The sequence below is a fragment of the Bradyrhizobium sp. CCBAU 65884 genome, assembly GCF_028128835.1.
Classification (GTDB): domain Bacteria; phylum Pseudomonadota; class Alphaproteobacteria; order Rhizobiales; family Xanthobacteraceae; genus Bradyrhizobium; species Bradyrhizobium ottawaense.
Genome location: NZ_LBJU01000120.1, coordinates 57,672 through 115,342, shown reverse-complemented (window position 1 = coordinate 115,342; position 57,671 = coordinate 57,672). Strand labels below are relative to the sequence as shown.

The following is a 57,671-nucleotide window of genomic DNA, read 5'->3' as shown; positions in this document are numbered from 1 at the left end:
GGCTTGGTCGCGTCCTCAACGTTAGGTTTGAGGAGTGGGTAGGTCCTGAGCGAGACTGCACTGCAGTGCTTGGGGGTCTCCGGGTTTGCCAAGCGCAGACTTTGAAATTACAATCTCCACAGCGCTTGGGACGTTCAACATCTTGAATTTTGGACCAGAGTGAATTCGCCAGATAGGTTTTCCCTGGGGACCCTATGCTTAATCCCGCAACCACCGCTCTTGTGCGCGCCGTCCTCGGTGAGATTTGCGGGCACATTGCCACTCAAAACACGGGCGCCCGGGCCCATGTTGCCTCGAAAGTTCTGGAAGCCGCCAGCGGAGGGTACGCGTCCCACGAGCGCCTCAGGCAGATCGGACGTGAGGCTCTCACGGAGCCGCCGACGATGCGGCAATAGTGGCGAAAGGCATGGGGACGTGAACTTCCAGGTCACAGTTCTGAAGATCCTGGTAAGCTATCCGGATGGCTTCGCGGTAATGGCGGATCTCAAACGCGACATGGCACTCCTTGCGACCAGCGGACGCGATTGGGCCGATCGAACCAAGCGATTGGCCGCGCACGTGCCCGATCTGGACATATTCTCGCAAAAGCTGGTTGAGCGTCTAAATGGCGGGTGGCGCATCACCGCGAAGGGGCGGGTAATTCTGGACTTCATGGAAGGCCGCTCGCGTCGTCCAGGGCCTCTGACCCAGGAGGCTCCTTGCAAGTCAACCGCGCCGTCGGTGTCGATACCGAGGCTCCCAGAGCAAAGCGCTTCGCGACGAAGCTTACGCCTCCAGCGGCGACGCGCCGCCCGCGAACGAGGTGCAGGTCGGACTTAGCATTTTGCCGGCCAACCCGACCTTCCCGACGATTCCTCCAGAAGACATCCTGAAGGTCCGCTCTAACGAACCTCCAAGCGCATGATGGAGAATGGCTTTGAGCCGCGCTGCTCATTTAACCAGTGCGCGATCGACGTCCGATGTGATGGCGAGAGCGTAGACGTTTCCGATCTCCACGCCATGGCTTGGATCGTTGCGTACGCGGCGGCGGGAGCTGATAGGTCTTTAAGCCCACGGCATGCGTGTCGCTTGCCCGGACAATCATCCTTGCCTCATGATATGGCGGAGGCTCCATTGTCGGCAATGGATTGGCAGCAAGCGCGTCCGCGTAGCTGCCCCAAGAATACGCCCGCAAACCAACCCGAGATCGCCCGCAAGGGGACGACGATTTCGAACGTCCGTAACCTGTCCTCCCTGCTGCGAGGATTGTCCTTAAAAGTGGCGATCGCGGCCGGTGAGCCTCGGACGATGCAGCTACCCTGGCGTTCTGAGCCGTGCAATCCAGCGGTACGTCGTATGCAGCCCTTCAATGTCAATGTCGGCGAAATGCCACCGATAGGTGCTCTTCCCTCCCGGCATGAATTTGTGGTCATCGGCCCAATTTGAGACAGTGACCAAAGAGGGGCCTATGAGCTCCTTGAGTTTGTCTTGCGTGGCGGGTGCGGTTGTGGCTGCGCCAACGCAATGACCGAATGGCGCGAGCTGCCCCCACGCAAGGGCAGAAGACGTGCTTGCTACGATGACTGCTGTGCAGATCGAAAGGCTAAGTTTGACAGGTGTTACGAGGCTTCCTGAATTTCGATGAAGTGTAACCATCTGCGGATGGGCCAAGCGCGTGGGCTAGGGAACATTTACGGAGGGCATCGGGCTGGTCGGGAGCGGCTCGAAGCCGCTTTTGTGCTGGCCGCGTGTCGCTAGCATGATGGCAAAGGCCGTGAAGAGGATCAGAAGACCGCGCATTTTGAAAACTACCTGAAATGACCGCTAGTGAAATTATGAAGCCGCTCACACCTGCCAGCTCGAGACGCAATATCTCGAGGGCACGAGAAGAGCGCCGACAACTCGATAGCCTCTCTATTCGCCGCAGGTCGGCGAACTGTAACCTAGATGCGCCGAAAAAATGCAGTACGTCAGGGACAATAGCAGGAAGCATGCATTAATGGTTGCAGAACACTCAATGGAGCTGTCAGACCGGCAGGAATGATCGAGGGCATTCATGTACGAATGTGCTTTGGGTCTGAGGTGGCCTGGCGCCGCTGACTGCTGCAGGCATCGCGTTGTTCTGCTCGAGCCTACTCGCATTTGCGTTGATTTAGGTGGATCGCGCTTTTGGTCGCACCAAAGCGGGCGATCGTAGTCATTCGCTCATCGCTGAGACCTTAATGAACAAACATGGCGCACTTTGCCCCAACGAGCTGAGCACCTTTGCGGCACTACCGTGATTGCCCTCCGTGGCGCACGATACTGTCATTTGCTGAACTATGGCTTTCGCTTCAGGAGATCGCAGCTCGACACATCAACGTTGTGGCCGAGCCATCGCGTTGCTTCCTCAACAGCCGAAGCACAGCATAAGAGCCCCGCCCAAGGCCTTGAAGCTGCCACATCGAATCGATGACCCCTCATCCTTGAGGTAGATCGAACCCACGCCGATCTCACGAGCAAAACCTGGTAACGACACTAGCCGCGTTTCCTTGTGGCCTTCGCGATGTGTAAGAAAGCGCCCGAGTTCGAGGGCGGTGACACTCAGTGTGTCCGCATCACAGAGTTCCAGACAAACGCGGTGATCGGGACGCGTGTTGAGAAGCAACATCTTGGTCTCTCTGCCGCGAGCAATGGATCAGTATCAACCGTGTTCTCGAGCATAGCGTCGCATTGCGGGGCGCCAGGCTCTCTGGCCTGGCTGCAAAGCTCCTGGATGACTGACCGGCCATCGCTACGCCGGGGCGCGACCCACTGACGCGAATCTGATTGATCGCCAAAACCTGCGTAAAACCACGCTGTCGGCGACCGCACCTCATCTGGGCTCTTGACCCTCGCCGGTTATCAGGTGAACGAGAATAGCCAGTACGAATCGGCAAGACTGGCGGACAATAGATGTGATCAATCAAACGAGTGGCTCGGAGCTGCCGCCCTGACGAAGAGGTTTTCCTTGGATTCTCGCGCTCGTGGTCGTCTCGATCAGTCTGTGCACCTTACCAGCCTATTTTTGGATAAACATCGAAGCAGTTTTCGCGACGCAGCCAACGCGTGAACCTGTTCACGCGCCGCTGTTAGCACCTGAAGGCAGGGAAGCTCTCCCGGAGATTCGATCTGGGCAACGACAGGCAATTGATGAAATTGCAGAGCTCAATCGCAACATCAGCACGCAGCAAGCCGATCTGAAACGGGTGGCGGATCAGAGAGAGGCATTGACCGCGAAGATTGTGTCTTTGCAGAACCGACCGTTCGCTGCGTCTGTACCCCGGCTCCTCCTGCGCCTGCACCTCGTCCCATTTTGAGGTCGGCAAAGGGAACGATCCAGCCCACCGGAAGGACCAGTCTCGGTCGGGGGGCGCCGCTGACCTCCGAGCCAGACTCCGACCGACGTTGAGAGACGCGATTGTTAGCATCCATTTTGCTTGTTGCGCGTCAGCCATGCGAGACTTCGACCGGCCGAGATGATGGTCCTGCGCCTCCTTCGCGCTGGCGAAGAGAGGTAAAGGCATCGATCCGCGCTCATAAAGCCGGATCCTCGATCAATCCTCCGGGGGCATCTCGATTGGAATAGCAAAGCCCGCTTTTATGCGATCCAATACGACCATCGTCTTGAAGCCCTTTATGTCAGGGTTCACGTAGAAAAACTTCCGGGTGAAGTCCTCATAATCCTCCATGGTGCAGGCGGTAACGTACAGGACAAAGTCAGCATCGCCTGTGACGTAGAAGCCGTTGACGACTTCACATGACGACTTAACCGCCTTCTTGAACCTGTCGATTATATCTGCACGCTCCCGCTCAAGAGTCACAAGCACAAGCATTTGAATAGGTCTGCCCACCGCCTTCGGGGAAACGATGGAGATATCGGCCTCGATAATACCTTCGGAACGGAGCCTCTTCAGTCGGCGCTGACATGCGGTGGCAGAAAGCCCAGCCAGTTCGCCGACTTCCTCGGAAGTCACACGGTTGTTTTTTTGGACGATCTCGAGGATGCGGGCATCTATCCGATCGTAATGCATAATCGGCCCCAACCTAGAGGTGAATTTCACCGCGAAATAGGTTCACGGTGCAGGAAATCCTCGCAAGGGTAACCCAGGTTCAGGGTTAGTTTCAACTAATGACCGGGGGGGCCGATCCATGCCGATTTTCTGAGTAACCGGCCAATAAAAGGGGCGAGGGTAAATGGTGCACCGCCAGGCCACGCGAAAGCTCGGCCAGGATGGGCACGACCGCGGTACCAGCGTCATTGCTTGCGCATTCGGTGGTCTCGGCCAGCGTCTTGAATAGTGGGCTGGCGATCACGCCGAAGCCAAGGTGAATTCCACCTCCCCTCCTATCGGGTCGAGAATAGCCAGCAGCCAATCAAACGCACTGGTATCGGGCCCGGAATACCGCGGCATCCCGCTGCGAAACGCGCAGCGCCGTCCGGGTCCTCGCGCAGCCCATTGAAAATGGATGTCGGACCTTTTCCTCCGCCGACTTGGCCCGGTACTCGATCTCGGCCAGCAGCTTCGGCGCGACCCCAATCCCCCTCTGCGAGATGCGTTTGGCATAGGGCGGCGTCTTCCGGATGAGAGGCTTCAGTCACTTCTGCAGGTCAGCGGCCGACGTTCTTGTTGGCCATCGGCGGCTTCTCTCCGAAATAGTCGCTCAGCCTCGCGCTCTTGGTGATGTCGATTTCGGCGACCAACCGAGGAAACCGAACCGACGAACGCGCCGATCGGCGAAGCGACGGCAGTCGACTAGACGAGTAGACGAGAGACGGCACGGCGCACCAACAGCCGATCGAGGCCGTCGAGAAGTCGCGGATCGCGCGACGTCGAGGCCGGCACGATCTCCCATGCCCTGCAGGAGATGGCATCTGTCAGTCCTGGCTTCAGAAGCTCTACGCCGAACGGCGCCGCGCGCGCTCCCTCGTAGGTCACGCCAGCGCCGGCTTCGTTGGCGGCCTTGAAGCTTCCGTCGGCCGTACCGACGCCGACCCCTTCGCTTCGACCTTGAACGCGGCATCGTTCGAGTCGACGCAAAGGTTTCGATAGAGCGAGCCGCTGCCACGGAGTTGATCAGGTACATAACCGTATTCTTCTGGAGCCGGGCTTTGGAAAGAAGCTCGACAGTGCGGCCGGCGGAAACTCTCTATGCTCAGACATGCCGATACGCAACTTGACGGCCACTGCGCCTTCGTACCCGGACTGGAGATTCGCCGTCGTGCCTCCAAATCGAGTCGCGATCTTCTCCACCAGCCCTATGGCGACCTTAGCTCCACCTTGCTCGAAGATTCCCTCCAGATCGGCCATCCTGGAATGCTTGATGGCCGGCGGCGGCGGAACGTTCGCGAAGATCGCCTCGGGCGGCACGCAGATCGTCTTTGCTACGCCGTCGGCGGAGGGTTTTATTTCGCGCCTCGCCTGATCGGCATGGTCAGATCACGTTGAGAGTAAGGCTCACCATAACAGGCGCGCTGACCTTGTCAGATTCGACATTTTGCACCTCCAGGGCCTGGGTCAGTGTTGAACGCCGAACGGGAGTCGAAGCACATGTCAACCGGATTGCAGATGCGGTACGTCCGCTACTTTTCGCCCTTGTCCGCAGCGACACTCGCTGCGTCGGTGAATTTCGCTTCCGTCAGTTCACCCCACGCGCCGAACTTTAGCTGAGTCGTACGATCGGAGAACATCCGGCGTTCTATGGAGACGACGCCGATCGTGCCGAACTGGGGTACTACAAAGTTGTTCGCTGCAATCGTGCGACCGGCGATATCACACTGCGGACTGCAGACCCGCACATTTGCACTACCGGGGGTGCGATAGGCGATTCCGCTCGAGGATGCCTTCGCGGCGACCGCCTTGAAACGAACTGTCTGAATTTCGACGGAGCTGCGCCTCAAAACTTCCGCAGCAGCTTCTCCGTCCAGAAGAAGGGATGAGAGAACGAGCTGACCGTCCAGTATGCACCTGTCGGACAGCTTCTGGAAATCGGTCGGGCAATCGTCTGGATCGAATCGGACGACCTTCCGGACCGACAGACCTACGGCCTTACCGTTGGCGTCCTTAGTTTCGGTTGCCTGAATGAGGGGGGTGCCGCAAATTGCGACGCGTTGGGCGGCGGCATCGGCGTCCTGAACTGCAGCAGTCTTGTTGATCAATGGAGCGGCCGAAGCGATGCTCGTAAAGATCTTTTCGAACCTGTCCTGGTTCGGAATTTGCCCGGAACTTGTCGCATTCAGGCTCACGAGCATTCCGTTCGACAAGGTAATATCCAGGTCAGTGCGCCAGAAGATTCCGTCAATTGTATCCGACTTTATGGCGTATCCGTACGCGTGATCGGGTTCGGCTTTGGCGGAGAACTCGGAAATTTCGATCCCACCGTCGATGACGACGTCGTAGGCGCCCTTGGCCGAGGGGCCGCGTTGCACGATATCGCATCGCCACGTCAAATCAAGGACAATCGAGGTCTTCGGAAGGAAATAGATTGCACCGGCGTGCGTCACCGAAGACGATAAAGGGACGGCGACGATCTGCGATGAGCCGTACCACCCGGCTCGGCCGCCGAGCACAAACAATGCGCCGATCGCGCCAGCTATGCCCGCCGCCTTTAGGCCAGTCAGCGTCGAGCGCAGGAATTCCGACATGCGTGCTCCCGTCGTTCTGTCTGCCATTCGGACCTATCGGCAGAGATCAAAGGTTCTTGCTGGTCGTGTCGCAGAGCCAATGGCTACGATGCATCAGCGGAACGATTTTCGTACTTTCCCCCTGCATCGCCGCATCCGGCGTGCACCTCGCGGCGGTCACGAAGGACGAGTCGGTGACGATCCCTCCGACGAGATGGGGCTCGTTCCTGTAGCCGAAGACGCGCCCGGCAAAGACGGGGACCCCGAGTCTCCTTTGCATGCGCAGGAGCCGGGGCTTCCGGCCCCGTAGGATCGCTGGGTAAACCTTATGGGCACCGCGATCTCGGCTGTGTTCAAATCGGTGTCATCGATCAGGGACCGGAGGGCCGTCGCGTCGATACGCGACCAGCCGACCCTGCGCGTTCCCGCAGCCGATCCAGGCGCCGCGCCGAACCACGCGAGGGTGATCTCCAGCGTTCCGGACTGGACGAACCTGCGCACCTTGGCCAGCGAGAGCGCTCTTGCGTCCGGCGGTGCGAGGACCCGGATCAGCGCGAGATCTATCTTGCGGGCGGAATCTTCGGCCTGGGGCGGTTGCCCGTTTCTCTCGACCAGCGGAAGACCGCACCTTTCGCCCGGATGTTCGTCGGGGGATAGCGGGCGATCCAAGCACCCGAAGGCCCCTTCCATGAGCTCGAAGATCCTGCCGCGTGTCGGGGTCCACTTGGCGAGGCAGTGCTTCGCCGTGAGTACCCGACCGCTTCCCACCCGTACTCCAGAGCAAACGCGATCTCGGACGGCCTGTGTCTCGTCTCCCGTGTCGATCAGTACAACGTCCTGGAAACCTTCTCGGCAGTAGACGCGCGAATTCGTGGACCTTTGAAACTCGTCCATCGTCGGGATCGACGGCGACGTCGGTGTCGCACAGCGTCGAGCCGAGCCTGCGGAGTCGGTACCCGTGGCGGTCTCCATCATAGTCGGTGCGGCCAGGATGGGAGCGGAATCCGATGATATGTTCGAGTTGGCAGGCAAGTCGACCTTTCCGCCCGCGTCGGTGCCCGCTGCCCGCTCCGCGAGCAAGGCAAATGGCCGAGGCATCGACAGGATCGTAGCAGATCTAGTGGATTTCGGCTTGTTCGACGGCCGCCAGTGCGTTGGCGGACAGAGAATCTCGAAGCCGTCTTCGTTGAACATGCAGTGAAAACCCGTGCGCAACGAAGATCTGGGCGTAATGAAGTCGCAGTTCGCGGATGAATGTGTTGTACCGCGTTCGGAGCCAGTCAGATGAAGAGCCTCGAACGTGCGCCACACGTTGGTACGCCAGGCCTTTGTTGCGGAATTGCCAATACAGTCGGAAAATACGAGCGCCTCGCCATGAAAGCTCCTTGAGATACGAGTCTCGACCAACTCGGTCGCGCCCTGACGATCGCATCCGACGCTCGAGCGAGAAATAACAATAAAATAATAGATACTGCAATCTAGCCGAGTACTATGCTCCGCTTCACCGGAATGTCAATTCGAGTCCGACGCGAGCAGCGATCCAGCTCAAGATCAGCAGTTCGATTTGGACCGGGGTCGCGCCGATTGTGGAGAGCTTGACGGTGGTAAAGATCCACAAGCCTGAAAGCTCGCCTCATATATCGCGCCCAGCTAGAAGCTGAAGCACGACTATGGCGCATGGGCAGATCGCGAGTATGCATAACCGGGGCGATGTAACCACGGCGGGCAGCAAGATTTGGGGGATTGTTAGCCTAGCGCAGGAGACCTGGAGGACCCGAACAATCTATCGAAAAATTCGGTTTCATGGAGTTGCCCCGCGACTACGACTGCGAATGTCCGGACCTTCCTGATGGACCGCTCGGTCGAAGCTTTGGGTAGCCTGAAGGTTGAGTTGTTTGCCCGCGGGTGCAACGACGCCGAACCATACGGCGACCTCGTATCCGGACGCTCCGGCCTCCGACGCTGTCGGTCCATTCGAGGGCTGAGCGCATATCGCTGCTGACGCCAAGCCCCGCAGCTTTTTGCCGTTGAACTGGGTGGCTTCAGGTGATCAAGGCTGCGGCTGCCGCAAACGTTCAGCAGAATCCGGGTGAGCGCGTCGTGCCGAATAGGGAAACAAACTTGACGCGTTTCGTTTCGCGGGAGCCGGCGGTCGGGGAAGCTAGCCTTGAGCGGGCTGCGCTATACGAACCAACGATCGGTGCAGGTTCTTCCTCCCGTGATCATCTGGTGCCCGCGGAACATTGGGAATAACAACGCGCGTACTGGCGTCAGCGCCGCCGATGACGATTTCTGGTTGTCGAATTTGCCGGGACTCGATAAGCTCGCTTCATTGTCCGATGCTAATACTTTACGGCTCGTAGCGCGATTTGCGGAGAACAATCCATGTTCCGCGCGATTCAAATATCCATCCGTATTCCATTGGTCGCGTTTGCCGTGCTTATCGCTGAGACCGGCCACGCTCAAACTGTTGGCCAGGCCGGCGCAATGCGACCGGTCGGGGCGCTGGCAACGAACGATCCGATACGACAGGTCGCGCAACCAGTCGGGTTGTTGCGTGCAGAGTTACCTGGCGGCTCGATAAGGGCCTGCACGGCTGCGATCATATCCGACAGCTACATCCTGACTGCAGCGCATTGTGCTGTTGATGCGCTAAGCCTGACGACCATTTTCGGCCAGGGACAGGAGAGTGCAAAGTTTGCTGTAACGCGCCCAATAGAAATCAACAAGGATCGGGATTATGCCGTCCTCGAAGTCGAGGGGACGCCGTCCCGGCAATTTAACGCTGCGAAGTTGCTGCTTCGCATCCCCTTTAAAGGGGAAAGCGCATTCATCCTCGCTGTGAATACCGACGGGGAGCAGACGATATCCAGAAATTGTTCGGTGCTTGGAACAAACGACCGGGGCTTGGTTCTTCACGATTGTGACGCGACGGCCGGCAGTAGTGGCGCGTTACTTTTTTCCGCCAACGATCTGGCAATCCTCGGTCTGCATATGGGGCCTGCCGATACTCGATCCAACCAAGCGTCGGCAATGTATTCCATTGCTCTTGAGAGCGATCTAATTCGCAACATCGCGACGATCAGACCCTCGACCACTCCGATCATCGATTTCCGGACGGTCGGCGGCAAGCCTGGCGAGATAGCTTCCGATTTCAAGCGCCTTTACCTGTCGCTTTACAATGATGGCCGACTTCCTCTCAAGCCCTATCAAGTGGGAAGCTTCACAAGTATTGAAGACGCATTCCGATCCAATCAACTATTCTATGGATCTCCCTTCCCGCTAGAACTCGACAGTATAGCTTGTGATGTAAATCCGAATGTCTGCACGCGAGAGAGGGTCGCGGCGAGTTTGGAGGAACTGAAGTCGGGCGTGTACATACGCGATGTCATTCCTGATACCGGCAGGCCGAGTGGAATGTCAAAACCGTCCGCCGGTAAATGGTCCGTGGCGCCGTCCACGTCGTTGTGGCTTCCTAGTATCAGGTTTGAGCAACAGCGGGGTTGGGTCGTCTATCGCAAACGCGCGGGCCAGGAGATCAGCGAAATCGTACGTGAGTTTGGAGTTTGCGATCAGTTCGACGATTCGTGCAAGACTCTCATACTCGGAATGAACCGTAACCAGGCCGAGAGACTCAACCGCGACTATGCGGGTACGGTTTTGCTGCCCAAGATATCCTTCAGCGCGCGGGATATCGACATCTCGACTGCTTCAGAGAAAGGCGCGGGCCCGACGAAAGAAATTAAGCCGGTATCGTCCGAGCAGACCGGTCCGTTGATATTGCGCGCAAGCGAAGCAGCACCCGGGAAGACATCTCAATCGTCGGACTCCGACTATCGCGTTTTGCAGGTTCCCGCCGAGGCCAGCATATCGACAGGTTTGGACGGGGTACTCAAATCGCTTGGTGCGACTGCGTCCGGCTCGGCACGTATCGAGCAGAACTCCACATGGCAGCCTCGATGCACTGGTAATGAGGCCGGCCCATGCGAATTGGACCCGACCGACTTTTCTGAATTGCAAAAGCGGTTCCTCGATGGCGTCAACTTTCCATATCGAACCCTTGTCGACTTTCCGCCGGCCGTTAAGACCAAGGCGAAGCGTCTGGGGGTCATCGACACGAGGCTGGAACTCGGACATTGCGCATTCGACCACCTGAGGACAGCGAACCGCCTCAAGCTTATCGGTACCACCATAATATCGAGTCCGGCGGCGATGAGTGCAGGGCACGTACCCTGCAAATGGATAATGCCGAATGGGAAAATCGACCCCGGTGTTCATGGGACGCATGTAGCCGGGCTGATGGTCGGTAAGATCAGCGACCAATCGTGGGGATTGAACCCCTTTGCAACGCTCTCTGCCGGACAAATCGGGACCACGACAATAGGCCAGCAGGTGAAAGTCTCAAGTCTTGAACTGGCTAAACTCTTGGGAAACATGCTCGATGAGGCGGGCTCGGCAGGCGGTCTGGATGTCGTCAATCTCAGCATGTTTTATCAGAAAGAGAGTATAACTCCCGTGGGACCCGGTGGCGCCGGGACTCGTCCTCGCGGCGATCCGGTTCTCGATGTCATCCAATCTGGCGCCGGTTATGAGACCTTGTTCGTCGTCGCTGCGGGCAATGATGGGGAGGATTTCACGGCGATTTGCGACATGAGACCGGCTTGCCTGGATTTGCCAAACGTCATTTCCGTGGCCGCGCTGGACGGCAAGACTGCCGGATTGCTCGCCGGAAATGCGGGGGGAAGCAATTATGGCGGCCGGGTGCATGTTGCGGTGCCCGGAGCCGATATCCTTGGCGTGATCAACGGAAATTACCTCGGGCTTTTGAGCGGCACATCCCAGGCCGCTCCCCAAGTGGCGGCGATCGCTTCTATCCTGCGGACGATAAAACCGCGCGCCACCCCGGGGGACATCAAGGAGCGGCTCATCGTTTGCTCACAACCCGTACCGGCACCACCGGGCACCCCCAATGCAGCCACGAATGCGATATTCGGTGGCCGAGTGGACGCGACCTGCACACTTCGCTCCGACGGCGAGGGCATACTGCGGGAAAAGAACTCAAAGGAAATTTTTCGCGTCAGGAGTGTGATCGCTGCGGCGCAACCGGATATTGGGTTCGACCCTGTCGTCAGTGACTACAATTATCACCTTGTGATCCCTCCGAAGCAACTCCGGGGCTTGCGAGAAAGCAGCAATCCGGAAGAGTTCACGATCTTCTACAAAAGATCTCCTGAGAACAGCAATGCCTCGCTGTCAAAGGATGAGCGTATGTCGGTCCAAGCGGGTGCGCAGCTTAGGGTAGAGGTGTGGGAAGAGACGCCGCCCGCTGCCGGAGCATGGAGGCCTAGGACGTTCTCCGTCGGCAACATCGCCCGGTTTGTCGCTCCCATGCTGAACCGTTAGTGCGCAGGGGAATGTTCGATGTTGCGGACAATATGTGTGGCTGCCGTTTTGACCGCGTCACTCAATTGGCAGGTTGCGGCCCAAACCTTCCAGAATGGACGCGCCCCGCTCGTTGTTGGACAGACACAGGACGTCAGGCTCGAGATTGCATTGGCAGATGCGCAGCCTGCAAACAGAACGGCCGTCGTGCAAGGGCTTCCTAGCGCCACGACGATCAAACTCCGGCTGGATCATATCAGCGGACCGAATGTCCCACTTGGCGCGATCGTTGTCATACGCGATGCCGGCAATAACGAAGTGGCCCGGTACGCCGGCGCAAAATTGGCCGAAGAACGCAGGATCTGGACCCCGCTGATAAAGGGGACGTCGGCTCAGGTTGAAGTGGCGGGGCAGCCGCAGGCGGGGGCCGAATTTCGTGTTTTGATCGGAGCCGTCGCTTCCAACGTTCCACCCTTAAAGCCGACGCTCAATATTGTCAGGGACTTCGACCTGGAGAATATCGAGTACATCCGGGTAAATCAGCCTGAAATGTTCGTTGCTAGTCGTCCGGTAGCGAAGATTTCCTTTGTGAGCAGCGAGGGACCCGCAGCTTGCACGGGATTTATGGTGAGCGACGATCGGATGCTCACCAACCATCACTGCATCAACACCGACGAGGTTTGCAAGTCAGCGGACGTCATCTTCGGCTTCAACAAATCCGAGTCTCCGCTCGGGGATGAGATGCAGCAATGCCTGCGGCTCGTCGACAAGGACGAAGACCTTGACGCGGCCCTGATAGAGGTTGCCGGTTCGCCGGGCAAACGTTGGGGCTCCCTCTCGTTCAGCGACCCCATACCAACTCTCAACGAGGCGGCTGTCGTGGTCCAGCACCCCGCAGGCTTTCCAAAATTTGTTTCACGCATAGACTGCGTCGTATCCACAATGCCGGCAGACGGAGTGAAGACGGGCAAGGGAAGCGACTTCGGTCATTCGTGCGACACCATGGATGGTAGCTCCGGATCTCCGGTGCTCAGGCGGGCCGATCTGAAGGTGATGGGCCTCCATCACTGGGGATTTGTCGATCAGGTCGAAAAGTGGAGTGCGGAGAACAGGGCCGTGCAGATACGCTTCATCAGGGAAAGATTTGGCCTTTAGCTGGCGCAATGGATGCGCTTGGGACCGCTTTGCGGCGAAGTCTTTCAGTTGATTGCCGTGACGAGGAGAAGCGGCAGGTGGTCCGAGAGAGCAGCGCGCCAGAGAGACAGTGTGGAGCGAAGCATGCTGGTGAAGTTTCTCATTGCTTTGGCTGCAGCCAAGCTCCTAGTGGGATTTGTATCGCCCGCGCTGGCGCAAGCGTCGACGGACCTCGCTCCGTTGGTCATTCTCGTCCGGCACGCGGAAAAAGCCTGCACGAATTCAGACGATCCGCCATTGTCGCAAGCCGGCAAAAAACGCGCAGAGGCCCTCGCGGCTGCCCTCGCCAGCGCCGGGGTGAGGCGTGTGATCACGACGGATTTTCGGCGAACGAACGAAACCGCGGGACCTTTGGCGCAGGCACTTGCGCTTCAACCCGTTATCATAAACTTGAAGAACGACCCGCCCGATCTGCCTGCTCACATCGGGCGGGTTGTGTATGCCGTCCGCGCATCGAACGACGGTGCCGTGCTCGTTGTGGGTCATACTGTCACAATTCCGGGCATTATTGTCGGTCTTGGCGGACCTGACATGGGAGAGATTTCCGAGTCCGAGTATTCCAACCTGTTTGTCCTGGTCGGGGGCCCAAAAATACGCGTGGTTCGGTCCCACTATGGAGCGTCCGATCACAACTCGCAGGCTGACTGCAACTGAGGACTGCCTTGTCGTCGCACCAGACTATCCGGGCGGTTTTATATCCCGCGGCCTTGGTTCGATGCTTGGACAACGCTGAACGTTGCTCTGGACTCACCGTGTGTGTTGCGCTGCGTGGGCAACATGCGACGAGAGCGCGCTGGCAAAACCTCAATACGGTGATAGGATCATTAAGGTTGCCTTGAATCAGTTTTACCACCTTTGTTCTTCTCGAAAGGAGTAGATCATGATTGTCGGATTTTGTCTTTCGGCGGTATTGCCGCAACGAGTTCGCTGCCCGCTAACCGGGACGGCCCTGGTCTTGGCCGTCTCTATGATTGCTGGTTCCAATGTTCTTGCGCAAGACAGTAAGGGCCCATTCAGCCCCGACGAAGGCAAGCTTTTTTTGCGAAGCGCCGCCGAAAAGGCGAGAGTGAAGCAGAAGGAGGCCGCCAAGACGTTTGAAGAATTCAAGAAATCCGTCACCAAAGAGCCGTTCCAAAACGGAAAATACATTGTGAACGGGGACACGCCGATTTCCACCGACAAAGGCCTTGAAGAATTCTACAAGCAGAACGTGGTTGTCGCAGGACATGCGACCACTGAGTTTGCCGTCTTGAGCATACTGGGAGTAGACGTCATTTGGAAACCGGCGGATAAGAAAGCACTCACATACTGCGTGAGCAATGCTGCGGCGGAATCGGGTGGGTTCGGAAACCGCTATAACACCGTTGTGAGCACCATGGCCGATGCGACGCGAGCATGGGAAGCAGTTGCCGACGTCAAATACGTTCACGTAAATACAGAGGATTCGAACTGCACGCCGGCCAACTCAAACGTCAAATTTGACGTCAGGCCGGTCAATCTCAACCAATATTTGGCGCGTGCATTTTTCCCGAACGATGACCGCGAGGCGAGAAATGTCCTCATTGATAACTCGGCATTCGAGATCCCGGCTGGCGGAAAGCTCTCGCTGACGGGCATTCTCCGGCATGAGCTCGGACATACGTTGGGCGCACGACATGAACATAACCGGCCCGAGTCAGGAACTTGTTTTGAGGACAACGATTGGAGAGGTGTGACCGACTATGATGCCTTCTCGGTCATGCACTATCCCCAATGTAACGGGAAGGGCGATTGGTCGCTGATATTGACCGTCCAGGACAAGAATGGAATCGCCTGCCTGTACGGGCCGGCACCTGGATTCACGATTGACACGACTATTTGCAAACCGAAGCAGTGATCCGGCGACCTGACGAATGATGCCGTTAGCAGCCTTGGCCATTGCCTGGGCTGCTAAAGGTCGAGGCCTCCCCAAGGTATCGCTATGAAGATGGCGCCTTTGCTTCTCTCGGGACTTTTTAGTTTATCGTCTCCTTGGCAACTCGGCCACGCTCACCTGACGGTTGAGACTGCACAGCTACGTAAGGCGCTGGATTTGACTGCAGCTCAGGATCAGGCAACCGATCGCGCCGCGAACTTTGCGGTTATCGACGGCGGGTGGATTACGCGCACGGCTGGATCTGCTGACTCGGGTGGTGACAAAGGTGCCCCCGACACCGTTCTGGAGCTTCAGAGCTTTGCGTTATACGCGCTATCGCGGGGCAAGGGCTTGTCCGACGATGGCCGGAGGGCGCTCGAGGGATTTCGTCAGCTCTTGCGTGAAATGAAGGCGGAAGGTCAGGTTGTCGAAGTTTCGGACACGAGAATCGGGCTAGAGGGCGAAACGAGGGTATGCGCCAAATTCGCGAGTTCAGATTTGGCAGGAAAAGCGTGGATGCAAATGCAGCGCCTTTCAGCTGGTGCTGACCTCGTGCATCTAAAGCCAGAGAAGTGCTGAGTACCGTCTCACTTGCCAGCGGAATATGACTGCTCGTTCTAGGCCGTGTCATTATGCCACCATTTGCCAAACGGCCGCAGAATCCGTACTCCTCCAACAACGGAGGGCAAACTTCTTCTTCCGGCGAATGTGCAGACTTTTGCCGACCAGATGAAACATTGGAATGCAATTCCGGCGAAGGCGAGCGCCGACCACTATCGGCGGTCCTGCAACAGTTCCCGGCGGGGTATTTCGCCGCTCAAGCGCGCGCGAAAAGAGATTCCGCCCCATCGCCGGTAACCGACCCGCACCCGACGCAGGTCGAAATATTGGAAGATGGTACCGCCCTGCGGGATTCGCCGATCGAAAGCGCCGCCGTTGGAAAGTCATATAAGGAGATGCGTGGCATTCTGATCTCGTGTTCCAGCGACTGGGTGTTTCTGCAAATGTCCGACGGCGAGCTGGGCTTTGTGTGGTGCCCCGGTCCGTCAGACCGGTGCCGTTGTTGCAAGCACCGGTGATCCTCGACTATGCCGCTGCCGGTGACGATCCTCCGGCAGAACTCGACAATTTGCTGAACCGGTTCGCGATTCACAGATCCAGCACGTAAGCATCTTGGCGCATGCCGATCAAACGGCACCGGGAACGGCCCTGGCTCGCATCGCCAAGGTCAACGCAGAACTAGAAAAGAAAGGCCTGGGCGGCGCCATCATCGAAATCAAGCCGCTGGCCCAGCGAGCAACCCGATGCGTCTGAAGCAGGTCGAAGTGACCTTGATGGTCACCAACTAATCACGATGGGTCCAAGGCGAAAGCTGCCCGCCATTCTTGATGCCAATTCGCGTCGCTGACGGCCCGCTTCTCCGACGTGCCCCGGATTGTCACCGCGGGATCGCGGGTGCCGCTTCGCTTAGTCGCTAAATCGTCAACGCCAATTCGCCGATTCGAGTTCAAAGATATATTCCCATTGTATGCACTTTTTGGTAGCGTATGATGAAGGTGCAATATTCTTAAATGCATTTTTAGGGAGGGCTGTCATGGCAACTTCGCGCAGGGACGTATTGCTGCAAGGTGCAGTGATCGGAGCAGGTATTATCGCGGCCAACACGACTGGCATGGAAGCGTGGGCGCAGAACGCGCCGCCTCCGCCAAAATTGCGGCGCTCGCTTCATGGCATGGCGCTCAATGATCCAATCTTGCAGACGTGGCGTGATGGGGTGCGGCTCCTGAAGTCAGCGAATGGCGATATCAGTTGGGCGAGCTTTGCTGCCATTCATGGCAACGACGCCGGTTGGGGTCTGTGTCCCCACGGCAACTGGTATTTCTTGCCCTGGCATCGCGCTTACCTTCTCATGTACGAACGTGCGGTACGGCAACTCACCGGCAATAGTGATTTTGCGCTGCCCTACTGGGACTGGACGTTGGATCGGCAGATGCCGCAGGCGTTCACGGATCAGACCTACAACGGACAGCCGAATCCTCTGTTCGAGCCGCAGCGCGACGCGACGCCGACAGATACCCTGCCGGACAGCGTGGTCGGACAGGCGGTCATCAACCAGATGCTCCAAGAGTCGCCGTTCGAGACTTTTGGCACTAGCCGCCCTGACGGACAGGACAATGTCGACCAATCATGGATCGTCTGTGAGTTCTGCGGCGTGTCCGGAACGCTAGAAGGTACCCCGCACAACAACGTCCACAATTTTGTCGGTGGCATCATGGCAACAGCCGGCTCGTCGCGGGACCCGATTTTCATGATGCACCACTGCAATATCGATCGCATCTGGTGGCTGTGGAGACAGGGCGGCGGCGCGGATTCTCCTGATCCGTTGTGGAGCGGCATGACATTCCAGAACAACTTCTTCAACCCCGACGGCACGCGCTTTTCGCCAACGGTTTCCGAGATGCTGACGCCGGAGCCGTTGGGCTACACTTACGTCGAGACGCCAATCGCGACCGTGTCCCTCAGCGGAATGTCGACGGCGCTTGTCATGCGATCCAACAAGTTCACTAGTCTTTGGTCGACGCCAAGGGGGGGCGCGAGGCCAGCAGGCATCGCCTCCTATTCTGCTCCGGTGACGCAGCCTGCTGCAACCGTCGCGAAATATCTGGAGGTCCCAATCGATGTGGATGCCGCAGCACTTGCGCCAGTCGCCGCCCGGCCGTCGTTACCAAGCGGCTTCGAGATTTTGAGCCTCGCCACGGCCCGCCAGCACTATCTCGACGGACCGCGCTGCTTTGCTTTCCTGCGCGACTTCGACTTCCAGAAGAACAAGAACACCGAATATCGCGTCTTCTTGAACTGCGATTATTTATCGGCGAGCACGCCGACCACTGACCGGCACTATGTCGGGTCGTTCGGCTTCTTCGGCAGCCACGGTGGCCATTCCCACGGCGGCGGCGAACCGAAAAAGCCTTCCATCAGCGTCGATCTGACGGCGGCGATTGCCCGCGTTTACGGTCCGGTAGCAACGCCGCCCGGCAAGTTGCGCCTGCAAATCCAGCCGGTGGCCTTGCGGGCCGGCGGCAATGCGGACGGCAGCGCCAGACCGGCCAGCGTCGAAGTTGCGATTGTCTCGGCGTGATCCCACATCAGGCGTTGCGGGTGACGCAAAGCTGATGGACCAAGGTCATGAACGTTCGTCGATTTTCGATAATGGGTGTGGGAAGCGCGCTCGCGACCCTTGTCGTGATCGGAGCACTTCCCGCAGAGGGGGATCCTTTGATTGCAACCGTCGGCAAACCCGCGATAGTGACGGCGACGCCATCGAAGCCGCAAGAAGGCCTGACAGCAGACAAGGTGCCGTCCCGCGTCGTGGTGCTCGTCACCGGTTACCAGCCCGCACAACAGGGCAATGTCCGCGCTATCGTGAAAGTGCAGAGGGCGGACGGGAAGGAGCAGGAGATCGGGACCTTCGGGGTGTTTCCGGACAGGGCTTTCAAGGCCGAGACGTCCCGAGCGAGGGCGTTCAGCTTCCCACTTCCCAAGGAGTTGGCGGTCGATTCCGTGAAGCTGAAAATCGAGGTCGTTCCCGACAAGGAACGCGGAACAGGAGAGGGCGCGCGCCTAGAGATCGGACACGCGGAAATCCAGTAAGCCGCGCGATGTTGGAGGCTGAGCTCCGGAGGGGGTTCGCGCCATGGATCCGCTTAGCTAGCAGGATCGGTCCAGCCATCCGCGGTGCAGCCGTTCGAAAACGCCTCCAGAGATCGAGAAGCGATAGCAACGGTCCGCTCGAGTTACTCTCTCGGGACCGCACGGGCATCGCGGGCGGCCTCGTTGCGATGCCGTGATCGGCCGGATTGCCTCTTCGGCGTACGGCTGGGGACCCGGTTACGGTTACTACTGCGGCCCGAGCCACGATAGCGGCGGCTATTATGGCGGCCCATACGCCTCCGACTACGGTACGACGAGCCATCACTGGGGCGGCGGGTACACCAGGGCCTACTACACGGCACCCGTCTCCTACGGTTATCGCTATCGCCGCGTCGTCCGCCCGGCCTACGCCTATACCGCGGCTCCTCTCCGGTCGTTCGGCACCGCTGGCATCGGCCCTATCGACACTGGTGACGAGTCCCCGTTCTGTCGCGTGATAGCGGCCGACTGGCCCAGTGCTTTCCGGGCCAGTTAAGGGGGGTGGCCCCCTGATCGGGTCAGAGAAGGAGGCATGATCGCGGAGCGCGCGAAGGGGCGTAGCCGCCGTTGTGGGTAATGGAACTTAGAGGAGAGGGCACCTTCGCCAGCAAAGCCTAAATAGACGCCCCCGCAGTCGCGATTTGTTATGGTTTTTTGCGGGAACCCAAAATATAAATCGGAAAGCTGCCTCTTATTTTGGGTTCCAATGAAACGTAGCGATCTCAGCCACACGATCCGCGAGCCCTGAAAAGGCTACCGTCGCCCTACGACTCCCACTACGGGATCGTGCCGCCGCCCCCCCGAGGACGGCGTGTTCGTCGGCCGGGCGATGAAAGCCCTGGAAGCCGCTCAAGCGGCCTTCGGCAAGGTCGACGCCATCGCGGCGCAGATGAAGAACCCCTACATCGTCAGCCGGGTCCTTCCCAGACGCGAGGCAGTTAGTTCCTCCTGTCAACGGCGCACGGAATCCCCTCAGAAGCGGCACCGCAAAATTCCCCAGTTGGCGGGATGGCGATCAGCCGTCGACGTGATCAGCACCTCCGTCTTTTGGTGGCCGGCCCCGGCGTTTCAGGGTCGGGGGAATGGGGTTCGCGGTTGCCTGCGTTTTGTGTCGGATTGTCTCGGGGATGAGATCAGCATGTTCGCGTAGGCGATAGCTCGAGCCCTCGATTTGGATGACGACGGCGTGGTGAAGCAGGCGATCGAGCAGCGCGGTAGCGACGACGGAATCGCCGAAGATCTCTCCCCACTCGGCGAAGCCGCGGTTCGAGGTTAGGATCATAGCGCCTTTTTCATATCGCGCGTTGACGAGCTGGAAGAACAAGTTGCCGCCACCGGGAGTGACCGGGAGGTAGCCGATTTCATCGAAGAGCAGCGCGAACCGGCAGTAGTAGCGGATCCGCTCGCGCAGAGCGCCGTCACGTTCGGCCTTGGCGAGGGAGGCGACGATATCGGCGAGGGAGCTGAAGTAGACGCTGCGCCCTGCCTTGACGGCCTCCACGCCGAGAGCAAGGCTCAGATGGGTCTTGCCGGTTCCTGGTGGCCCGATGAGATGGACGGCCTCGGCGCGATTAATGAACTGCAATCCGGCGAGCGCCAGGACGCGGTTTTTGTCGAGTGACGGTTGGAAGGCGAAGTCGAAGCCGGCGAGCGTCTTGATGGCCGACAATTTGGCCATTTGAACCGCCATTTTGATGCGACGGTTCTCGCGCATCGTGAGTTCTTCGGTGAGCAAGGCGTCGATGGCGTCGAGGGCGCTAATTTCGCCGCGTTCGAGGCCGCGCAGGGTGACGTCGAGGATTTCCAGGGCGCGCGGCATCTTCAGACTGACCAGGTTGGTCTTGACGCGCTCGATGACGGAGGAAGCACTCATCATACGATCTCCTGGGCTGCCAGGCGGCGGCCGACGGCCGCGTAGAAGTCAAGTGAGCGACGAACGGCGTGGTCACCGGCGCGCGTGAGGGTGACGGGTTCTGCACTGCCTGGACGGCGTCGGCCGAAGCTGGCGAGCTTGCGATGTGCCGGATCGAGCCGCTTCTGGCCCCGACCTTCGAGCGGGGCATGACTTGCCACCAGCACGCTGCCCTCGAAGACGCGGATTTCGTCAGCGAGGACATGGACGTCGAAGACCCGCCGCCGCGTCGTATCAGGCACGCTATACAGATTGCCGCCGACGCTCACCATGCCTTCGTGCGAGGCCCGTCGCTCCAGATGCAACACCGCCCGATAGGGCGCGCTCGGCAAGGCTTGCAGTGCCGCCTTTTCCTCGGCGAAGGCCTCATTGACGACCCGATGGGTCGTGGCATGCACCCGCGGATTGGCGACGGTATCCAGCCAATGGCGGAGCTGGCCGTTGAGGTCGTCCAGATTGCGGAAGACCCCGCCGAGGAAGAAGTCCTCGCGGATGTAGCGGAACGGCCGCTCGACCTTGCCTTTTGTCTTGGGCCGATAAGCCCGGCAAGCGCGCGGCTGGAAGCCATAATGGCGAGCGAGATCGACCAGCGCACGGTTATAGACCACGAGCCCCTCGGCGTCCTCGTTAAGGACAGCGGTCTTCATGCGGTCGTAGAGGATCTCGCGCGGAGCGCCGCCGATCGCTTCCAGAGCGGCGATATGGCAGCGAAGTACTGTTTGCAGGTCCTGATGGACAACGAACCGCGCCCAGATCAGTCGTGAGTAGCTGAGCACCATCGAGAACAGCCAGACGATGCGCTTGACCCCTGGTTCATCGATAAACTCGACCTCGAACCTGGCGAAGTCGACTTGCGCCTGCTCACCTGCTGGAGCTTCAAAACGCACTTCGAAGGCTGCCGGCTGGGTAGGCCGCAGCTCGCGCACGCGATCGCGTACGATGCTGTAGCCGCCGACGAAGCCGCGTTCCTTGAGCTCACGCCACAGCCGCACGGCGGTGAGCGCAGGATAGGCAGCCAGCCGCTCACGCAAGTAGGCTTCGAAGTGGTCGACAATTCCGGGCCGCGCCGCTCGCTTTTTGTAGACCGGCGGCTCCAATCCTTTGGCGATGTAGGCCCTGACTGTCTTTCGGTCGACACCAAGTTGCCGGGCGATAGCGCTGACCGACAGACCTTGGCGATGCAAATCCAGGATCATGACAAGTTCCCCAAGTTTGAGCACCGCGCCCTCCCTTCCGCCTGCAGGAGGAACGTCGGCGATTCGACGCGCCGGCCGACCGTCCAGGGCACGCCCTGGCCGGTCGGCCGCCACGAAAACTGGGGAATTTTCAAATGCCATAAGTGGGGAGAATTACTCCGCCACTCACACCTCCTCCATCGAGGGCACCCAGAGTCACTCTCGACGAACTGCTTTCGGTCGAAGAGACGGGCGACGACGACGCCCGGGACGAAGCGCGCCAGGTCCGCAACTACGCCGTTGCCTTGGACGGATTCATCCCGCGAGCCACCAAGAGCGGCTACGGCGTCTTCACGATGGACCTGATCAAGGACCTCCATCGCGCCGTGATGAAGGACGATCCTGACTACCAGGACATTCCCGGCGACCTCCGCACGGGCGTCGTCTGGATCGGCGGAAACAAAGACATCGCATATTCCAGTTTGAATCCTCCGCCTCCTGCGGACGTCGCCGATTGCCTCGCCCAAACGGTGGATTACCTACGGAACGAGGGAATGCAGCAGCTGACGCAAGGGTTCATTACGCGCATGGCGATCGCGCACACCCATTTCGAGGCGGTACACCCCTTCCGCGACGGCAACGGACGCGTCGGCCGTCTTCTGCTTCCGCTCATGATGGCGGCGGAGAGGCACGTGCCTCTGTACCTTTCGCCTTACATCGAAAGCAAGAAGGGCTCGTACTACGCTTCGCTCAAGGACGCTCAACAGCGGCTCGACTGGGAGCCCATCATCACCTTCATGGCGGACGCCGTCACCGGAACCGTCGAAGAACTCATCCGAACCAGGACGGCACTGTCTGAATTGTCAGACCGAAACGGATCCGCGGCTATCCGCGCCTTGGACGAACTTCACAACTATCCCGTCCTGACGGCGAAGCGCCTTGGCCAACTGCTCGATGTGTCGCCCGCGCAAGTAAATCAGGCCATTGGCGGCACCATCATGAACAGCATGATGCCGCTGCCGCTGATGGACTTGTCGATCATCATCGGCCCCTGCATGATCACCGGCAGCATCATCAGCAACACCAGCACCACTTCGGCAGGATAGATTGTAGCGCTGGCCTCTACCAGCGGCTACTGGCGGTCACGGATCGCTTGCGATCAGCTCAAACCTACTATCTCACTCTTCGCGGCGTTAATGTTTAGCTTCGGGCCCGCCGCCGACTTCCCCTGATCTAGCATCGATTTACGAAATCGAATCGTTCTTAAAGCCCGGAATCGAGTCGCTCTTACAGCCCGAGCGAGTCGCTCTTAAAGTAGACCAACACACACTCTCTCTTCTCTTCTTCTCTGATACTCTTAGTGGCCCGGCAGATCGCAAATTCGTTCAAATTTACAAGCGCTTGGCAGTTGGGTGGTAATCAAAAAGCTTCATGGAGGCGATTGAGCTTTTTAACGCGTGATTACCACCAACTTGAGGACCTGTTGGCCTAGTTGCCTGCGGTCTATCCCCGACGGAAGACGATGGAATGCTATTCGATTTTGGCGAATATCTTTACGCTGCCGCCAACGAGAATCTCCCTGATGCCCGTCGGCGCATCAGTCCAGTACGACCTCGCGGTAGCGACGCTTGTGTCGACGAAAGCGCCTTGAGGGAGGTTGGTTATTGCGTCGTAGTTGCCCGCGTGCGTGCTTACAGTATCCTCGACCTCAACCTGGTAAATGCTTTCGCCTTTTCTGAACCGGTCGCGGAACGCCTTCGCGCTTTCTATGTCTTCGGTGCAGAACACACAGTTCAGTCGGCTTGGTGCATCGGGAGCAGTCAGTTGTCTTGCTGCTTCGAGCGCAACTTCAACTCCCACGATTTCAGCGTCTTTGACATTGCCATAGCCGCGAAAGCCTGTCCCTTTGCCGAATTGCCGAGTTTGCTTTCCCCAATTGCCCGGTGCGATGCTGTCGCCAGGTTTCCAGGCACCGGCGCCGACGTGATAAAATTTTCTCATTCCTGCCTGCTTCGAATCGTGTGCTAGCCACCAGCGGCGGCACCTCGACCATTTACGGCGCGGGCGATTCGAAAGGATATCCTTGGCGGAGGACCATGACGACTTACCCGCAGAAAATTACTTTCGGCGAGCTGCGCGAATCCGGCGTCCGCGACGTGCTGATCTATTCCCGTGACCACCGCTGCAGCCATATTGCGAATCATGCCAGCTTCTGGTGAATCGCTAAACTGGCTTCCTCTCGGGCATTACCCATAATAAAGATCCCGGCCAAGCACCTCCCTAAGGGGGGATGCGCAGTCGATTTTTCCTCGTTATAACCGCTTTGGTTGTACAAATCGGACGTTTCTCGCCAGACGATGGACAAAAAGAGCCTCACAGAGCGCGACATCTGCACCAAGTTCATCCTGCCGGCCATCAAGCGCGCGGGCTGGGACGAGATGCTGCAGGTGCGTGAAGAGGTCTATTTCACCAAGGGTCGCATCATTGTTCGCGGTAAGCTAGTAACACGCGGCAGGGCAAAGAAGGCCGACTTCGTCCTCTATTATAAGCCAAACATTCCAATCGCGCTTATCGAGGCCAAAGACAACAATCACAGCATCGGTCACGGTATCCAGCAGGGCCTTGATTATGCCGCGACGCTGGATATTCCCTTCGTGTTTTCTTCCAACGGTGACGGCTTTGTCTTTCACGATCGGACCGGCCGGAGCGTTCCGCTTGAAGCGAATCTCAGTCTTGACGCCTTTCCGTCGCCCGCCGAGCTGTGGGTTCGCTATCGCGCCTGGAAGGCCTAGACGCCGAGGCCGAACAGATAGTGCTTCAGGATTATTACGACGATGGCAGCGGTGAGGCCAAACGTTACTATCAGGTCACCGCGATCAATCGCACCATCGAAGCCATAGCGAAAGGGGCAAACCGGGTTTTGCTCGTTATGGCTACAGGAAGTGGAAAGACCAGAACCGCCTTTCAAATCATTTGGCGGCTGTGGAAGGCGGGCCGCAAGAAACGCATCCTGTTCCTGGCCGACCGCAATGTGCTGATCGACCAGACGATGGTGAACGACTTCCGCCCGTTCGGCCCGGCGATGGCGAAGCTTTCGACCAACGCCAAGACCATCGAGCGGCAGGACGGGACCAAGGAAGACCTGACCCTGGCGCTCGACAATAAGCGCCGCATCGATACCGCCTTCGAGGTCTATCTCGGCCTCTATCAAGCGATCACCGGTCCGGAGGAGCGCCAGAAGCTCTATCGCGAGTTCTCGCCCGGCTTCTTCGATCTGATCGTGATCGACGAGTGCCATCGCGGCAGCGCAGCCGAGGATTCGGCATGGCGCGAAATCCTCGACCATTTTGCCGGCGCGACTCAGATTGGCCTTACCGCCACGCCAAAGGAAACCGAATACGTCTCCAACACCGATTATTTCGGCGAGCCGGTCTTCACCTATTCATTGAAGCAGGGAATTAGCGACGGCTTTCTCGCGCCCTATAAGGTGGTCAAGGTTCACATCGACCGCGACGTAGAAGGCTATCGTCCGGAGCTCGGGCAACTCGACCGCGACGGCAACGAGATTGAAGACCGGATTTACAACAGCAAGGATTTTGACCGGAACATCGTGCTTGACGATCGCACAGTACTGACCGCGAAAAAGATCACCGAGTTTCTCAAAGAAAGTGGCGATCGTTACCAGAAAACTATCGTTTTCTGCGTCGACGAGGAACACGCGGCGCGAATGCGGCAGGCGCTCGTCAACGAGAACGCCGACCTGTTCGCGCAGAACCAACGCTACGTCACGCGCATCACCGGCAGCGATAAGGAAGGCCAGGATCAGATCGGCAACTTCATCGACCCGGAATCAAAATATCCCGTACTGGTCACAACGTTGCGACTTCTCTCCACTGGCGTGGATGCGCAGACCTGCCGACTGATCGTGCTCGACCGCGCGGTAGGCTCCATGACCGAGTTCAAGCAGATCGTCGGACGCGGTACCCGCGTTCATGAGGACACGAGGAAATTTTACTTCACGTTGATCGACTTTCGCGGCGCGACTAGCCATTTCGCCGATCCGGACTTCGACGGCGATCCGGTACAGATTTACACGCCTGACGAAGACGATCCGATCACGCCACCCGACGACATGCCAACGGCGGCTGATGGCGTGGGCGCGATCCAGTCGACCCCTGGCGAGGACGAGATCATCGTCGATCAGCCGGGCTTTCCGCTGGCAGCCGGTGGAGGCCAACGCAAGATTTATGTCGATGGTGTCGGCGCCGGCATCCTCGCCGAGCGCGTCGAATATCTCGACGAGAACGGCAAACTCGTCACCGAATCCCTGCGCGATTTTACCAAGACGGCCCTGAAGAAGCGCTTCGCCAGCCTTGACGATTTCCTCAAGCGGTGGAAGTCAGCTGAGCGCAAGCAGGCGATCATCGAGGAGCTGGAGGCCGATGGCCTGCCACTCGATCCCATCGCCGCGGAGCTTGGCAACCTCGACCCCTTCGATCTGATTTGCCACATCGCGTTCGACAAGAAGCCGCTGACGCGGCGCGAGCGGGCCGAGAACGTCAGAAAGCGGGACGTGTTCACCAAATATGGGCCGCAGGCCCGCGCCGTGCTCGATGCGCTACTCGAAAAATACCACGACGAAGGCGTGCTCAATCTCGATGACGCCAACGTGCTGAAGGTGACGCCCTTCACTACGATGGGCAGCGTCGTCCAACTCATCAAAGCGTTCGGCGGCAAGGAGGGCTTCGAAAAGGCCGTCCATGAAATGCAGGACGCGCTGTATCAGGAGACCGCATAGGCAATGATCATCCGCACGACCGTCAAATCAATTCAAGACATCATGCGCCAGGACGTGGGCGTAGATGGCGATGCGCAACGGATCAGCCAACTCACCTGGATGTTCTTCCTCAAGATCATTGATGATCAGGATCACGAACTTGAGTTGACCAAGGACGGTTATCGGTCACCGATCCCGAAAGCGTTTCAATGGCGTAACTGGGCGGCGGATCCCGAGGGTATCACCGGCGAGCCGCTGCTGAACTTCATCAATGATGAGCTATTCCCGGCACTTAAAGAACTCAAGCTCACCGGCAAGCCGGGTGACCGGCGCCGGGTGGTGCGGGACGTGTTCGAGGACGCCTATAACTATATGAAATCCGGCCATCTCATCCGGCAGGTACTGAACAAGATCAATGAGATCGACTTCAACAATCTCGACGAGCGGCGGCATTTTGGCGAGTTCTACGAGCAACTGCTCAACGATCTTCAATCGGCCGGCAATGCCGGCGAATATTATACCCCGCGCGCCGTCACTTCCTTTATGGCCGACCGAATCGATCCGCATCCAGGCGAAATATTGTTCGATCCCGCCTGCGGCACCGGCGGCTTTATCACCTGTGCCATCCGTCACATGGAGAAGAACTACGTTCGCACGCCGAAGCAACGCGAAAAGATGCATGATGCCCTTCGCGCAGTGGAGAAAAAGCCGCTTCCTCACATGCTCTGCGTGACCAACATGCTGTTGCACGGCATCGAAGACCCGAGTTTTGTGCGCCATGGCAACACTTTGGCCCGGCCGCTGATTTCATGGTGCAAGGACGAGCGGGTAGATATCGTCTTGACTAATCCTCCGTTCGGTGGCCGCGAGGAGGACGGTATCGAAAACAACTTTCCAACCTTCCGCACCAAAGAGACAGCCGACCTTTTCCTCGCGCTGATCGTGCGCCTGCTAAAGCCAGACGGCCGCGCTGCCGTAGTGCTGCCGGATGGCTCGTTGTTTGGCGAGGGAATCAAAACACGGCTAAAGGAGCATCTGATGGAGGAGTGCAACTTGCACACCATCGTCCGTTTGCCCAACTCCGTATTTAGGCCGTATGCGTCGATCGGAACGAACCTACTGTTCTTTGAGAAGGGCGCACCCACAAAGGATGTTTGGTTCTACGAACACCGAGTGCCAGTAGGCCAGAAAGCCTATTCGATGACGAAGCCGATTCGGCTGGAGCACTTCCACGATTGCATGGCTTGGTGGGGCGGCAAGGAGCGGAAAGGCCGCAAGGAAACCGCGCATGCATGGCTCGTCACCGCCGATGAGATCAAGGCACGCGGCTACAACCTGGACATCAAGAACCCCCACACGATAGCAGACGATCACGGCGATCCCGAAACGCTATTAGCTGATCTCGTCGCCGCCGAAGCCGAGACGGTGGGCCTGCGCGACCAGTTGAAGGCGATCCTCAGCGAGGCATTGGCCCGATGAACGCTGAACGCCTGCTGACGCACTATCACAAGATCGCCGACGCGCCTGACGCGATTGCCCGCCTGCGCGGCTTCATTCTAGATCTGGCCATACGCGGCAAGCTTGTGCCCCAGAATGCCGTTGATGAGCCTGCATCGGAACTCCTGCTGCGAATTGCAGAAGAAAAATCTCGGCTGGTGAAAGCAAACAAGATTAGAAAGTTCAGTGAGCCAGTAGCGGTTGCTTCGGATGAGCAGCCATTCGACATTCCGCGAGCTTGGCAATGGGTCCGACTCGGGGATATCGTAACCAAGCTCACAGACGGAACGCATCATTCTCCACCTAACAAAACCACGGGCGACTTCAAATATATCACGGCAAAAAACATTAAGAACGACGGCGTACTTCTCGATGACGTCACCTATGTATCACGAAAGGTGCACGAAGAGATGTTTGCCCGATGCGACCCTGCGAGGGGCGATATCCTGTACATAAAGGATGGCGCAACCACTGGCGTAGTCGCAATTAACAATCTAGATGAGCAATTTAGCATGCTCTCAAGCGTGGCTTTACTCAAGCTACCTGCATGCATATTCAACAGGTTGCTCGTTCAGTTTCTTAGATCGCCGTTCTTCTATGATCAGATGCGTGGCTTCATGAAAGGTGCTGCAATCACGCGTGTCACCTTGAAGCGAATGGGACCAGCCCTTATTCCTCTGCCGCCGCTGGCCGAACAACACCGCATCGTGGCTAAGACTGATGAATTGATGCAGTTGTGCGACTAGCTGGAGGCGGCGCGAGAAGCCCGCGAATCAGTGCGCGACCGGCTCGCAGCAGCGAGCCTCGCCCGCCTTGAATTCCCCGACAACGATACTTTCCATGATGACGCTTGCTTCGTGCTTGAGAATCTCGCGGCTCTGACGAGGCGCTCTGACCAGATCAAGCGACTTCGGGACACAATTCTAATGCTTGCTGTTCGTGGAAGGCTGGTATCGCAGAACCCGAAGGATGAAGTACTTACTGGATCTTTGATTCAGAGGTCGAAGCCACGTAAGGTTGATGATGCCGAAGTCACCCTCAAAGTGAACGCTGCTGAATCTGCAAGCAACCGTGGGCAAATACCCATATCGTGGCGTTGGATGACAACAGACAATCTGTGCGAGTCGATCGTGGATTGCCCGCACTCAACTCCAGTATTTGTGCCGAACGGCGTCATCTGTCTTGATACCAACAGCATAAAAAACGGAAAGCTGATCTCTTACAAAGTGCGGTATGTATCGGAGGCCACGTATTTTGAACGAGTTAAGCGTCTTGTGCCGCGAGCAGGTGATGTGGTTTTTGCGAGAGAGGGCAGTGTCGGGGATTCCTTCATCATTCCCGAAGGAATGAGATGTTGCCTCGGACAGAGAGTGATGCTTTTTCGTCCCACCACAGCAGTACTACCCAGGTACTTCAGCTTGGCGCTTTCCGAACCGTCATCCTTACTTAGATTGCTCGATCTGCACAAAGGAATTGGAGCAAAGCACGTCAACGTTTCGGATATGAGAAAAGCTTTAATCCCCCTTCCCCCTCTCGCCGAACAACACCGAATCGTCACCAAGGTTGATGAGCTGATGGTGTTTTGCGATCGGCTAGAGGCGAGCCTCTCGACCGCCGCGCGCACCCGCCGGCGTCTACTTGACGCGCTGCTGGCCGAAGCGCTTGCGCCGGCCGAAGATCGTAAATTGGAGGCAGCGGAATGAAGCAGGTAAAGCTCTAGCCGGCCCGGAATGATGGCTGAGCCCCGCTACCACTGGGCGTCTAGGCTAGAGCCACGCGTGAATCCAGCCCCCGCGTTTCTTCGCATTCGCGGCTTGCGGCGTTACGGGCTGCGGTCCTGGTTCCTGCATCTCGCCGACCTTCCAGCGTTGCGGCTTCGCCTCATATTGGGGCGGCCGCATCACCATTGGCTTCGGCTCGATCTGCTCTATCGGGCCTAACAAATCCAACTCCGGGTAAAACGCGGTCCCCTGTCGTTTTTGCCCCAAGGTCAAAATGCCTCGACCGAGCCCGAAACGTGACTTGCCGTCCTCAAAGATACCCTAGCGCAAATTCAAACAATACATTCGCGCTTACAAAAGCAGCATAGTCTTGAAATGAATCTGATTTGTTCTTGTCACCGAAATCACACACGCTCTTCACTGCAAACGGACTAGGCTTAGGGTTGGCTGCATATTCAGCTGCACAAAGAGCCGCATAGATTTCCATTTCTATACCTCGCAAATCCTTATGCGAATCTATCAGCTCCTTCATTTTTCTTGCGCTCTGCAAAACAGTTGCTCCAGAAGCGACCGCTCCAACATGCACCGCGATCTCTGTGTCCGGCTTTGGACCTTGCCACTTGGCCCTTATCTGGGCGAGCAAACCTACGTCGCGCCTGAAGTCATGGGCCTTTAGGCGAAGGCTCTCGTCTAGTCGATGCTGATAGGGCGCGCTCTGCAACTGCTGCTTCGAGGCCGACTCCACGATCTTTCCACTCCCCCAATCCCAACTTGGATCAGCGAAGATCGCATCGCCTAGTCTTACACGTCCTGCAATTCCAGCGCATATTCCAGCCATAGCAAGGTATTTCGGGCGAAATGCCGCTATCATCTTTGATGCCGTAACCGCCGTGAGAGGCATACCCTTGTTCGGAGCTGCTACGACCGCTCTTGGCGATACAACCGACACGTCGGCCTGGATGATGCCCTCCGAGCGGAGCCTCTTCAACCGTCGTTGGCACGCGGTAGGAGAAAGCCCGGCCATCTCACCAATCACATCTGAAGTTAGACGGTTATTCTTCTGCACGATCTCGAGAATGCGGGCATCTATCCGGTCGTACTGCATAATCACCTCCAGCCTGAGACGAATTTCGCCGCGAGATGACCACTCCGCGCAGGAAATCCTCGAAGGTGAAAAATACGACGAAATCTTCCGTGACAAAGGCCCAATTTGAATGGGTGTTGTCGCATGGGACTATCAAAGTAGGGATGAGGAGCCTTGTCGTCGGCATCTGCGGCAAGGCAGGGAGCGATGCCCCAACGCCGAACTTTCGGATGAGATCCAGGTCTTCGTTTTCGATAACGATGTGAACCAAAGCGAAGCTAAAACGCAACAGAGCCCTGCCGCGGGATAAATCATGCGGAAAGGCATATCGATCGAGGTTAACCAGCCACCCGCCCGCTGACGAGCGCGCGGCTTTCCGCCGTTTTGCTGCTGAGAGGCGAACCTTTGGGTCGACTTCGTCCCGCCAGCCCGATGAGAGCTTTCTCCAGCGGCGTTCCTGTTAGCCGTTGGCGCAAGCTCGTTAGCTGGAAGACTGCCGCTGGTCAGCTTTTCCTGCTTTAGTATCTGCATTTTGCAAAGGTCGACCGTGCATGCCGTGCATGTTGTTCTCTGCTCTTGCGACCGCAGCTCGTTCTTCGTTGGTCGCCCGCCCGAACTCGCGTGTCTCGTCGCCCAACCCCCGGAGCTGGCTCAACTCAAACAAATAGTGTGCGTTCCCCGTGCGCCTTGCTCCAAGCTGGATTTGGTCTAATGCGCGCTGGCGCCATTCAATGGCGCCGATCGGAGGGCGATGTCGCGACCGCGCATAGCATTGAGTCGCAATGTACGTCGCTGCCTTCGACGGTAATGCTCTGTGTGGCACTCCAAATCCATGAAGCGAAACGTCGTCTTGTCTTAACCCGACATCTCGTCGCCTCATCTGCCACAACCGCCTCGAAGTCCTGGATGGATGCAGCAATCGGACCATTTTTCTGAACCGGTCAGCTTCCCGAAAGTTAGATCGGCCATCCTAGTACAGTGTGGAGACATCTTGTGGCTGATCTGCCACTGCACCGAACGCAGACATCGCCGACGGAGGTTACGAGATGGTTCGAATCCATGACACGCTCGACATCGCAACGTTGGATTCCGGCAGTAAATCAGGCGCGCGCGACCCAGCAAGATGAAACCATAAGCCAGGTGGCCTTTGATCAGCAGCTAGACGAGAGACGCAAGAGCAACAAGCTAGTGCAGGTCCGACCATCCTAGGGTATCGGACGAGAGCCGTGATGCCGTCGACGAGCAACCCGAGTTGAATCTGGTCGTCATCTCGAACCGCATTGCACCTTTCGATCCCAATAAACCCCAGACCGGCGTGCTCGCAGCGGCCCTCGAGCCGGTGGTGGAACGTTCCGGCGCGATTTGGATGGGCTATTCCGGGACAAGCGGGGACGGGATCGAACGGCCCCTGCCACTGGTTCCGACTGGTGCAGGCCACGTCGCCGGGCTCGAGCTGCCGGCCGCGGACCATCCTGGCTACTACTGAGGTTATTCGAATTCAACGCTGTGGCCAGCATTGCACTCCCTGCCGGACCGGATGTCGGGTTTGGAAGACGATTATGACAGCTATCGAAGGATCAACGACTTCGTCGCGCGCGCGGCTTTCGACGTGCGAGATCGGGACGCATTCTGGGTGCATGATTATCATTTGCTTCCGCTTGGGGCCGATCTGCATGACCTTGGCATTGAGCGGCCAACCGGCTTTTTCCTGCATACGCCATGGCCCGCGACATGATAAGTGCGTACCCAAACATCGCGAACTGATGAAGTCGATGCTGGAGTACGATCTGCTGGGTTTTCAGACGAACCGGGATCTCAACAATTTCCTGGCCTGCCTCCGAACCCATTGTGGGCTGGAGAGCAAGGATGGGTCGTAGCAACGGAGCGTAGCCAGACGCGACTTCAAAAATCCCCCATCGGTATCGATCCCAAGCAGTTCGCAGATTATCTTGCGGCAGACCTCTCACCCGCCGAACAAGGAAAGATCTCGTTGTTATTGAAAAACTTCGAGGGCGCCAAGTTTGCCATCGGCGTAGACCGCCTCGACTACGCGAAGGGTATCGACAAGCGGGCCGAAGCGTTCAACCGCCTTTTAGCGGCCGAGCCGGGCAGCATCTCGCTGTTGCAGATCGCGCCGTCGTCTCGCGCCGACGTCGAGGAGTATCAGAAGTACAAGGAGGACGTAGAGAAGGATCAACCACGTCAATGCCGAGCATGGCACAGACGGGTGGAGCCCGATCCACTACACCAATGACTCGTTCAGCCAGGCTGTGCTCTCGCGTCTTTACCGCGCGGCATATGTAGGTGTCGTCACGCCGCTGCGGGAGGGCATGAATCTGGTAGCAAAAAATATGTTGTTGCTCAAAATCCAAAGAATCTCGGCGTTCTAGAAGCCTGGAGGAATTGAAGACGACCCCCTCTGCCTTCGATGCGTCGAACCATGTCGTGGAGCAGCTCGAAGCCACTTCGCGTGATGGCACGTCAATTCCGTATTTTCTGGTACGGCCCAAAAACGCAAGGTTTGACGGCGCGGTCCCGACACTCCTCTATGGTTATGGCGGATTCCAGGTTTCTCTTTTGCCCTCTTATCTGGCACCGTTGGGGCGCGGCTATGGCTCGAACAAGGCAATGCCTATGTCGTTGCGAACCTGCGCGGGGGCGAGTTTGGTCCACACTGGCATCAAGCGCCCCAGGCGGCAACGAAGCAGACGACATGGGATGGTTTCATTGCCGTTCCCGAGGACCTGATCCGCCGGAGGATCACAAGCCCGCGCCGGCTGGGCGCGATTGGCGGCAGCCAGGGCGGCCTGCTCGTTGGCGCCGCGATCACCAACGTCCCGAGCTCTTCAACGCGGCGATCATCCAGGTGCCGCTGTTCGACATGCTTCGATACACCAAACTCGGCGCGGGCGCCTCCTGGATCGGCGAGTACGGTGACCCCGCCATTGCCGAGCAGCGTGCGTGGATCGAAGGGTACTCGCCCTATCAGAAGCTGGTGGCGGGCAAGACCTATCCAGCTCCCTTGATTCTTACCTCCACCAAGGACGACCGCGTGCATCCAGCGCGGCCGCAAAGCTACCGCGAAGCTCGCTGCGCTGGGCCAGCCTTACTTCTATTACGAGAACATCGACGGGGGACACAGCGCCGCGGCCAATCTCATGGAATATGCACCTCTTCTGGCCCTTGAATACACCTATGCATCGATGCGGCTTTGTTCTGAGTAAGTCGGCGCACGGGCTGATCGCAGCCGATAAACTAGAGACCATTGGTTATCTCAACTCCTCACGTTGCTCAGACTCGATGAAGCTCGTCAGATGCGCAAGTTACCGATCTGAACAGGCTCAACCGTCGGCGAGCGGATTTCCTTGCGTCCGAAGCACAACAGGGCGAGCTGGAAGTAAGTTGCCAGATGGGCTTCCCTGAGGATTGTCTCGCCAGGCCCCTGTTCGTCCAACATGGCCGACGTGCGGATAATAACCAAACGCGAGCAGCTAAAGCGCAGCTGTGGGAGTGTCTCCGTGGTTGAGAAAGCAGTCACGTAGCTCATCAGGCATGGCGCGGATTGACCAATCTTGTTCCAGGCTGCGCGAAGGAGTTCACGGCCGCCCTGTTGTTCAACGCCGGTCAATCCCATTCGCTCTAGCTTGGCTCCGATGAGCGCGGCGTGTTCGACACTCTGCAAGTCTTCTGTAAGCCGCTAGCGCGCCACGAGTGAAGCAAAGGTCAAAACGTCATCCGGATCGAGAAGCCTTGAAGCGAGGTGCTGTCGACGTCACGGCGCTTTCTGTCGTTTGCACAATACGCGACAGCTAAAGCCACGGAAAAAAAGAGCACGTGACCAGCGCAGTGTCTCTTGCCGCAGGTCTTGATGGCCGGGAGACTCTTCGCTAGATCACAATGGTTCACTATGGAGATGCCGCCGTGACGATGGGTATTGTGAAGTGGTTCAATTCGAAGAAAGGGTATGGGTTCATCAGGCCTGAGGACGGTAGCTCCGATGTCTTCGTACACATCAGTGCCGTCGAAAAAGCCGGTTACACCACCCTCGAAGAGGGAGCACGGGTAAGTTATCAGCTCAAGGCCGGGCGTTCGGGCAAGATGTCAGCTGAGGATCTCCGGGTTGGCTGATCCAACTCGCCTCCTGAAACTGCTCTCTGCAAAGCGTGTTCTCGCACCTGTCCGGCGATGCTTTGTCAGGGCGCGTGGGCGTCTGGCCTTTCGATTGTCTCTTCCCCAGCCATGAGGCTGTCTCGCAATCCGCATGACGCCTTGATCTCACGAGGCCGCCACCGATCGCTGCGGTCAGAGGTATATGAGTTGCGGGCCGATCGCAGTGTGGCGTGCAAGCTATTCCTGCCCCCGGCGCACGAACGAACAGCCCGAGCCGTACGCTCGTGACCAACGCGCCGGGAAGTGGCACGCCACCCGGGCTGGTGCTCCCCTGTCCGGGCGTGATGCATATAGCTCAGGAAGGTGCTCGCACAACCGGCTTCGTCCGCTAGGACCATAATGCCGCGCTACGCTGAGGCTGCAGGTCTGTTCTGCTATGCTGATGCCGTAAGCTTTCGAGCCTAGGTGTAAACGAAGCCGCATTGGCTGATGCGCGCGGCGAGCGCGGTAGCCGTTGGGGTGAACGTCGCCGCGCCGTAGGCCGCAATGACGCGACCTGCAGCAAGGGTATGGAAGTTCGGAGCGATCGCGCAGATCAGGTTACCGATGATGAAGAGCGAAACAGACAGAATCTGAACATTGTGGCCGCTCACCGCCTTGAACATCCAGGCATTCAGCGGCGCGAAGACCGCATAGCAGAGCGCGTAAATCGAGATGATCGAGCCCGCCGCGCCGGTTGAAATCGCAAGATCACGAGAGATTACATCGAGCGTCCCAATGATGACAAACGTGTCCAGGCCGATAGCGAACGCAGCGATGGTCAGAGCAGCAATGACGAGTTTCGTTCGCGCGTCGGGGTCCGTGAGGTGTTGTCTGCAGGGTCCGAGATGATGGTGCGCACCGTAGTGATTCGATCGGGCGCAGGATACCGGAACGATCGGCCGCAGTTTCGGACAGTGTGAGGCCTGATCGTCAGGGCATTTCCGGCTGGGACCAGCTTGGAGACTCGGACCCGACGAGGGTGTCATGCGCCAGGTGCGCGTTATTGTGAGGTTTAGCCTTGAAGCTTCGCTCGCGAGGCGCGCTGTTGGCTAGGGTGTCCAGGTAGGGCCGACGACGGTGGACGCCGATTGTCAGCTTTCAGAGCCAATGTCGGGAAGCTGGCACGGGATGGGGCACGATGCGCCGGAAGCCCTCTGTTTGTCGGCGGCATGCTGCTTGCACGTATCGGGCTGCGCGTCACAGCGCGTGCACGCTCGTAACACGAATTCGGCTACGTTCGCCCAGTCGCAATAAGTTTGCGGGCTCACCTGCGTGCCTGGTCCGAGGATAAAACAGAATGAAAAAATCGCTTCTGCGCGCCGCGCTGCTCTCGATGATATGTCTTACGGTCGCGCTGCTCCACGGGCAGTCTGGTGCGACGCCGGCGGACGATGCGTTCCTCTCGCTCGACGAGGGCGAGGGGCCGCGCACATTGGCCTGGGCACAGGCCGAGAAGGAAAGGAAGCTGGACGCGCCGCAGCCGGATTCGCCCTACGATCGCTCTTACCGAGACGCGCTGACGACCCTCCAGGCAAAACATCCGATTCCGTCCGTTTCGCTGGAACGGCAAGGCCTAGAAACCTTCTGGCAAGACGAGAGCCATGTGCGCCCCATCTGGGGGCACACCACGCTTGAGAGCTACGGCAGCCAGGATCCTCGACGGGAGACCATCCTGGACATTGTCGCCGAGAACAAGAGCTGGGTCTACAAGGGTCACAGCTGCCTTGCGCGGCGCTGCCTCGTCAAAATCTCTGACGGTGGCGGGGACGCAGTGTCCATACTTGAGTTCGACAGCGAAGCCAAAAGCTTTGGGGCAAATGGTTTCGAGCTGTCCGAGGGCGAGCAGAGCGTCGGCTGGCTGGGCTGCGACACTGTCCTTGCTGAACGTGATTGGGGCGAGGGGACCACGACCGAGGCGGGCCACGCTTTCGTGTTCAGGGAACTCAAGCGCGCCCAGCCGTTCGATCAGGCGCGCGAAGTCTTCCGCGGCCGGTGCACCGACTTGGGGATCGCGCCATTGCTATTTGGTGAACGGCGGATCGCCGTGACCCGCGTCGTCTGTTGGACCAACGGCTCCGGGCGGCAGTATGCGCTTTTCGAGCCCGCTGGGCCGATCGAGCTCGATTCCCCGAAGAAGGCGCCGATCGTCGAGATCGCGAGTGGCCGGCTGCTTGTGACAATGAACGAAGACTGCATCCGCTTGGGCTATACCAGCTTCAAAACCGGCTCAATGATCTCGTGTGATTTGGTCGAATGGAAGCAGGATCCGCTGCGGGCGAAACGACCTGTCGTTTTCCAGCCCAAGTGTCGGCAGGCACTCCCTCGGTTTGGCGGCCCAAGGAATTTCCCCCCGCTTCTGACCTGTCAAAGCAGGCATTCGTCTGTAAATACTTGACATGCCACGCCCGTCCCGTCGCCGCGGACTGCGTCGCAAGCTTGTCACCCGTTCTCGGGCAAGCGCACCAGATGATGTTTGCTGTTTCTGACTATCTCGCGCAAACGCCGCTTTGGTACTTTGATGTCGAAAGAAAGGCTCGAGCTCTTGAAGACAACGTCCTTCTTCGGCGCGGCGAAGCATGTCGTGGAGCAGCTCAGCGCAACTGCGCATTCCGTACTTTCTGGTGCGGCCCAGGAGCGCAAGGTTGACGGCTCGGCCCCGACGCCTCTCTAGGGAGGGGCTTAGCGAAGTGGAGATCTCAAAGTGCAGCGGACGATTGGGCTGATCGGCGGGATGAGCTGGGAAAGCACGGCCATCTATTACAAGGAAATCAATGAAATCGTCCGTCAGCGCCATGGCGGTCTCGCCTCGGCAGACATCTTGCTGCGCTCGGTTGACTTCGACTTTATCGTCACTCTTCAGAACGCGGGAGATTGGACGCAAGCCGCTGCTTATCTAGCGGGGATAGGCCGGCAGTTGGTGGACGCGGGCGCCAACTGCATCGTGATCTGCACCAACACGATGCATGTGATTGCCGACATTGTTGCTGCCGAGCTGAGTGTCCCGCTCATCCACGTGGTCGATGTGACCGCTGCCGCTCTTCTCGCCGCTTCCTTCAAGCGACCGTTGTTGCTTGGGACCCGCTATACGATGGAGCAGCCGTTCTATCGTGATCGCCTGCGGCAGCGCTTTGGCCTTTCAGCTGTCATACCGGCAGAGGACGAGCGGACCCGGATCAACGATGTCATCTTCGATGAGCTCTGCCGCGGCACTGTTTCTGATCTGTCGCGCCAGGAAGTTATCGACATCATCGCGCGCGGTCGTACAGGAGGCGCCGACGCCGTTATCCTCGGCTGCACGGAGATTGGCCTTCTCATTGGCCCGGAGCATTCAGAATTACCGGTTTTCGATTCGGCGAGGCTGCACGCCAGGGCGGCAGCTGATTTCGCTGAGGGTAAGCTGTCCGTCGGTGTCGTCTCCAGAAGCGCGCTGCGATGATCGCCTCGCCGATCGTCACTTGATCTCCTCCTCGGTGGTGATGCCGTCCTCGGCCTTAGCCGCCGTCGCAACGCCGCTGTACCGGGCCATGTCGGGCAGCGCGGTAGCGCAGGAAGGGCAATTGTCAACTTGTCGCAAGATCAAGCGATGGTCGATCGCGCCGACCTTCGAGCGCCCGCCTCCGAGGAGTGAACTCGTTGTAGCGAGATTCGGCCTCGCCTCGACGTGCTTAGCGCGAAGGCGCGATCGATGGCTCAGGGCTCAGGCTGAGCATCGCTCGTGCTTGCAACGGGAGGTCTGTCCGCCAAAAGCTGCAAGCGCAGTACAAGGAGGGCCGCGTAGACGGCCTAGCCGATCGATAGGCTGGTCCAGATACGGGGCGGCTTTCCGATTTCGTCGGACCCGTTCGCTACGACCTCGACGAGGTCTGCCGCCGACATGGCGCAATGTATCGAGGAACTGCCTTGTATTGTCGGCTGCGCAAAGCCGCCCCAGTTTGGTGCAGACCGCAACATCGGGATTGCGTTCCTGGATCACTTGGCTCTTGGTCATGTTCTCCATTGATCTGGAACTGCTTGGCTCGAAGCATCCGGCCTTTCACACGGACGGGAAGTGCGGCTGGCGATCATGGGCACGCCCGGATCACCTAGCGTCTCATGTTTTCACGGGTTTCTCGCCGCAGTGAGATCGTCCCCTATATCGCCCATCGCTGCCAGTTCGTGAGCCCTCAAGATCGCCGAGATCGTTGTGGGGCCGGCAGCGCCGCTCGACACAGAGCGGACGCTAAGGACCATGCTCCGCCCGGCGGGGATTAGCGCGGATTTCCCGCCGGTCGTCGTCGATCTCCTTTTCAATGAACCCGGAGCAGAATTCCCGATCGGTAACTTTCTGAACCGCTTAGCCTCGGCTTGAGGTAAATGTTCCAGCTCGGTAACTTGAAGTCTCCTCAACTTTGACATTGCCGGTCATTGGCCGGTTAAAAGACCGCGTCCGGGCCGCGTGACGCAGGCGATGCAGGACCAACCAAGCCGACTTCTGCGTGATGCCCAAGTCCTTTGCGAGCTAAGCGATGCCCTTGGGGTGATTCGTAATCAGCCAGATCGCGCCGAACCAAATGCGCAGCGGGAGCTTGGTGTCCTCGAAGATCGTTCCGACCGTCACCGAGAAATTTCCGGCGGCACTCGGCCAGCGGTACATGTTCTTGCGGCTCAGGGTGTAGGCGTTGGCGCTGGAGCAGTAGGGGCAGACCGGGCCATTCGGCCAACGGAGCGCCTTGACGTGAACGATTGCGGTCTGGGCGGCCTGAAACGCAATCATCAAATCCGCCAAGGTCTTGGACTGCGTCATCATGACCTATCTCCCTGATAGGCTAACGATCTCAAACTTCAGATTGGTGTCAACACGTCTATTATTCCCCTTACGTCGGTGGCAAGGCGATCAACCGCCATAAGCGTCGTAGCGGCACGCAGGGTGGACCGTAAGAACAAGGCGCCCGTCATCGGTGCGGTTGAGCGCGAGGGCGAAGTCGCCGCCAAGGTGCTGCCGGTTGCCAATAAGGCGACCCTGCATGAGTTCGTTCAAAGAGACGGTGGCACCGGAGGCCAAGATGCTGGCGACCGATGCTCACCCGGTCTAGCAGCACCTTGAGGGCCATCCGTCGTACCAGATCGTCTACCATCCGGCGGGCGAGTACAAGGGCGATGCGCACACCAATTCGATCGGGTCAGTTTGGGCGCTCTTCAAGCGCCAGATTGTGGGGATCCATCATTGGTTCAGTGCGAAGCATCTGCAGCAGTACGTGCAGGACATGACTTGGCGGCTGAATCGGCGTAGCATGAGCCCGCCGAGTGCATGAACGCCCAATTCGACTGCGTTGTCGGTCCGCTGCCGTACAAAGTGCTGCTCGCCGATGAGTAAGAAGATTAAGAGCACACCGCCAGAGCCGCCGCTTGGCCTCGACATGCCCTTTGACGGAGCGCTCAAGCGCTTCATCGGAACTGACCCGAGGGAGGTTGAGGCTGGCGTTGTGCGAGCCAAAAAGAAAAAGCCGCCGGGCAGGAAGCAGAAGGCCCAGCCCGACGGCGATGTTAGTCAAGAGAACGTTGTTTCCTTACGCCAGAGGCGGATTAGGAAACGGAATTATGGTCGCTGATCTGCGGCCACGCGCGCCAGTGGCCGCGCACCGTCTGCATGTTTCCATTTCTGATCCGATTGTAGGTTTCTACCCAAACTCGTTCCTTCGGGATTGAGTGAGGGCTCTGAGGCGACTTTCGCATGATGAATTCCTTTCTTGCGTGCGATTGTTGAAGGTGACGCAGACGCGCACGCGCGATGGCGCGGCCGGTCGCGGAAGGACCGGCCGCGCTGTCGCGGCCTCGAACTGGTTTTGAGGACTTCGGGAGGCCGCCCTTTCGCGGCTCCTACCCCGGGCAATAAAAAAACCCGGCGCAGAGGCCGGGCTCCTGATTGGCAAAACGCACGCGGCGTTAAGTGAGAGGGAAAGAAAGAGGGATCAGCACCAACGTCCCTATTCTCCTAATAGAGAGGGAATTGTGCGCCGCCGGCGAACGCCTCGCGAAATTGCGGGATCAGCGCCGTCACCAGGCTCCCGCTCAGGCCGTGCCTGAGTGGTGGAAGCCGAAGGACAGTTGCAGGTCGGAATCGCGAAGGCTGAGCTTTGGCGTCAATCCCTTGAGGTACGAAGCGACCTCAATGATTTGGCCGTTCTGCCATCGCAAGTGCGCCCTGACATAGATGTCCTTCGGCGCTTTCCCATGGTTGTGCATGGGTCTGCCTCCTCTTTGTTGGGCGGTGAACAACCGCCACACGCTTGGGAACGCACAAGCGGCCGTAAGTCAAAGGGAGTTGCCGGTGACGGCGCTGAACTTTCACCTCCAAGACGGGATTTGGACCCGTTCGGGCACAATTCTTCCCAACAGGGCAGTGATCCATTTCCTTTAGTGAGCAAGCGAACTTGCTGCCGAGCAGACCAGAGGTAGGAATCCCGCAATAGCGGAGCCCTGGATGCACGTAATCTGCTCAGTCTAGGCACGGGACGTTCGACCGTGGCGTGCCCTACACCTGTTTTGAACTGAACACGCAGTACACCGTTCGTGGAGCTTTTTCTGTCCCGTCCGCCAAGCCCGAGCCGCGTAGTCTGGCTACAAGGGGTGACTTCGCGGGCCTGTCCCGCGCATCAGTTCGGTCAACGCAAAAACTCCGGGTCGGCGGAGGGGTGGTTACAAGGGTGGCTGCACGCGGGGCGCAATAATAGCTTCGTGAACAGACCATTTTCTGCTCAGTCCGCCATCTCGTTCCTCATGCGGCAAGGCCGCCGGTACTAGCAGAGGCTAGGCACGAATCGATATTTTGCAAAACTGAGCCGCAAGTTGAGCTGTGTCAACTGAGATATAGGTCCCGCTTTCATCCTGGGCAACTGCCGGAAAGATATGTTTACGGATCATTTCGCGGCAGAAGATCTGTAAACGTATCTTCTTGACTTGTCGGATAGATCTGTTTACGTATCATTTGCTTCTTAAATGATCCGAGAGCATATCATGGCTCCTGCTTCAGATCCACTGCTCAAGGAACTCGGGTTGCACTTTCGAAAGGCCCGGATAGCTGCTGGCTTGTCCCAAGAGCAAATCGCCCTTCGAGCGAACATCAGCAGACCCCGCTATCGCGACATCGAAACGGGCGCCGCTGCCGCCCGCGCAACGACACTGGTCAATGTCGCCCGCGCCCTTGGCATGGAAATGATGTTGATCCCGCAGGCGATGGTGCCCGCCATTAAGTCGATGTTGCAGCCCGTGGCCGACGATGATGATCGCCCCGCATTCACGTCAGATGCCGAAGAGGAAGAACAGTCATGAATCAGGCTGTCCTCGCGGCCGAACGAATCCAGTCGCTTGATGTCTCATTGAACGATCTTCCCGTCGGCACCCTTGTCCGCACGCCGGGTGACTACAACGCGTTCAACCTTTTGCCCGCTTACCGGAGCATGAACAACCCCCCGATCTTGAGCCTGTCGCTTCGCTCAGCGGATGGCGGCCTCCGGCGAGATCCCAAACCTATACGCGGGGCGCTGCCTCCGTTCTTTGCGAACCTGCTGCCCGAAGAGAAACTGCGCGAAGCGATGGAAAAGCACCACGCCGCGTCAGTCCGACCGGGAAACGACTTCGATCTCCTGGCTGCGCTCGGAACCAATCTGCCAGGAGCGGTACGCGCCCTGCCAAGCGACGGTATCCCCGTTCCAACTGGCCCGGAGACCGAGGGAAAGAAGAAAGCACGCTTTTCGCTCGCAGGCGTTCAGATGAAACTTTCTGTGATGAAGAACACAGGAAAGGAGGGCGGGATCACGCTCGCGGTCGATGACGAGCAAGGACAGTACATTGCCAAATTTCCCTCCCTCACGCACATCGGACTTTCGGAAAACGAATTCGCGATCCTGGCCTTGGCGGAAGCGTTGGGGATGGAAGTCCCGGCGCGCGAACTCGTCGATAAGACGGAGTTCGCCGGTATTCCGGAAGAGTTTAACACCATGTCCACGGGCAAGGTGCTGCTGGTCCGCCGCTTCGACCGCGGTGCTGACGGCGCACGCGTGCATATGGAGGATTTCGCGCAGGTCTTCGGCCGCTATCCGTCCGAGAAATATACTGGCGCAGCGTATCACAATATCGCGGCAGCGCTGACCAGCGGCGTCTCCTTCGATTCCGCAATCGAGTTTGTTCGGCGTCTCGCACTCACCGCGATCACTGGAAACGGCGATATGCATCTCAAGAATTGGTCGCTGCTTTTTCCCGGAGATGGCCGGACGCCAACGTTGTCGCCTGTCTACGATGTGCTTTCTACAATTCCTTACATTCCAAAGGACGGGCTAGCCTTGAGCCTAGGCGGCGAAAAGTCGTTCAAGGCGCTGACTCCAGAACGCTGGCGCAGTTTCGCAAACCGCAGCCGTCTTCCGGAAGGAGCTGTGGTGACGGCTGTAGCTGAAACCGCGGCGGCCGTGCGCGACAAGTGGTCAGTTCTTCCAGAGCGTGACGTCGTGCCTGCGCAGGTCCTCGCGCGGATCGATGCACATGTCGATGAAATGGCACCCATCCTTGACCCCTAGGGTTGGCAGGTCGCGAAATGTACATCCCGCCGGCGTATAAGGGATGTTTGACGAATGCGCTCCCTCACGGATTTCCTAGCTAGCCTTCTGGGCATCATGCCATCAAGACGCGACGGCTCGTTCTCGAAGGTGAGCTCCTGTCCGCCGCCGAGCGCAGCGACATTCGCTCGCGCGACAGGTCGTTTCTCGATCTCGTCCTAGAAGTCAGGTCCGATGTAGCGGCGGCAATGCTGGCCGCATACAAGGACGGGCATCTGCCGATAAAGAGGGGCGCAAAGCCAGTGGGCGCCCCCAGGTGCCGAGGCCTATCTCGCAAGCCGACGAGCTCACGACCCAAATCGCGGAACGAGAACGACGAGAGCGCCAGGTCAAGGATCCATCCTTGATTACGGAAAGCTATCTTACTAACCACCGGCTCATCGACAGTGTGTTTATCGCGAATATCGGAGCCGGATCAGGCTCAATATACCGTGCACAAGCAAGGGATCGGCTATCGAAGCAATGCCGGGAAAAGTACGGGTTGGGCCGTTCGGTTTGACTGGACCGGCTCCGATGTCCAGAAACGGCATTCCGAAACGATTCCACCGGAGGCCGACAATCGGCGCAACGATCCCGACCGAAACTGGGGTCTATACGAGTAGTCGCGAATCTCGTCGCTGCTAAATCAGAACAGGCCCGACGGGCGTTGCCATACTACTTTTCCTTTTGCCTGCGCCGTTCCAAGGTTGCGTTGGCGTGTCGCTCCTGCGCTGGCGGCATGCCGTCCAGGAGAATTCTGCCAAGCCAAAGCTTGTCTTCGCTATGGGTATACAAGTACGGATCAACCGCATCGAGTATCGCGGTCAACAAGCTCCATTGTCGGTCGGATGTCGCGGATGGAAATGCCGCAAACAATGTGCGGACGTTGGCAAGTTTCCGCTGGAAGGCTATGGCGTCGAGGGCGGCACGTCTGACCTCTCGAGAGCTGTCGTGCTCAGCCAAAGAACCAAGAGCTTGCTCAATTTCCGAGGTGGCGATGTCTTTCGCGACCTCGCAGGCCGCCTTTCGTTCGGCGGCCGAGCCCCGCATCCGCTCGATGAGGATACTTCTGACTGCCGTTGCGTCGAGCCTACGTAATGTCCGGCCGACGGCACGCCGGAGTGAGGCGCGGTCGATCGGTAAGGGCGTCAACAAGCCTCTCCCGCTGCGGTTTCCGGCGCGACGCGTATACAGAGTCTGGACAGCTGCTATTCGAGCGCCGGCTGAGAGCGAAGTGCGAGTTCAATTGCCTCAACTGCGCGCGAGGCATCAAACGTCGCCAGGCCTTCGATGTGAGCGCAAGCAAATTTGCTCGCCGTGCAGCTGCAAAACCATGACTGGCGCCCACAGCAGGATTGCAGCCCATAGCCCCATGCGCACCGAGCGCCGTACCAGAGCTCCGTCCGCCGCACCACATGCTTGGGCCGCGAGCCGACCCACCGCCGAGATCACACCGGCTGCGAAGGTCACGCCGACCGACAAGATCATGCCGGCAAGCGCGGCTGCCGCCACTGCCTCAGTACCGATATGGCCGATCCAGGCCGGATCCGTCGCCATCATCGCGATCTGTCCGACGGGCGTGAGCGCGATCGGGGGGCGAGTGTTAGTTGCCAAGAGTTCGTCGGTGAGTTGACCGCCAGCTACCCATTTCGCCAACGCACGCGGCCGCGATTCGCGTCCTTTTTTTCTGCTGTCTTTCTCATGAACACGCTGCCCCGGATTGGGCGCTTCAGCCATCTTTTGCTCTCGCTCACAGATCTTATTGCTGCGGTCGCGTTCGCATCATCGGCGCCATGGCTAGCGATAGCATGTCCTCACACAAAAACCCACCGCTCAAAATAGTGAGAGTCTTCTGGCCGACGTCCGCTCTCGGTGCCATAGTGAGCCCGCTGTGGCCCTTGTGGTTGCGGATTTGGCTGTCTCGTTCAAGACATCCTTTGTTTCAAGCGCGACAACAGCAACTACGTGCTGCGGGGAAACCGACATCGTTTCTTCATAAAACGCTCAACCGGCATTGGCATGCCGGTTGCTTGAAGATGTGACGAAACCACTTGTGACTATGATGCTCGTTCAGCATCCGGTCGAAGTATTCAGAACAAACTTGGCCGCTTGATCGATGGCAGAGGTTCCCTGATGCGCTTTCCAAACCGTGCGCTTGCCGTGCGAACTCTGCCATCTTCGGATCGCGCTCCGGCTTGCCGGGCACAAGGCGATTGTCTTGTAAGGGGCTTGCAACGATGGTGGTCACTCAAGAAGAACGCCAGCGTAAAGGCATCCTCAGGACGATCGTTTGACATCGCTTTAAGCCCATGGCTCACGGCGTGGCATCTTCGACATGCGGTGCCTGCGTTTTTCAAATTAAGTGCCGGCCTTGCATCGGTGCTCGCAGGTGGTCAATGAGCTAATGCAGAACGATTGCGACCTTGACAAAATACTTCAGCAACAGGACGAGCTGAAGGTCAAGTTGCTTCACGCCCAATCGGTTGTCGCCGAGTGTAAGGCAGGATTGGCGCATCTGGAGCGGAGGCTCGAGCGTCGAGCAGCCTCATCGCCGATCGATGAAGGCAAGCGCAACTCCGCGGCAACCCATTCGCGACGTAACGCACGACCGCGCAGATTCGGGAAGCATCGATGATCCTGTCGACCATGACGCTGAATTGGCGTTTTCGGATCGACCATGGGACCGTTGAGGGCCACAGCGCCGGCGCACGTTAACGGCGAGGCTTTGTCCCACGGAGCTGGCGAAGATCTTGACCGGCATCCTGTTGCTACCCGGCGGGCGAACTAGCCGCTTGGCCTAGGGCGACTTCGGTCCTTTTGTCCGTGCTCAAGTCGCTCAGATTACCGGTTTGGACATGTCTGAAAGCGACGCGAGCGGGTGCGTTCAGTGATCGCGATGGGCCGATATGGCTGTGGGCAGGGTAGGCGACGTGCCGGGCCGTGCTGAGCGCGGAAGCCGATCCATGCCTCATCCGCATCGCATGGATGATGACCAGAACTGGCTGACTATGCCCCGCAAGCGATCACTATGCGATCCGGTGCCGGCTGCAGACTCGTCAGCTTCTCGAAAGCTTGCCCGGATACACTGGCCCACTGATCGTCCACGAGAAGCTGGCCTGGATCCACGCGCGACTGCAGATGCAAAAAAGCCGAAACCCTGATCGGGTGGAAGCTTAGTCACTTGTGAGCAGGCTGGCGTTACGAAGTTTTCGATCATCGAGCTATCGCAAAACGCTTCGTCTTTTTTCGCGCACAGGCAAGGTTCTACCACGGGGTCGCAAGGTCCAGGGATCTGCTGCGTCTTATAAATGTCATCTTGCGCGGGCCAGTGACGCGCGCGGCGGTTCGATCGAGCGAGCGCTCAATACCAGAAAAGGGACGCGGCAAGGATATGCGTGACAAAGCACGATGAGGTCGATGACAAAGCGTTTTCGCAACTGGGCCCTATTGTTCATACTCGCCTCCATGGTTGTTTGCCCCTCCGCAAAGGCGCAAGACCGCCGGACTATCGCTGAACCTGTTGCACCTCATACGGTCTGCGATCGCCCTCTGCCCTCCGGAAAGGACGATACAGTTAGGCTACAAGACGCCATTCAACATTGCCCCGCCGGGGCTGCAATTTATCTCGGGCGCGGCGAGTTTCACTCAGGTCCACTCGAGATGAAATCGGGCGTGACCTTATGGATCGGACGCGGTGCGGCGCTGATGGCCATCCCCGAACCAGCTGCTTACGACAAGGGCCGCGGACAGTGTGGTCGCATCACGGCTAAGGGCAACGGTTGCAGGCCATTCATCAGCTTTTCCAAAACGCGTGGCGGCGGTATTTACGGGGAGGGCATCATCGATGGTCAGGGCGGCGCAGTTATGGGCGACGGCGCCGAAACCTGGTGGCAGCTGGCCCGCCGCGCGCAAGCCGAGGGCGGCAACCAAAACGCCCCGCGCTTGATCCAAATCGATCATGCGCAGGACATCACGTTCTCCGGCGTCACCTTGCGCAACGCGCCCAATTTTCATGTCGCGATGAACCGGGTCGAAGGAGCCACGTTCTGGGGCCTCACGATCGATACGCCGGCGGATGCCCGCAATACCGACGGCATCGACCCTGGCGCCAGTCATGATGTGACCATCACCCACAGCTTGATCCGCACGGGAGACGACAACGTCGCAATCAAGGCCGGCGACAATGGCTCAAGCAGTCATATCTCCATCATTGATAATTATTTCGGCTGGGGGCACGGCATGTCGATCGGCAGCGAGGTGAATTCCGGGGTGAGCGACATACTGGTCCGCAATCTGACGCTGGACGGTACGACCTCTGGCCTGCGCATCAAGAGCGATGTCAGCCGAGGCGGTCTGGTCGAGCGCGTCACTTATGAGAACGTGTGCCTGAGGGCCAACCGGTGGCCGGTGGCGTTCGATACGAAGTATGATCCGCGCGCACGAGGCACGAGTATTCCGGTCTATCGCCAGATCGTTCTGCGCCATGTGCGTGGCGATAATGGCGTGCTGCTGATGCGCGGCGTAGACGAACGGCATGCGCTTGGCGTTACACTCGATGATGTCCATTTTGCCAATTCCGCGACTTGGCAGCTCGAACATGCTAACGTGACCGCCAATGACATATCGTCGCCGCTGCCGGGACGAGCTACAGAGCCGCTGCCGCGTGGATCGGAGGCATGTTCCAGAGCATTCCGCGACGACAATCGGTAAGCACTACATCGGGGCCGAACGCGGGTGGTGAGTCCCACATCGGCGAACCTATTGCTGATGCTGCGGAAGGTCCGCCTCATGTGGGTTTCGGAGGCGGCGGCGAGTTCGCAGGGCCTGGATTGCGAAGCTACATGCAGGTTCTGGTTTGGCGAGGACAATGTGTTGACCATGCGCGGCGGCTATCCCGCGGCGGTACCTTATATCGGCTGCGTCGAGCGTGCCGCGACTCGACGAAGAGTGAGATCACATGCGAATTTTCGTGCCATACGCTGCGCTTCTGGCCGGATGTTTCTGCAATCCCCCAGCGTACGCTCAGCCATTGTTGGTGTCGCATGCCCGAAATGCAGACTATCATTCCGTGCAGCAAGCCATCGACGCCTTACCGGCGGAAGGCGGAAATGTCCGGATCGCGCCGGGCATCTATCGCGAGAAGGTCAAAATCTCTAAATCCGGCATTCATATCGAAGGGACTGGCAGGAACCCGGAGGAAACGGTGATCGTGTATGGCGACGGCGCGATTAACGTAGGAGGAACGGCCCGTTCGGCGACGCTGGATGCGGCTGGCGACGACTTCCGCCTCGAGAATCTGACCATCCAAAACGACTACGCCCTCAATCCGGCCAATCCACCCTCGCAGGCGGTAGCGCTGTCCCTTACCGGAGACAGGGACGTCATTACGCGCGTCCGCCTACTTGGCGCCCAGGATACGCTGTTTGCCGGCAAGGGACCGAACGGCCGAATGTCACGACAATACTTCGCGAACTGCTACATCGAAGGGCATGTCGATTTCATATTTGGCAACGCCAAGGCCTGGTTCCGGCAATGTGAGTTGCACGGCATCGCCAATCACGCTGTCATCTATACCGCTCAGAGCAAGGCAGCGCCGGATGAGGACAGTGGCTATGTTTTTGATCATTGCAGGCTAAGTGCCGATCCCGCAGCGCGCTATATCGCGCTTGGCCGGCCCTGGCGCCCCTACGCCAACGTGGTCTTCCTGTCGGCGAAGATAGATGCCCCTGTGATCGCGGAAGGGTGGCGCGAATGGACGCCCGGCAAGACCAATACGTTGAGGACAAGCTATTATGCTGAATACAGATCCTTCGGCGTCGGGGCTAACCCCTCAGGGCGCGAGCCTCATTCCCATCAACTAACAGATGGCGAAGCTGCGAGATGGTCACTAAGCGTGTTCTTCGGGGGTGTCACAGATTGGCTGCCAACGAACCTTCACGCTGCGACACAGAGCAACGTTCATGGGGAAGGGCTTGGACGGCGATCCTCGGGTGAATGAGGGGAGGAGAGCCTGATTGTGATGGAAAGTCTTGTACAGCAACCTAACTGCGGCCGGATTCAACCGACAGAAGGGCCCGGCGCGACGATCTCATCTGTTCGTCGTCCGCCCACATGCGCGCGCTCCAGCTCGGAAGATCATCTTGTCCGTTCTGGCAGATCAGTGCGGCAAGCTCTAGGGAACATCGCGCCAGCACCGTCGTCATCGCGGAAACGGCTGATTTTCTTGCTCAGCGCCTTGCCCAGATCTCCGGAGAACGAAGTGGACTGATGCTTCGCGGCTATCTTCGTTCGGCCAGTGATGGTCGGGCCCTCGTACCTCAACCAGCAGCCGTCGGCTCGATCAGCCGATACGCGCGGTGCAAGTACGGTGGAGTACGGCGATCTTCCATGCGGCTCCGGAGCCGTACAAACGAGCGTATCGGCATCCGATTTCGACAATTCGCCCCGTATCCATGCGGCCCTCGATAGCGGCCGACGAGCATCCGCCTCAATCGCGAGATCGGCCATCGTCGCTTTAGGGAAACGCCCGCCGGAACGAGTCGAGCAGCGCCGGTTTTTAGATCGGCGCTGCTCCGCGATTGCTGCGCATCACGTGAAGGCTTTCGGACACAAACCGGCGCACCAGAGTGAAACTTTAGCAGGAATTAACAGCCTTCCTGAAGCGAAGTGGCTTCACAGGGTGAGGCTGCGATCATTGAGCACCTTGTCTCTTAGAGCGCCCTTGATCTCACGGGCGATTTCTTTGCGAACTGCGGCACCCAACTCTCGCTTGGCATCCTCGACGAGGTCGGCTTCAACCCCGCTCAAGTCTTTGTCGGCGAGCTGTTGCTCCAGTCGGCTGTCGAACTCCTTTCCCATTGCAGCAATGAGCTGGTCCTGCGTCCTGGCGTGGTCCTCGGGTGCGATGCGACGCACCACGTCGTCCCAAGGTTGCCAATCCACCGCCAAATAGTCGGCAAATTCGGTCGCCTCCCTCTCCCGCACGGATGTCTCTGCCCTGTCAACGTCAGAATCGGTAACCCCGGAGACCTCAAAGAAGCGCATGTCTGGCGCGACGTGTTGTAGTCCCAGCCGCTCGCGTAGCTTGTTTTGATATGTGAGAAAGACCTCAATGGCGTCGATGTCTTCGACGTTGTTCCCAGAGCCCAGCGAGTGAATCTTCTCGCGCGCAATCCCCTCCAGCGCGTCTAGGCGGAACATGACGCGCCCCAGATCGACGAGATCGGCAAGCCGGGCCTTATTGTCATAGACGCCATTCTCGACGTCTGCGACGAGGCGTGCGGTCTGCATGCCGTTCCAGGTCAAAGTTCTGCGATCCTCGCAGCTCTGGTTGGCGTCCAGGGCCAGTTGAAAGTACTGGGCACGCAATTGCGGGTTTTTTGCCGCGTGACGCAGATCATTGGCCACTGATTGCCGGAACCCTGCATTGCCAGAGTTGACGGACTCGAACAGCTTGCCGAGGAAAAGCCCGTATTCCCGAGCGCCCGGCTCTTCTGCAAAGTTCTGCCAAGCGGCAAGCACCTCCCGATCGCCCTCTTGTGGATTGCCCTTCAGCCATTCTGCAACTGTTTCAGCGAGAGCGTCCGCCTGCTCATCGTCTGTCCCGGACGATTCACTTTCGTCGTCGTGCGAAAGGTGGACAGTCGGGCCGACATAACCCTCCGCGCTTAGAATTGTACTCAGGTTCGCGAGCACCTGCTCAGATAGCGGATTTTCAGTCAGAACTATGGTGCCACCAGCGCCCAACGCCGTCAGCAGATCCTCGGGCAGAGTCGTCAAATGGTTCTGGCTTACGTCAAGAAACCGGAGCGAAGCTGGGAGGGCCGGCGGCAGATCCGTCAGTTGATTTTGGCTTACGTCGAGAAACTCGAGCATAGCAGGGAGCGCCACCGGTAGACTCGTCAGCTGATTGTCGCCGATGTGGAGAAATTGGAGTGAAGCAGGCAAGGCTTCGGGTAGGTTCAGCAACCGATTGTGGTTGGCGCAAAGAAATCGGAGCCCGGCAGGCAGGACGGCAGGTAGGCTCTCCAGCCGGTTCGAGTTCACGTCGAGGCCTCTGAGCCCGTCGGGGAGCGCGGGCAGGCTGCTCAGCTGATTGCCACTAACATCAAGACGCTGGAGCGAAGCCGGAAGTTCGTCAGGCAGATTGGTAAGCCGGTTGAAGGGCACATCGAGCACGACGATTTCGCTTGGAAGTCTGGGCAGACTGGTAAGGGACAGCGACTGGAGATCGAGCATAGCGTCTTCACCCAGAGCATTGACCCGCCTTGCCGCTTCGTCCCGGTCCTCGAGGGGACCCACGTGCTGATCAGAAGCCCAATTCTCAAGCGTCTCGTCTTCTTCGGCCGCCGCATGGGTTGAATGCCCTGAGTTTGCTGCGAAACCCGTCACGAATGCATCCCACTGTGTCGCCCCCCGCCCGTCTTCCGCCCCCTCTTGTTGGGAAGAAGCAGAAGGAATGCCTCCGTCGGGCCGAATCTGTCCTGTCTCAAAAGGATCCATTTCACCTCTCTTGCCACACTGGTTCCAACTCAGCCCGTGACGACACTATCTACGACCTAGGACACTTCTCTTTCGACAAGCTGACGGCCTATCGCAGTTACCGCAGCGATGGCATCGAAGCAGGCATAATTTCGGTGCAACGATTTGGAACAGTGAATCCATCGCGGACCGTTATCTCCGCCTACACGTTTCCGCACCGACGCAGCAGCGGCTCAAACATCGAGCCCGGGGCGCGGCAACGGTGCGTTACCTCAATGGCAGGCAGGGATCCCTTTTCGGCCGAGTGCCTAAAAAAACGAAGAGCGGCAGGCGCTCGAACGCTCACCTCCGCGGCCGTCCCCTCACATGCTTGGCAATCGGTGCAAAGCTGGTCTTTCCTAGGGTGGCAAACCGAGTGACTTGGGCGTTTTGCAGCGAGACTCGTCAGCTGATCGACAGGTGGTCGTGCTAGCGGCAGAACACTTTCACGTTAGCGGTCCTCCGGATCTGTCGCCCAACGGAATGGCAGCAAACGTTGCAGCAGCATCGATCCATTCGCCGCCTCCAAATCGTGTGAAGCTGAACCGCCTTCGACCAGGGTGGGCCGCCGCGGGCGCACGCGGCACCCCATCCAGCTGCCTCTGTACGAGGCTGCCGCGCACTGGCTCGGGGACGATCCGACGGCGCCGGCCGAGTGGCAACACTTTGCGGATGAGCCTGGCGCCCAAGACTACGCCCGGTTTCTAGATAGGCTACGTAGGACCGTCAACTATGGTAATCACGAGTTTCGGCAGGCCGTTGCGGAGGATCTGCGGCAGGCGGCGACCAATCCGAGATTACGCGAACAGTTTTTCACACAGGCTTCGGAAGCCAACGCGAGTTGCGAGGATCGTGTTCCTTTGCACTGGAACGGTATGCGGACCGCCCGCCTAAATTCTCACATTGAGGAGGGGGTGTACGATGATAGGCTCGCCCAACTGATCCAGCGCGGCCGCGTTGCGTTCCGCCTGGACGCGCTGGAAGGGATCGCGCGCGACAGGGTCAACTCGCTCCTCACTCTCCACCCGAACGTAGACGATGTCGAAGTCTACTTGGCGTATCAAAATCGTCTTCGCGAGCCGCTGGAATTGATTCACGTCGCCCCTGACATGCGCTTTCTGACCGTTTCTCACAACACATCCAATGATGCGGCGCGCGCACTGGACTCGGTTCGCGAGCAAGAAGCGAACCAGTTTACTGACTTACATGGCAACCCCCTGGCAACCCTGGGAGACAGTGCTGAGGCGAATCGCTCCTGATGAATATGAAGTGATGCAACGCCGGCTCGTCGAAGCCATGGGCGAGGAGTTACAAACCCGCTTGGATCAGCGACTGGCCGAGCACGGTCTTCTAGGCGATCCGGATGCCGAGCGGGTGCTCGGAGCCCAAGTCCGAAACGAGCTCGCCAGTGAGATCAAACGCGATGTCATGCACCGCGTGCTGGCCGAGCGTCGCGCCCTTGAACTGTGAGGTCTCATCACGCCGGAGATATATCTGTTATTGCTCTGTAGCGGAGCCAAAAAATCGATCGTCAAGCCTCGCCAATTGCCGCGAAGGTGCTTTTGCACTTTGGAAAATGCGGGTCTTTCGGTCTTGCCGAGAGATGAAACCGCGCGCGCAAGGCGAGGCATATCTCGTCAGCTCAACAGCTCCTCGGGACGAGAGCTCCGTCAGTCGAACGATGTTGAGCGGCCCAGACATGGCGCTGCCGCGGCCAACCAGCTCGTTTGATGAGGAGTAAACTTTTCGCCAGATCTAGTTGACTTCGAGTCCTTCCAGCAAGACCCATGCTGGGAAGCAAGCGTTGTAGTACCGTATTCGTAGCTTACGATGCGTACGCATTTATCCTGAGCGTGGCTGAAGAGGCAGCAGGGCTGCAATCGGGCTTTCGGCGGGGCAGCTCACGTGAGGCGTTCTACAGCGCGGCTTTTGGCAGGTGATGATCGGTTGCAGGGGCACGGCCTGAACCGTCTAGCCTGCTCTGGACCGTGCGCGACCTTCCTTATCTGTCCCAGCTCATGCTCGGAGTGCCATCCCGCTCACTTCCATAAGTAGCTGTAACGAGATCTGATCAGGAGGCTCTCGCAAACCATGGTCGATTGCGTAACTTGTGAACCTGCTGTCTGCTCATGGCGAGACAATCTGGAAATTGCCTTCCGAAAATCGGGTCGTTGCCCACGTAACTTGCTTCCTCCGAACGTCTAGCGCAGATGCGGCCGATCCCTTCAAGGAGATCGCGAAGTCCGGTCCCATGCGGCCCGACGATCTGGGAGCAGAACCGCGCTTGCGATGATCAGAAGAATACCAACGTAGACACCAATAGATTGAGCGCGTGTTCCGTTTGAGGCGTGTGTGTGATGCTTGTCGGGTTATGAATGTAGGACAGTCCGACACTTGCATATATCCCCGGAGCGAGATGCGCGATGTATGTTCCCGTGATGGCTGTGGTCTCGCGGTGCGCAAGCTGGCCTTTAGCCAGAGCAGCATCCACTGCAACTTTGCTCCAGGCCGTGTTGGTCGCAACGAGAGCAATCAGATCACTGGGCCGATTTTCAAAAGCTCCCTTCGCATAAAGACGAAGCTCGTAATACCGGCTGATCCTGTTGAGCTCAGGTGGAGCTCCCATGATGGAGAAGCCGCTATAGATGCCGCGAGACGGCGACCCAGCGGCGTCGCTCTGCCAGAGTTGCCTGTCCGCCGCGATGTAGTGAAAACTATTCCCGCTCTCCCTTTGTTGCTTGGGATCGGCCAAATTCGTGTAACGGCTACTGTTCAAGCCAACGCCCGCCCGCAGCCACGTGTCGGGTACGCCGGGAGCAGCCTTGCTCTTGTAGCCGGCTTCTTCAACGAGAAGGATGCCTGCATTGGCCGTGCTCCAGTTCAAGGCGGTGGGATTCTCGGTTATATGGGCATAGGGACCATCTGGACTGATTGAGCGCTGGACGGAGACCTTGTTGTATAAGCGATCGTCGAAATTGAGCTTCAAGTTGATCGCTGGCGTCGGCGCTGCATTGGTGCTCATCCCTGCCTGGATCAAGGCAGACATGTTCGATCCTGTGGTCCCTCCGAACAATGTGGCGGTAAATTCATTTTGGTTTCTGAGGTAGCCGAGTTTGACTTCTAGCGTCCTGTCGAAAAAAGTCTGGTAGTAGGCAAGCGTATTGATTCCCACTCGATTTGGCCCTGGACGATCCCACGTCCAATATTGCTGCTCGGCTCCCACGACAATCTGTCCGTCAGCAATGCCGAACCGGCTCAGGTCGTAGGTGACGATCATGAAGTTCGCCGACGCGAAGGTCGGATTCTGGCCCATATAGAGCTGGTTTGCGATAGGGCTTCTGGCTGCATTCGGCAGTTGGTTGTTTGCAAAGGTGTTGTGTGTCCAGCCGATGTAGCCGATGCCGACGTCCGCCAGCGCAGATCTGACGCCCCCCTTGTCCTGATCAATCGTATCTGCAGGACCAGGGATCGGGAACCACAACCCTTTTTCACGCAGGTTGTCGTACCGCTCGAAGACATCGATGCTCTTTTGCGTTCTCGTCTGAGCAGCCTTGTGCGCATTGCCGCGCCGTTCGAAAGGCAGACCGGGACCTGCTATTGTGGCCGGGGCAAGAGGGCGGATTGCCTGACGGACCAAGTCGATCGGGAGCGTTGCGGCTCGATCGGAGGCCCTTCGTCTTTTACTAGCCTGATCCACAGGGTGCCGACCGGGATCGAGCCGGCTCGCAGTTTGTGCCAGTACGGAACTGCCGACCAGACAAGCCGCTAGCGAAAGTGCGATAAGAAGCCCACGTTGCTCCGCCTTTCGTCTAAAATTGGAAGAAAGTGCTGCCGCAGCCGAGTATGTCCGAGGCGAGCTCGTCGCGAGAAGGCAATCACGCATGGCGGACTTCGGGTCCCGGTCCGCCATGAATAGATCGAACCGCGGCCTGGTTGATCCGGAGTAAGCTCCCTGCGTTTTCGCGCCCGAGGGCGAGGGAGACGAGCCAGAACTCGATGTACCCGAAGAGAGGCACTCGGACTTCCCGAACCTCTCAGCTCGCAGCGCCATGATGATGTGGTCCGAAACGTTGCTTGTGCATGACACCGGCGCGCCGAGACCCAGCGGCGAGCGTTGGCTCGGCAAAATGCTCACGACGAGCGCGCGGATCCTCGCTGTCCTGGCACGGGACATTTGCGAATGTCCACCTTGCTTACTGTGAATCAGGCGATCCTGGCGGTGCGGCGCATCTGCATCGAAGGCGGCTTTCTCGACGAAACGGCAGCTAACAGAAAGCAAGGCTCGCCGGGCAAGGGGCTTGGCTTCACGAAGCGCTTCATTGGTATCGTTGTCACGAAAGACGAGACAATCGCCAGGCTCGAAGGCCGAAGAACCTTTTTGCGTGGCGCCGGCAACCCTACCACAAGGTCTAACGCGATGGCCCAGGAATACGGTGGAATGAGCCATCGAGCAGGTTTGCTGGGTATCGGCGAGCAGCTGCTGCCTCGGTCTTCGCCGTTGGTGCGGCAAAATCTGTCTTGCATCCGAATCCTTGACGTGGGCGATCGTTGGTCGCGCTTGCCACGTGCCCGTCATCTCGAACACTGCCGGAATTGGTAGTTGACCAGGCGCAATGCTTGCCGGTTCAGTCGGCCATTGCGGCTCGGCCGATCAGCCGTGGCGCTTACGTGGCGCACCGCGGATGAAGTTGCTGGCTTCGGCAAGGCGGAGGCGGGCTCCGTCGAACGCACTGCAGGAATCAGTGGGGCGATGTGCATTGGTGCAACGGCAAGGGAAGAAAATCTGCAAGGTTCTTCTGAATGATGAGAAAATGCTGCATCATCGCCGACGAAGACGAGAACCATTGCTAGCTGGTGACGCTATCATGGAGAACGCGCGTAAATTGTCGCGTTGCGTTGCTCAAGAAGGAGCGTTTCCTAGGAGCAGGGTAGCCGCTCGGGAAGGTCGCTAAAATTGATTGTTGTCGACGCTGGCAGCTCCTGGAGCGCGTGAGCATCGCAGGCTGTCCCGCCGACGAAATATGCCTGCTGGAATGGGGATGTAGAGCGAGGGACCATGGACTTGAATGATCAAGCGGCCGCTTCGGACTTGCGGCCGCTCTTGCATCGGCCGTCAAGACGGATTCTCCCGGTTTTGGTGCTCCCGCTTGTCGTCGTCGGCTCGTGTGCTGCTGGCGCCTGGTTTTGGGCTAAGCTTGAAGAGTTTGTCGAGACGCCGGAACCCCGGGAGGTCGCTTCAACAATGAGCTTGTCACCGGAGGGCAGGACATCCCTTTCCGATATAAAATGGGCACAGCAGAAAGCTGGCGATGAGATCGCAGAACTCAACCGCCGGATCGATGCCCAACGGGATGTCCTCAACGGAATCCTGGATCAGATCACCGTGCTGACTTCGCGCATCGAGTCGCTGCAGAGTTTAACGCCTACCCCTTCTGCTGCTTCCGAGCCTCCCTTGTCGCCAGCCCGGGCCGCTTCAAGCGTCGC

At 58.5% G+C, this 57,671-nt stretch carries 47 protein-coding genes and 5 pseudogenes (1 of these 52 only partly in view); 33 read left to right on the top strand and 19 right to left on the bottom strand.

The window, feature by feature from the left end:
• The first annotated feature begins 414 nt into the window (after positions 1-414).
• Complete coding sequence (locus tag XI03_RS21580) at positions 415-819, top strand: hypothetical protein (RefSeq protein WP_271593255.1); 405 nt, start codon at positions 415-417, stop codon at positions 817-819.
• Between the two features lie 1,549 nt (positions 820-2,368).
• On the opposite strand, the gene XI03_RS21575 is transcribed toward XI03_RS21580, so the two are convergent.
• A complete protein-coding gene (locus XI03_RS21575; RefSeq protein WP_271593254.1) occupies positions 2,369-2,629 on the bottom strand; it encodes a hypothetical protein in 261 nt (86 codons plus the stop codon).
• Positions 2,630-2,984: 355 nt separating this feature from the next.
• Here XI03_RS21575 and XI03_RS21570 point away from each other — a divergent pair, with 355 nt between their 5' ends.
• Positions 2,985-3,317 carry a hypothetical protein gene (locus tag XI03_RS21570; protein WP_271593253.1) on the top strand — a complete coding sequence of 111 codons (333 nt, stop codon included), beginning with the start codon at positions 2,985-2,987 and terminating at the stop codon, positions 3,315-3,317.
• A gap of 237 nt (positions 3,318-3,554) precedes the next feature.
• On the opposite strand, the gene XI03_RS21565 is transcribed toward XI03_RS21570, so the two are convergent.
• The 4 genes and pseudogenes from XI03_RS21565 to XI03_RS21550 all read right to left on the bottom strand — a co-directional run bounded on the left by XI03_RS21565 (position 3,555) and on the right by XI03_RS21550 (position 6,643).
• Positions 3,555-4,031 (bottom strand): Lrp/AsnC family transcriptional regulator, encoded by a 477-nt coding sequence (locus XI03_RS21565; RefSeq protein WP_225185018.1) that lies wholly within the window; start codon positions 4,029-4,031, stop codon positions 3,555-3,557.
• 407 nt (positions 4,032-4,438) lie between these two features.
• Positions 4,439-4,626, bottom strand: a pseudogene (locus XI03_RS21560) (ATP dependent DNA ligase); the annotation flags it as partial.
• 449 nt (positions 4,627-5,075) lie between these two features.
• Positions 5,076-5,309, bottom strand: a complete 234-nt coding sequence (locus XI03_RS21555) for a hypothetical protein (protein WP_271593252.1) — start codon at positions 5,307-5,309, stop codon at positions 5,076-5,078.
• A 272-nt stretch (positions 5,310-5,581) separates the two neighbouring features.
• Positions 5,582-6,643, bottom strand: a complete 1,062-nt coding sequence (locus XI03_RS21550; protein ID WP_271593251.1) for a hypothetical protein — start codon at positions 6,641-6,643, stop codon at positions 5,582-5,584.
• 2,364 nt (positions 6,644-9,007) lie between these two features.
• Between XI03_RS21550 and XI03_RS21545 the strand changes: the two genes are divergently transcribed.
• The 8 genes from XI03_RS21545 to XI03_RS21510 all read left to right on the top strand — a co-directional run bounded on the left by XI03_RS21545 (position 9,008) and on the right by XI03_RS21510 (position 18,743).
• Complete coding sequence (locus XI03_RS21545; RefSeq protein WP_271593250.1) at positions 9,008-12,025, top strand: S8 family serine peptidase; 3,018 nt, start codon at positions 9,008-9,010, stop codon at positions 12,023-12,025.
• 36 nt (positions 12,026-12,061) lie between these two features.
• Positions 12,062-13,159 (top strand): trypsin-like serine peptidase, encoded by a 1,098-nt coding sequence (locus XI03_RS21540; protein ID WP_271593249.1) that lies wholly within the window; start codon positions 12,062-12,064, stop codon positions 13,157-13,159.
• Between the two features lie 123 nt (positions 13,160-13,282).
• Positions 13,283-13,852: a histidine phosphatase family protein gene (locus XI03_RS21535; RefSeq protein WP_271593248.1), complete on the top strand. Its 570-nt coding sequence runs from the start codon at positions 13,283-13,285 to the stop codon at positions 13,850-13,852.
• 226 nt (positions 13,853-14,078) lie between these two features.
• Positions 14,079-15,074, top strand: a complete 996-nt coding sequence (locus tag XI03_RS21530; protein WP_271593247.1) for a matrixin family metalloprotease — start codon at positions 14,079-14,081, stop codon at positions 15,072-15,074.
• A gap of 84 nt (positions 15,075-15,158) precedes the next feature.
• Complete coding sequence (locus XI03_RS21525; protein WP_271593246.1) at positions 15,159-15,671, top strand: hypothetical protein; 513 nt, start codon at positions 15,159-15,161, stop codon at positions 15,669-15,671.
• Positions 15,672-16,265: 594 nt separating this feature from the next.
• Positions 16,266-16,406, top strand: a complete 141-nt coding sequence (locus XI03_RS21520; RefSeq protein WP_271593245.1) for a hypothetical protein — start codon at positions 16,266-16,268, stop codon at positions 16,404-16,406.
• 280 nt (positions 16,407-16,686) lie between these two features.
• Entirely contained in the window at positions 16,687-18,231 is a 1,545-nt protein-coding gene (locus tag XI03_RS21515; protein ID WP_271593244.1) for a tyrosinase family protein, read from the top strand.
• Between the two features lie 47 nt (positions 18,232-18,278).
• On the top strand, positions 18,279-18,743 hold the full coding sequence (locus XI03_RS21510) for a hypothetical protein (RefSeq protein WP_271593243.1): 465 nt from the start codon (positions 18,279-18,281) through the stop codon (positions 18,741-18,743).
• Positions 18,744-19,797: 1,054 nt separating this feature from the next.
• On the opposite strand, the gene istB is transcribed toward XI03_RS21510, so the two are convergent.
• Together istB and istA are read right to left on the bottom strand one after the other, a co-directional pair.
• Positions 19,798-20,658: an IS21-like element helper ATPase IstB gene (istB, locus tag XI03_RS21505; protein WP_442869731.1), complete on the bottom strand. Its 861-nt coding sequence runs from the start codon at positions 20,656-20,658 to the stop codon at positions 19,798-19,800.
• Entirely contained in the window at positions 20,655-21,914 is a 1,260-nt protein-coding gene (gene istA / locus XI03_RS21500) for an IS21 family transposase (RefSeq protein WP_271593242.1), read from the bottom strand. The genes istB and istA overlap by 4 nt, the downstream gene beginning before the upstream one ends.
• A gap of 260 nt (positions 21,915-22,174) precedes the next feature.
• On the opposite strand from istA, the gene XI03_RS21495 reads away from it, so the two are divergent.
• On the top strand, positions 22,175-22,975 hold the full coding sequence (locus XI03_RS21495; protein WP_271593241.1) for a Fic family protein: 801 nt from the start codon (positions 22,175-22,177) through the stop codon (positions 22,973-22,975).
• A gap of 424 nt (positions 22,976-23,399) precedes the next feature.
• Here XI03_RS21495 and XI03_RS21490 read toward each other — a convergent pair whose 3' ends face one another.
• Positions 23,400-23,870 (bottom strand): DUF2441 domain-containing protein, encoded by a 471-nt coding sequence (locus XI03_RS21490; RefSeq protein WP_271593240.1) that lies wholly within the window; start codon positions 23,868-23,870, stop codon positions 23,400-23,402.
• Between the two features lie 95 nt (positions 23,871-23,965).
• Here XI03_RS21490 and XI03_RS21485 point away from each other — a divergent pair, with 95 nt between their 5' ends.
• From XI03_RS21485 to XI03_RS21460, 5 genes and pseudogenes are all read left to right on the top strand, one after another.
• A complete protein-coding gene (locus tag XI03_RS21485) occupies positions 23,966-24,088 on the top strand; it encodes a hypothetical protein (RefSeq protein ID WP_271593239.1) in 123 nt (40 codons plus the stop codon).
• Positions 24,089-24,226: 138 nt separating this feature from the next.
• Positions 24,227-26,667 (top strand): annotated as a pseudogene (hsdR, locus tag XI03_RS21475) (EcoAI/FtnUII family type I restriction enzme subunit R).
• 3 nt (positions 26,668-26,670) lie between these two features.
• Positions 26,671-28,125: a type I restriction-modification system subunit M gene (locus XI03_RS21470; protein WP_271593236.1), complete on the top strand. Its 1,455-nt coding sequence runs from the start codon at positions 26,671-26,673 to the stop codon at positions 28,123-28,125.
• Positions 28,122-28,889, top strand: a complete 768-nt coding sequence (locus XI03_RS21465) for a restriction endonuclease subunit S (protein ID WP_271593235.1) — start codon at positions 28,122-28,124, stop codon at positions 28,887-28,889. Before XI03_RS21470 ends, XI03_RS21465 begins: the two co-directional genes overlap by 4 nt.
• Positions 28,890-28,919: 30 nt before the next feature.
• A complete protein-coding gene (locus XI03_RS21460) occupies positions 28,920-29,846 on the top strand; it encodes a restriction endonuclease subunit S (protein ID WP_271593234.1) in 927 nt (308 codons plus the stop codon).
• 328 nt (positions 29,847-30,174) lie between these two features.
• Here XI03_RS21460 and XI03_RS21455 read toward each other — a convergent pair whose 3' ends face one another.
• Both XI03_RS21455 and XI03_RS21450 read right to left on the bottom strand, forming a co-directional pair.
• Complete coding sequence (locus XI03_RS21455; protein ID WP_271593325.1) at positions 30,175-30,813, bottom strand: phosphorylase family protein; 639 nt, start codon at positions 30,811-30,813, stop codon at positions 30,175-30,177.
• Positions 30,787-30,969: pseudogene (locus tag XI03_RS21450) on the bottom strand (winged helix-turn-helix transcriptional regulator); the annotation flags it as partial. The pseudogene XI03_RS21450 and the gene XI03_RS21455, both read right to left, overlap by 27 nt.
• Before the next feature lie 1,231 nt (positions 30,970-32,200).
• Between XI03_RS21450 and XI03_RS21445 the strand changes: the two are divergent.
• The 5 genes and pseudogenes from XI03_RS21445 to XI03_RS40325 all read left to right on the top strand — a co-directional run bounded on the left by XI03_RS21445 (position 32,201) and on the right by XI03_RS40325 (position 34,135).
• Entirely contained in the window at positions 32,201-32,434 is a 234-nt protein-coding gene (locus XI03_RS21445; protein WP_271593233.1) for a hypothetical protein, read from the top strand.
• Positions 32,435-32,494: 60 nt separating this feature from the next.
• Complete coding sequence (locus tag XI03_RS21440; protein ID WP_271593232.1) at positions 32,495-32,683, top strand: trehalose-6-phosphate synthase; 189 nt, start codon at positions 32,495-32,497, stop codon at positions 32,681-32,683.
• Between the two features lie 3 nt (positions 32,684-32,686).
• Positions 32,687-33,202 carry a trehalose-6-phosphate synthase gene (locus XI03_RS21435; RefSeq protein WP_271593231.1) on the top strand — a complete coding sequence of 172 codons (516 nt, stop codon included), beginning with the start codon at positions 32,687-32,689 and terminating at the stop codon, positions 33,200-33,202.
• Complete coding sequence (locus XI03_RS21430; protein ID WP_333936134.1) at positions 33,141-33,338, top strand: trehalose-6-phosphate synthase; 198 nt, start codon at positions 33,141-33,143, stop codon at positions 33,336-33,338. The genes XI03_RS21435 and XI03_RS21430 overlap by 62 nt, the downstream gene beginning before the upstream one ends.
• Positions 33,339-33,509: 171 nt before the next feature.
• Positions 33,510-34,135 (top strand): annotated as a pseudogene (locus XI03_RS40325) (prolyl oligopeptidase family serine peptidase).
• 123 nt (positions 34,136-34,258) lie between these two features.
• Here the strand turns inward: XI03_RS40325 and XI03_RS21415 are convergent.
• Entirely contained in the window at positions 34,259-34,582 is a 324-nt protein-coding gene (locus tag XI03_RS21415; RefSeq protein ID WP_271593230.1) for a hypothetical protein, read from the bottom strand.
• A 287-nt stretch (positions 34,583-34,869) separates the two neighbouring features.
• On the opposite strand from XI03_RS21415, the gene XI03_RS21410 reads away from it, so the two are divergent.
• Positions 34,870-35,076: a cold-shock protein gene (locus XI03_RS21410; protein ID WP_271593229.1), complete on the top strand. Its 207-nt coding sequence runs from the start codon at positions 34,870-34,872 to the stop codon at positions 35,074-35,076.
• A 443-nt stretch (positions 35,077-35,519) separates the two neighbouring features.
• On the opposite strand, the gene XI03_RS21405 is transcribed toward XI03_RS21410, so the two are convergent.
• Complete coding sequence (locus XI03_RS21405) at positions 35,520-36,086, bottom strand: MFS transporter (RefSeq protein WP_271593228.1); 567 nt, start codon at positions 36,084-36,086, stop codon at positions 35,520-35,522.
• A gap of 311 nt (positions 36,087-36,397) precedes the next feature.
• Between XI03_RS21405 and XI03_RS21400 the strand changes: the two genes are divergently transcribed.
• Entirely contained in the window at positions 36,398-37,495 is a 1,098-nt protein-coding gene (locus tag XI03_RS21400; protein ID WP_271593227.1) for a hypothetical protein, read from the top strand.
• A 306-nt stretch (positions 37,496-37,801) separates the two neighbouring features.
• The gene (locus tag XI03_RS21395) at positions 37,802-38,536 is read left to right on the top strand and encodes an aspartate/glutamate racemase family protein (RefSeq protein WP_271593226.1); all 735 of its coding nucleotides are present in this window, start codon (positions 37,802-37,804) and stop codon (positions 38,534-38,536) included.
• A gap of 1,062 nt (positions 38,537-39,598) precedes the next feature.
• On the opposite strand, the gene XI03_RS21390 is transcribed toward XI03_RS21395, so the two are convergent.
• Positions 39,599-39,886 carry an IS1595 family transposase gene (locus tag XI03_RS21390; RefSeq protein WP_271593225.1) on the bottom strand — a complete coding sequence of 96 codons (288 nt, stop codon included), beginning with the start codon at positions 39,884-39,886 and terminating at the stop codon, positions 39,599-39,601.
• A gap of 316 nt (positions 39,887-40,202) precedes the next feature.
• Here XI03_RS21390 and XI03_RS40570 point away from each other — a divergent pair, with 316 nt between their 5' ends.
• Positions 40,203-40,391 carry a transposase gene (locus tag XI03_RS40570; protein WP_442869733.1) on the top strand — a complete coding sequence of 63 codons (189 nt, stop codon included), beginning with the start codon at positions 40,203-40,205 and terminating at the stop codon, positions 40,389-40,391.
• 54 nt (positions 40,392-40,445) lie between these two features.
• On the top strand, positions 40,446-40,688 hold the full coding sequence (locus XI03_RS21385) for a hypothetical protein (RefSeq protein ID WP_271593224.1): 243 nt from the start codon (positions 40,446-40,448) through the stop codon (positions 40,686-40,688).
• A gap of 460 nt (positions 40,689-41,148) precedes the next feature.
• Here the strand turns inward: XI03_RS21385 and XI03_RS21380 are convergent, their stop codons facing one another.
• On the bottom strand, positions 41,149-41,322 hold the full coding sequence (locus XI03_RS21380; protein WP_271593223.1) for a hypothetical protein: 174 nt from the start codon (positions 41,320-41,322) through the stop codon (positions 41,149-41,151).
• Positions 41,323-42,093: 771 nt separating this feature from the next.
• Between XI03_RS21380 and XI03_RS21375 the strand changes: the two genes are divergently transcribed.
• On the top strand, positions 42,094-42,408 hold the full coding sequence (locus tag XI03_RS21375) for a helix-turn-helix domain-containing protein (RefSeq protein ID WP_271593222.1): 315 nt from the start codon (positions 42,094-42,096) through the stop codon (positions 42,406-42,408).
• Entirely contained in the window at positions 42,405-43,649 is a 1,245-nt protein-coding gene (locus XI03_RS21370; protein ID WP_271593221.1) for a type II toxin-antitoxin system HipA family toxin, read from the top strand. Before XI03_RS21375 ends, XI03_RS21370 begins: the two co-directional genes overlap by 4 nt.
• Before the next feature lie 693 nt (positions 43,650-44,342).
• Here XI03_RS21370 and XI03_RS21365 read toward each other — a convergent pair.
• The 3 genes from XI03_RS21365 to XI03_RS21355 form a co-directional block, all read right to left on the bottom strand.
• Positions 44,343-44,822 carry a hypothetical protein gene (locus XI03_RS21365; RefSeq protein ID WP_271593220.1) on the bottom strand — a complete coding sequence of 160 codons (480 nt, stop codon included), beginning with the start codon at positions 44,820-44,822 and terminating at the stop codon, positions 44,343-44,345.
• A 114-nt stretch (positions 44,823-44,936) separates the two neighbouring features.
• Positions 44,937-45,404, bottom strand: a complete 468-nt coding sequence (locus XI03_RS21360) for an MATE family efflux transporter (RefSeq protein WP_271593219.1) — start codon at positions 45,402-45,404, stop codon at positions 44,937-44,939.
• Positions 45,405-45,660: 256 nt separating this feature from the next.
• Positions 45,661-45,915, bottom strand: a complete 255-nt coding sequence (locus XI03_RS21355; protein WP_271593218.1) for a hypothetical protein — start codon at positions 45,913-45,915, stop codon at positions 45,661-45,663.
• A gap of 1,412 nt (positions 45,916-47,327) precedes the next feature.
• On the opposite strand from XI03_RS21355, the gene XI03_RS21350 reads away from it, so the two are divergent.
• Both XI03_RS21350 and XI03_RS21345 read left to right on the top strand, forming a co-directional pair.
• Positions 47,328-48,377, top strand: coding sequence for a glycoside hydrolase family 28 protein (locus XI03_RS21350; RefSeq protein ID WP_271593217.1), 1,050 nt, complete (start codon positions 47,328-47,330; stop codon positions 48,375-48,377).
• 247 nt (positions 48,378-48,624) lie between these two features.
• Positions 48,625-49,665, top strand: a complete 1,041-nt coding sequence (locus XI03_RS21345; RefSeq protein WP_271593216.1) for a pectinesterase family protein — start codon at positions 48,625-48,627, stop codon at positions 49,663-49,665.
• Between the two features lie 674 nt (positions 49,666-50,339).
• Here the strand turns inward: XI03_RS21345 and XI03_RS21340 are convergent.
• Positions 50,340-52,169 carry an NEL-type E3 ubiquitin ligase domain-containing protein gene (locus tag XI03_RS21340; RefSeq protein ID WP_271593215.1) on the bottom strand — a complete coding sequence of 610 codons (1,830 nt, stop codon included), beginning with the start codon at positions 52,167-52,169 and terminating at the stop codon, positions 50,340-50,342.
• Positions 52,170-52,780: 611 nt separating this feature from the next.
• Between XI03_RS21340 and XI03_RS21335 the strand changes: the two are divergent.
• Positions 52,781-53,657: pseudogene (locus XI03_RS21335) on the top strand (NEL domain-containing protein); the annotation flags it as partial.
• A gap of 823 nt (positions 53,658-54,480) precedes the next feature.
• Here the strand turns inward: XI03_RS21335 and XI03_RS21330 are convergent.
• Positions 54,481-55,824: a carbohydrate porin gene (locus XI03_RS21330; RefSeq protein WP_271593214.1), complete on the bottom strand. Its 1,344-nt coding sequence runs from the start codon at positions 55,822-55,824 to the stop codon at positions 54,481-54,483.
• Between the two features lie 543 nt (positions 55,825-56,367).
• Between XI03_RS21330 and XI03_RS21325 the strand changes: the two genes are divergently transcribed.
• Both XI03_RS21325 and XI03_RS21320 read left to right on the top strand, forming a co-directional pair.
• Positions 56,368-56,787 (top strand): hypothetical protein, encoded by a 420-nt coding sequence (locus tag XI03_RS21325; RefSeq protein WP_271593213.1) that lies wholly within the window; start codon positions 56,368-56,370, stop codon positions 56,785-56,787.
• A gap of 456 nt (positions 56,788-57,243) precedes the next feature.
• Positions 57,244-57,671 carry the 5' portion of a hypothetical protein gene (locus XI03_RS21320; protein ID WP_271593212.1) on the top strand. It continues 91 nt past the right edge of the window, so 428 of the gene's 519 nt are visible here — the first part of the coding sequence; the start codon lies at positions 57,244-57,246; its stop codon lies off the right edge, out of view.

What these genes read in the sequence shown, in the direction of transcription:
- XI03_RS21575 (WP_271593254.1), bottom strand. Translation starts at nt 2,629, where the DNA reads ATGTTGCTTCTCAACACGCGTCCCGATCACCGCGTTTGTCTGGAACTC.
- XI03_RS21565 (WP_225185018.1), bottom strand. Translation starts at nt 4,031, where the DNA reads ATGCATTACGATCGGATAGATGCCCGCATCCTCGAGATCGTCCAAAAA.
- XI03_RS21555 (WP_271593252.1), bottom strand. Translation starts at nt 5,309, where the DNA reads ATGGCCGATCTGGAGGGAATCTTCGAGCAAGGTGGAGCTAAGGTCGCC.
- XI03_RS21550 (WP_271593251.1), bottom strand. Translation starts at nt 6,643, where the DNA reads ATGTCGGAATTCCTGCGCTCGACGCTGACTGGCCTAAAGGCGGCGGGC.
- XI03_RS21545 (WP_271593250.1), top strand. Translation starts at nt 9,008, where the DNA reads ATGTTCCGCGCGATTCAAATATCCATCCGTATTCCATTGGTCGCGTTT.
- XI03_RS21535 (WP_271593248.1), top strand. Translation starts at nt 13,283, where the DNA reads ATGCTGGTGAAGTTTCTCATTGCTTTGGCTGCAGCCAAGCTCCTAGTG.
- XI03_RS21530 (WP_271593247.1), top strand. Translation starts at nt 14,079, where the DNA reads ATGATTGTCGGATTTTGTCTTTCGGCGGTATTGCCGCAACGAGTTCGC.
- XI03_RS21525 (WP_271593246.1), top strand. Translation starts at nt 15,159, where the DNA reads ATGAAGATGGCGCCTTTGCTTCTCTCGGGACTTTTTAGTTTATCGTCT.
- XI03_RS21515 (WP_271593244.1), top strand. Translation starts at nt 16,687, where the DNA reads ATGGCAACTTCGCGCAGGGACGTATTGCTGCAAGGTGCAGTGATCGGA.
- XI03_RS21510 (WP_271593243.1), top strand. Translation starts at nt 18,279, where the DNA reads ATGAACGTTCGTCGATTTTCGATAATGGGTGTGGGAAGCGCGCTCGCG.
- istB (WP_442869731.1), bottom strand. Translation starts at nt 20,658, where the DNA reads ATGATGAGTGCTTCCTCCGTCATCGAGCGCGTCAAGACCAACCTGGTC.
- XI03_RS21490 (WP_271593240.1), bottom strand. Translation starts at nt 23,870, where the DNA reads ATGAGAAAATTTTATCACGTCGGCGCCGGTGCCTGGAAACCTGGCGAC.
- XI03_RS21485 (WP_271593239.1), top strand. Translation starts at nt 23,966, where the DNA reads ATGACGACTTACCCGCAGAAAATTACTTTCGGCGAGCTGCGCGAATCC.
- XI03_RS21470 (WP_271593236.1), top strand. Translation starts at nt 26,671, where the DNA reads ATGATCATCCGCACGACCGTCAAATCAATTCAAGACATCATGCGCCAG.
- XI03_RS21465 (WP_271593235.1), top strand. Translation starts at nt 28,122, where the DNA reads ATGAACGCTGAACGCCTGCTGACGCACTATCACAAGATCGCCGACGCG.
- XI03_RS21415 (WP_271593230.1), bottom strand. Translation starts at nt 34,582, where the DNA reads ATGGGATTGACCGGCGTTGAACAACAGGGCGGCCGTGAACTCCTTCGC.
- XI03_RS21405 (WP_271593228.1), bottom strand. Translation starts at nt 36,086, where the DNA reads ATGACACCCTCGTCGGGTCCGAGTCTCCAAGCTGGTCCCAGCCGGAAA.
- XI03_RS21400 (WP_271593227.1), top strand. Translation starts at nt 36,398, where the DNA reads ATGAAAAAATCGCTTCTGCGCGCCGCGCTGCTCTCGATGATATGTCTT.
- XI03_RS21390 (WP_271593225.1), bottom strand. Translation starts at nt 39,886, where the DNA reads ATGATGACGCAGTCCAAGACCTTGGCGGATTTGATGATTGCGTTTCAG.
- XI03_RS21385 (WP_271593224.1), top strand. Translation starts at nt 40,446, where the DNA reads ATGAGTAAGAAGATTAAGAGCACACCGCCAGAGCCGCCGCTTGGCCTC.
- XI03_RS21380 (WP_271593223.1), bottom strand. Translation starts at nt 41,322, where the DNA reads ATGCACAACCATGGGAAAGCGCCGAAGGACATCTATGTCAGGGCGCAC.
- XI03_RS21375 (WP_271593222.1), top strand. Translation starts at nt 42,094, where the DNA reads ATGGCTCCTGCTTCAGATCCACTGCTCAAGGAACTCGGGTTGCACTTT.
- XI03_RS21370 (WP_271593221.1), top strand. Translation starts at nt 42,405, where the DNA reads ATGAATCAGGCTGTCCTCGCGGCCGAACGAATCCAGTCGCTTGATGTC.
- XI03_RS21360 (WP_271593219.1), bottom strand. Translation starts at nt 45,404, where the DNA reads ATGGCTGAAGCGCCCAATCCGGGGCAGCGTGTTCATGAGAAAGACAGC.
- XI03_RS21350 (WP_271593217.1), top strand. Translation starts at nt 47,328, where the DNA reads ATGAAATCGGGCGTGACCTTATGGATCGGACGCGGTGCGGCGCTGATG.
- XI03_RS21345 (WP_271593216.1), top strand. Translation starts at nt 48,625, where the DNA reads ATGCGAATTTTCGTGCCATACGCTGCGCTTCTGGCCGGATGTTTCTGC.
- XI03_RS21340 (WP_271593215.1), bottom strand. Translation starts at nt 52,169, where the DNA reads ATGGATCCTTTTGAGACAGGACAGATTCGGCCCGACGGAGGCATTCCT.
- XI03_RS21325 (WP_271593213.1), top strand. Translation starts at nt 56,368, where the DNA reads ATGTCCACCTTGCTTACTGTGAATCAGGCGATCCTGGCGGTGCGGCGC.